This window comes from Pseudomonas sp. SST3 (assembly GCF_003325755.1).
Genome location: NZ_QORI02000003.1, coordinates 1 through 55,765, shown reverse-complemented (window position 1 = coordinate 55,765; position 55,765 = coordinate 1). Strand labels below are relative to the sequence as shown.

The window sequence follows — 55,765 nt, the reverse complement described above, 5'->3', positions numbered from 1 at the left end:
TGTGCTGGGCGTCGTGCTGACGCTCGCGATTGCCCGCGTGTTGGGGGCGGACCTGCCGGTGCTGATGAGCCTTTCACCCAAAGCGGCCACCATGCCTATTGCCATGCTGGTGGCCGAGCAGCTTGGGGGCCTCGCATCGTTGGCGGCGGTTTTCGTGATGCTTACCGGGGTGATCGGGACGGCGCTAGGGCCGCTGTTGCTGGGCTGGGCCGGGGTCGATCACCCTGCCGCACGCGGGCTGAGTTACGGCATCAATGCCCACGCCATTGGCACGGCGCGAGCACTGGAGGAGGGCGACGAGTGCGGTGCCTTCGCGGCGTTGGGTATGAGCCTGCTGGGGATTCTTATTGCTTTGTTTCTACCGCTAAGTTTCGGTTGATTCTGCGTTTGTGCATTCAGTGACTTTCGCCGATCGCTGCTTGCGGCAACTGCAGACGCTGGTTGTTTTTTAGATGAATCGCTTTATAAAAACTGAAGTTAAGATTCAATTAGCACAGCCGAGCGCATTTTCTTTGTCGCACTTTAAAAGAGGTGGAAGTTTGTTTAAGTTATCGCTAGCATTAAATGAGCAAGATAGTTTGTATTCTTTCTCGTCGGTGGGTGATTTGTTTTCAATGATAATTCCTGCTTGCGATTTGGGATTTAATTCATTGTCAATGTCGCGGTAAATTGTGTACTGATAGGGCTCATTTGTGAAGCTGACGCGAAAGTAGTCGACGCCATATCGAGAGAAATTGTTGTAACTAAAATGATCCATGCTGTGTTCGGTGTTGCTAGGAAAAACCAATTCAAGTTGACCTGGTTTGCCATACCTATAAGATAGTTCGTTTGCTGAGCCGCATAGAGAAAGTGTTTTTCCATTTTTCATAAGGCAGGAAAAATATATTTCTTCATTCGCAAGGCAATGACCTATATGCTCATCGGCAAAACTTAAAGTTATACAGCTATTAAGGGTCAATATTGTCAAAACAATAAAAAGGTTTTCAATTGCTCTTAAACGCATTGTAATGGGCCTCCATTTTTTTGTCGTACCCCTGCTGAGCTGGCCCATTGTAGGCTTTGGCAAATGAAAGCCAATCTTTTTCTACGATTGCTTTTGCAAGCCTGTTGTCAGCTTTTATAAAGCTCACAAATGCTTTTAGATGATTTTTCTCGGATGTACTCAGTTCGCGGACAAATTCCTCGACGGATGTGTATCCAGCATTTTGATAGTATCTTCCCATTATTTGAAATTTCCCCCATGATGCGGATTTTAGCGCAGCGCTAGAGTTGAGTTCATATGCTTTGACGAGCTTCTTGTACTGCTCGCTGAAGCGCCCGTAGCCACCTCTGCTTGAATTTGATACGTCGGGATGAGCTGTGTCATGCACCCCGCCGGTAAGTGCATGGAAATAATGTCTTTCGAAAAGTATTGATGGAACGATATCATCACCTTCGTTAGTAAAATAACTTCCAATGTTCCCGGTTTCGGTAACTGCTACCGCCTTTATCGCTGCGACTTCGCAACCTAATTCGTTGGCAGCGAGCAAGTAGTCTTTGTCATCAATTATCGCGCCGTCGGCGAAATTCAAGAAACGCAATTCAAATTTTATGTTATCGATAAATATGGTGGGGTGATGTCTGTTGTCCGATAGTCTGCTTATTAAATTTATAGGCTGAAAATGCCACACAATCGCATCCGCCGTTATTCCACATTTCCCCCCCAACTCCTTCCACCACGACAACTTCTCGATCCGCTTCTTCTCTTCAAGCCAGTTTGGATTCGGGCTGGCGGGGCTGTGGTCCATCAGCTCGTCGAGTTCGTCCCACTTGTTCGGGTTCCACAGCCATTCGCTTTCGTGGCGGGTAATCAGTTGGGCGATGGACTGGGCCTGCCAAGGTTTGGCCATGGCTGCGCGGATTTCCTCTGAGGTGATTTTCTTGTCGCCGTTGCCGTCGAGGACGGCATGCAGGCGTTGCTTGATCGGGCCTTTGTCGGACAGGTCGATCACGCCTTGGTAGCTCGCGCGCTCATCGTCATTCAAGCGTCGAAGGGCTTCGAGGTGATAAGCCAGGGTGCCGGCGGAGGGCTCACCGTCCTCGATGCAGGTGTAGCCTTCCCATTCCCACGGGCTGTGGCGGGTAGTGATCATTTCTTGTTCGGCCAACCAGCCGCTGATTGGGTTGCCGTCCTGGTCCGGCAGCAGGTCATCGAGACGCCACCAGCGGACCTCTGGGCTGCATGATCTATCACCTGTGCGAGCTGGCGCTATGAGCTTGGCGTCCGCAGGCAGGCCGTCGAGCAAGCTCTGGGGGACGATCAGGTCGACTCCGATGACCATGCCTTCGTCGTTAATGCTGGGTGGATTGTTCGAATCAATGCTTGGTCGATGCGGGACAAGTTTGCTGGCACCCTTGTGGATTTTTAGCAGCGTCTTGTGTTCGTCCGGCAGACGAGCTGCATGAGCTCGGCTCGAAGCGATGAACGCCGGTACGTCCTCACAGCTGAATACTTCCAGATGCAGCAGCGGCTGGGGTGCGTTGTCGCTGTGATTCTGGTACTGGCCGAGGTGGCCGATGAGCTCGCCGGCCTTGATCCGTATCGGTGTGTCCAGCACCACTACTTCATCTTTGGCTCGGGGTTCGTGTTGTGCCTTGAGATATCTGATGGCGAGGTAGCCGGGCAGGGCTTTTGCGCCCTCGACAGGCGCCAGCTGCAGCGTCGCTGAGCCGTTCACGATGCTTAGCAGCTTGCGAAATTCGCCATCGCCTGCATCGATTCTTATCTCTGTCCCGTTAGGTAGCGCGGCCAGGATGGTTGATCGTGGGTGGGCCTCGGCGCGCACATTAAGGTCCGATCCCTGGGTTTCGACCCGGTACGTTCCGTCACCCCAGAAGGCTGGGCGTAGCAGGGATGCCTGGGCTTTGTAACCGGCCCAGTCCTGCAAGTGCATGTACAGACTGTAGAACGACAGCGTTGGGCCGGGCGACGTGTCTAGCGGAGGTAATGCCAATCGGTGCCTGACCAGGACGAACCCGGTGGAAAAAGGCGCGCGCTTGATTCGCGGGATATCGCCTATGTATTCGCTGGCCGGGTATTGCGAGTCGATACGATAAGCGATGACCTCGCCATCAGCGATGCAGCGCACGCTGGACTGATCGAAGGCAGCGCCGGTGCCTTGGTCAAAATGCACACCGCCATGCCACAGACCATTCTCACCCATCGGGTAATAGCCGCCCTCGGCTCTGGCCAGGTTCGTCAGGTTGGCGAGAGGACTGTCGGCTCCGCCGGCAAAGGGGTAGCTCCAGTCGTTAATGCTGTCGGTCATCGTAACTATCCTTGTACTGGTGGCCTGGACATCATTGTCCGCGCCTGATTCGCCTGCTGGCGAAGCTGAACATTCATTGGGCTGCGCAAACCTAGCGATAAAGCATCTGCCGGTGCAATTTAAGAGCGCGGTTTTATGGCCTGATTCGCAGCAATAGGCCCGGCTGCGCAAAGAGTTGCGCATCCACAGCACCCAGATGGCTAGCCCGCCTGTGCCGAGTGGGTGTTGCCACGACCTGACGGTGCGAGGCGACCCGGTTGCGCCGCCGCGAGCCCGCCCGGATCCCCCAGCCGCACAGCCAACTAGAATCACTGCGATTCCTTCAGGAGCGGTCCTATGTTCGAGCAGTTCCAGCGTGGCAAATGCAACGTCAATGATGTGACGATCAACTATCGCAAAGGCGGGTCCGGGCCGCCCTTGCTGCTGCTTCACGGTTATCCGCAGACTCATGTGATCTGGCACGAGATTGCCGATCAGCTGGCCGAACGATTCACCGTGGTCGCTGCCGATCTACGCGGTTACGGCGACAGCAGCAAGCCGGCCGGTGGGCCAGATCACAGTGGCTACAGCAAACGCGAGATGGCGCGCGATCAGGTCGAGCTGATGCGAACACTGGGCTTCGAACGCTTCGATATCCTTGCCCATGACCGCGGTGCGCGGGTCAGTCATCGCCTGGCAATGGATCGTCCACACGCGGTGCGCCGGCTGATCCTGCTCGACATCGCACCAACGCTCGCCATGTATCGCCAGACCGACGAGACGTTCGCCCGGGCTTACTGGCACTGGTTCTTTCTGATTCGCCCAGCGCCGCTGCCGGAAACCCTGCTCGAAGCAGCTCCTGAATTGGTGCTGCGCAGTGCGGTAGCGACCAGCGCTGACCACGTGCGTCCCTTCGCTGATGCTGCCTACGCCGAATACCTGCGCTGCATGAAGCTGCCCGGCACCATTCATGCGTTCTGTGAGGACTATCGGGCCAGTGCTGGCATCGACCTCGAACACGACCGCAAGGACCGCGCCGCCGATAAATATATTGAAGCGCCCTTGCTGGTGCTCTGGGGGGCGAAAGGTATTGTCGAGCGTTGCTGCGATCCGTTGAAGGAATGGCGCGAGGTGACCGCGAACGTCCAAGGCAAGGCGCTACCGGCCGGCCATTACCTGCCGGAAGAAGTACCCGAACAGGTACTGGAGGAGGTCATGACGTTTCTGGGTTGATAAAAACTGACAGCAACTAAAGCATCGAATTAATAGATGGGTATTTGCGAGAAAATCTACCCATTGATCCATCCATCCAATGGAATATGGCTGTAATTCATCGCCCGACGGGTTATATGCGCCGGGCTCACATCCTAGAGAGGCTGCTATCGATGATCGAATTACGCCCCCATGCTGAGCTCGGCGGCGCCAAACATGGCTGGCTGGATGCTCGCCACCATTTTTCCTTTGCTGACTATCGTGATCCGTTGCGCATGCATTGGGGCAGGCTGCGGGTCTGGAACGACGACGTCATTGCCCCTCAGTCCGGTTTCCCCATGCACGCTCACCGAGACATGGAAATCATCACCTACGTGCGCAAGGGTGCGATCAGTCATGAGGACAGTCTGGGTAATCGCGGCCGCACGCTAGCCGGTGACGTGCAGGTAATGAGCGCTGGCACGGGCATCGCCCACAGCGAGTACAACCAGGAAGACGAGCCTGCCGAGATATTTCAGATATGGATTTACCCGGACCAATCCGGCCTGCCGCCGATCTGGGGCACTCGACCGTTTCCCACGGGGGAGCGCGCCGGCGCCTTCGTCACCCTTGCCAGCGGCATGGCTGACGACGCGGACGCCTTGCCGATTCGAGCCGATGCCCGCATGGCCGCCGCGACACTTTCTGCCGGGCAAGTTGCCCAATACCGGATCGGCATCGGTCGGAAGCTGTATCTGGTCCCGGCCACCGGGCGCATCGAAATCGGTGGTCTGGTTGCCGTGGCGGGTGACGGTGTCGCGGTGCGTGATGAGGTGCAGCTGACGGTCAAGGCGTTGGAAGACAGCGAAATCGTGCTAGTGGACGTTCGTTGATCGGCACGGTTCGATTGAGCAAACCCGGAACACAAACCCAGGAAGAGGAAACAGAAATGGCGAAGATTCTCGTGCTGTATCACTCGATGTATGGACACATCGAAACCATGGCCAACGCGGTGGCCGAGGGCGCGCGACGCGTCGATGGCGCGGAGGTGACGGTCAAACGTGTGCCGGAAACCATGCCCGAGGAGGTGTTCAAGAACGCTGGCGGCAAGGTCGATCAGGCTGCGCCGGTAGCGAGCCCGGCCGAGCTGCCCGATTACGATGCGATCATCTTCGGCACACCTACCCGTTTCGGCAACATGTCCGGGCAGATGCGCAACTTCCTCGATCAGACCGGCGGCCTCTGGGCCAAGGGCGCGCTGCACGGCAAAGTCGCCAGCGTCTTCACGTCTACCGGGACCGGCGGCGGGCAGGAGATGACTATTACGTCGACCTGGACCACCCTGGCGCACCACGGAATGATCATCGTCCCGACCGGCTACGGCATCGGCGAATTCTTCGATATCTCCGAAACCAACGGTGGCACGCCTTATGGTGCCTCGACCATCGCCGGCGGTGACGGCTCGCGCCAACCGTCCAACAAGGAACTGACTATTGCTCGCTATCAGGGTGAGCTGGTGGCGCAGACCACGGTGAAGCTGAAAGGCTGAGCCAACGAGGCGCAGCCGGGCGGCCCAGGCTGTCCGGCGCTCCGCCGAGTCCCGGACGCGTCAATTCATTACTCGCTCAGCAGCAATCCGTACATCCGCGCATCAACATAGGCTTCGTCAAAGGCGCGTTTGCACGCGGCTCGCTGGGTTCCCTCGTGGGCAAACCCGAAGCGTTCATAGAAAGCGATGGCGCGTGGATTGTCTGCTGCCACGGCCAGCTCCACCCGAGTGACACCGGCCCTGCGCAAACGACTGAGCGCGTCTTCCATCATCGCGGCGGCAACGCCCGTGCCGTGCGCTTCCGGTGCCACCGCCAGCGTCCCCAGATGGGCGACATGCGCGGCGTGACCGAGATACCGTTGCACCTGATAGAAGCCCTGAACGCGACCTTCTACTTCGAATACATAGAAGCAGCCGCTCTCGAACAGCGGATCGAATACCCTGCTGAAGGCTTCGTGGGGCATTGGGTCGAAGCCGAGAAAGGGCATCACCGCCTCGTGCATATGGATGTCGAAGACACGATCGAGATCGGCTGGAATTGCGAGTCGGCGCATGTGACCTTCCTGGGTGTCGTTCTGTCGGTAAAGACCGTCTGCTGCGCGGCGTAGGGCGCCGTCGCCAGAATGCGATGATAATGCCGCGAAAGATGCTCCTCATTCAGTCATCAGGACTTGCCCATGGTGTTATTCGAGATCAAGCCGCTCAGCTCAGAAGCCTACCGGCAGCAAACGCGCCGTAGCACCCTCGTCGTGGTGGCGACCTTCACGGTACTGGCGATGGGGCTGGCAACTCTGACGGTGGCACTATTCGGCGAGACGGGCGAAGACAATCTGCGGCTGAATATGGCGGGTGTCATTGCAGGGTTGTTGCTGACAGTCGCGCTGGTGCGGCTGGTTTACTGGAGGCAATCCTGGATGGCCAGTGCGGTGTATGGATGGCGCCTCAAGCGCAGCCTGATGAGCATCACCAATGTCATGCACCACGTCACCGCAGGGGTGGCAGCGGGGGATCCCGATGCGATGAAGCTATTGCGCTTCTACCATCTTGGCCTCACCCAAATGCATCTGCTCGATGGAAACAGTGCCTCGCTCGGTGAGGTGACCGGCGAAATCGACCGGCACCGGGAATCTATGGAAACTCGCGGGATGGATGTCGATCAGAACCAGTTGCATGAAAACTGGCTCGATTCGGTGAAACGTTTCGCAGCGAAGAAATAACCTGTCCGTGGGCTGACCAGGCGATGACGTCCCGGCACGCGCATTCGAATGGTCGGGCGGGCTCTTGGCATGGTTCGCCGCGAGGGCGCGCTTCGGGCAGGTCAGCACCCTAGCCATCGCACTTGTGAGGAAGCCTCCCTGGGGCGAAGCGTCTGTGTTGGCTCGACCCGAGTGCACATTTGCCGCGGGGGCGCGCCTCCGGCAGTCGGGAATGCGCTTGGTCTTGGTTGGTGTAACCCGCAACCCGCCGCAGACTCCGCAGTCCGGGCTGCTGGCTCTGAGCTCTATACGGCTGGTTGTAAGGCGGCCGAATATCCATACTCGGCAAAAGTGTTCAGCCGGCCATGCCGGACTTCAAGTGGATCGCCCCAAGCGCCTCGCATGCCAAGGAATATCCAAACAATGAAAAGGCTTTATCTGCTCGGTCTGATCGCAGGTCTTTCGCTGCAGCCGGCCGTCGCCGAGCCTCAGTCCCCTTTGCTGGATGACAAGCCGGCCTTTATCGCCAGCCTGATCGAGCGAATGACCCTGAAAGAGAAAATTGGCCAGCTACGGTTGATCAGCATCGGCGAGGACATGCCGCGCCCGCGCATTCTCGAAGAACTGGCGGCAGGGCATATTGGCGGTACCTTCAACACGGTCACCCGACATGACAACCGGCCGATGCAAGAAGCCGCGCTGCGTAGCCGGATGAAGATACCGATCTTCTTCGCCTACGACGTGGTACACGGCCATCGGACCATCTTTCCCATCGGGCTGGGGCTGGCTTCGAGCTGGGATATGGACACCATCGCCACCAGCGGGCGCGTGTCGGCCATCGAGGCCAGCGCTGATGGCCTGGACATGACCTTCGCGCCCATGGTCGATATTTCCCGCGATCCCCGCTGGGGGCGAACATCCGAAGGCTTTGGCGAGGATCCCTACCTGGTGTCAGAGATCGCTCGCACCATGGTCCGGGCCTATCAGGGCGAGTCGCCGGCCGCTCCCGACAGCGTGACCGCCAGCGTCAAGCATTTCGCCCTCTACGGTGCGGTCGAGGGCGGGCGCGACTACAACGTGGTGGATATGAGCCCGATGCGCATGCATCAGGACTTCCTCCCGCCTTATCGTGCGGCGATCGACGCGGGAGCGGGTGGGGTGATGGTGGCGCTGAATGCCATCAATGGCGTGCCTGCCAGCGCCAATACCTGGTTGTTGCAGGACCTTCTGCGACGGGACTGGGGCTTTGATGGCGTGACCCTCAGTGACCATGGCGCGATCAGCGAACTGATGCGTCATGGCGTTGCGAGCGACGGTCGCGAGGCGGCCCGGTTGGCGATCAAGGCCGGTATCGACATGAGTATGGCCGACTCGCTGTATCGCCAGGAGTTGCCGGGCCTGGTGGAGTCCGGCGAGGTCAAGGTTGGTGAAATCGATACGGCTGTGCGCGAAGTGCTGGGCGCCAAATACGACATGGGCCTGTTTCACGATCCGTTTCGGCGCATCGGCTCCGCGGACGATGACCCGAAAGACGTCAATGCGGAAAGCCGCTTGCACCGCGAGGCCGCACGAACAGTCGCGCGTCAGTCGATTGTGCTGCTGGAAAACCATGACCTGACTCTACCGCTGAGCAAGCGGGGGACCATTGCATTGGTCGGTCCGTTGGCAGACTCGCCGGTCGATATGATGGGCAGCTGGTCCGCGGCGGGTGTGGCCAAGCAATCGGTGACGCTGCGGCAGGGCATGCTCGATGCGCTGGGCGACGACGCGGTGCTGCGTTACGCACGTGGCGCCAACATCACCGACGACCCACACATGGTCGAGTACCTGAACTTCTTGAACTGGGATAACCCGGAGGTTGTGCAGGACCCGCGCTCGCCCGAGGAGATGATTGCCGAAGCGCTGGCTATCGCCGAGCAGGCCGATGTGATCGTCGCCGCGGTGGGTGAATCGCGAGGCATGTCCCATGAGGCATCGAGCCGTACCAGCCTGCAGATTCCGCCCAGCCAGCAAGCACTCCTGAAGGCGCTCAAGGAGACCGGCAAACCCCTGGTGCTGGTATTGATGAATGGCCGTCCGCTGGACCTCAACTGGGCGAAGGCGAATGCCGATGCGGTCCTGGAAACCTGGTTCAGCGGCACCGAAGGCGGTCACGCCATAGCCGATGTACTGTTTGGCGCCTACAACCCCTCCGGCAAGCTGCCGATTTCCTTTCCGCGCTCGGTGGGCCAGATTCCCACTTACTACAACCACCTGCGGGTCGGCCGGCCGTATGTCGAGGGCAAACCGGGCAACTACACCTCGCAGTACTTCGAAGAGCCCAATGGCCCGCTTTATCCCTTTGGCTATGGCCTGAGCTACACGCAGTTCGAATTGTCCGAGGTGCGCCTGTCGAGCCCGACGATGTCACGTCAGGGCGGGCTGCGGGCAAGCGTCACGCTGACCAATGCCGGTCAGCGTGACGGCGCCACCGTCGTGCAGCTTTACATCCGCGATGTGGTGGCCTCGGTGATCCGTCCGGTTAAGGAACTCCGAGCTTTTCGCAAGGTTGCCCTCAAAGCGGGCGAGGCGCGCGAGATCCGCTTCAGCCTCGACGAGGATGATCTCAAATTCGTTAACGCGCAGCTGCAGCGTGTCGCCGAACCGGGTGAGTTCGAAGTGCAGATCGGGCTGGATTCGCAACACGTGAAGCAAGGGCAATTCACCTTGCAATGATGCGTCGCGGTGGTCGTTGGGCGGTGTGCGAAGCCGCTCGTTCGGCTTGACGCGGCGATGCCCGGCGACCCGAAAAAAGTCCTCTCCGGGTAGCTATCCGGCGGTTGTGCGGCATGGGATGATTCGCCGCTTCGCTTGTTTATGCAGGGAATCATTTCCCGCTGCGATAGACCAACGAGGGCAAACCGGGCCGCAAGGCGGTCGGCGGTAATCGTGATAGCTCAGGAGGCGATGTGTCACGTACCTTTCATTTCGAAACAGGCGCTCGCAAAGGTCGAGCGCTGGGAATGGCGTTGAGTCTGTGTGTGGGACTGTTTGCCGGCCATGGCTGGGCATTCACTCTCGATGACGTAGCGAAAAAGGCGGAAAAACTGGCGGCGGAGGGTTATGCCGCGCCGCAGAGCAATTTACCGCCGGTGTTTCGCAACATGGCATTCGCCGACTATCAGCAGCTGCGTTTTCGCGGCGAAAAGGCGCTCTGGCATGACGCGCCGACGCCGTTCGAGCTGCAGTTCTACCATCAGGGCATGCATTTCAACGTGCCGGTCAAGATCAACGAGATCACCGCCAAAGGCGTCAAGGAGATCCGCTACGAGCCGGAAATGTTCGAGTTCGGCAAGGTGGAGATCGAGCCGGCGGCATTGGAAAATCTCGGTTTCGCCGGCTTCAAGGTGCTCTATCCGCTGAACAAGGCGGACAAGGCCGACGAGCTGATGACCTTGCTCGGCGCGAGCTACTTTCGAGTGGTCGGTAAGGACCAGGTCTATGGCCTTTCAGCGCGCGGGCTGGCGATCGACACGGCGCTGCCGAGCGGCGAGGAGTTTCCGCGCTTTCGCGAGTTCTGGGTGGAACGCCCACAAGCCGATCGCCGCAACCTGGTGATCTACGCGCTGCTGGACTCACCGCGCGCCACCGGTGCCTATCGAATGGTCGTTACGCCGGGCAAGGACAGCACGGTCGACGTGCAGGCGCGCGTCTATCTGCGCGAACCGGTGGAAAAGCTCGGTATCGCCGCGCTCACCAGCATGTATCTGTTCGGGGCCAATCAGCCAAGCGAACTACTCAACTACCGTCCGCAGCTGCATGATTCGGAAGGGCTGGCGATCCATACCGGCGATGACGAGTGGATCTGGCGGCCATTGAACAACCCCAAGCGGCTATCGATCAGCAGCTATAGCGTCGAGAACCCGCGCGGTTTCGGACTGCTTCAACGCACCCGGGAATTTGGTCGTTACGAGGATCTTGATGACCGCTACGATCTGCGCCCAAGTGGCTGGGTCGAGCCCCGGGGTGATTGGGGCAAGGGGCGGGTGGAGTTGATCGAGATTCCCACACCGGATGAAACCAACGACAACATCGTCGCCTTCTGGGTACCCGAGCAGCGGCCGGAGCCCGGCGAGCCGCTGAATTTCGAGTATCGCCTGCATTTCACCATGGACGAGCCGGCCCTGCATGATCCCGAGCTCGCCTGGGTCGACCAGACGCGCCTGTCTGCCGGCGACGTCAAACAGTCGAACCTGATTCGCCAACCCGACGGCAGTACCGCGCTTATCGTCGACTTCGTCGGTCCCAACCTGGCCGAGCGGGCTGCGGACGCACCGATAAGCACGCGGGTCAGCATCGGTGACAATGCCGAGTTGGTGGAGAACAATCTGCGGCATAACCCGGTGACCAAGGGCTGGCGCCTGACCTTGCGGTTGAAGGTACGCGACCCCAAACAACCCGTGGAGCTGCGGGCGGCCCTGGTGGAAGGTGAGAAGACGCTTTCCGAAACGTGGAGCTACCAAATTCCGATCCATGAATAATCCAGGAGAGCCTTCGATTACGGGGCGCTATATCGGCCAGCTACCGCTAGATGCCGAACGGCGCCAGACCCTGATTAACGAGGTGGATCACGAGGGTGGCGAGCTGAACGGTGTGCACCGGGCTCTGGCCCGAACCGTGGCGACTGCCAGCGACCCTGAGCCTTGCGATAACGACCTGCTGGGATCGGTCGCCGCACGGCTGAGGCTCGGTTGGGGCGAAACCCTGGAGCGCGCCAGAGCGCTCACACATGATCACCAGGGGCGCGTCTGCATCCGCTCGACGCCACCGATCGTGCGCACCCGGATGGTTCCTGAGCCTTGGCATACCAACGTGCTGCGGCTGAGTTGGTGGCGTTTTCTGCGCAAGAAAAACCGCACGGGGGAGCTGCCGCCTGCTCAGTCCGCCGATCGCTCGGGCTGGCGCAAGGTAGCGGCCGTGCGCCGAACAATCCTGCTGGCCTTGATGCTGGTGCAGACGGTCATCGCCACCTGGCATATGAAGTCGGTGCTGCCTTACCAGGGCTGGGCGCTGGTCGATCTTCAGGAGGTGTTCCAGCAGCCACTGCAGGAGTCGGCGCGGCAGATCCTTCCCTATGTGGTGCAGACCAGCATCCTGTTGCTGTTCGCGTTGCTGTTCTGCTGGGTCTCGGTGGGCTTCTGGACTGCGCTGATGGGCTTCTTCCAGCTGCTCAAGGGCCGTGATCGCTACAACATCTCCGCCAGCACCCTCGGTGACGAACCGATCCCGCGCGAGGCGCGTACCGCCCTGGTGATGCCGATCGCCAACGAAGACGTGCCGCGGGTGTTTGCCGGGTTGCGCGCGACTTACGAGTCACTCAAGGCGACCGGGCAGCTCGAGCATTTCGATATTTTCGTGCTCAGCGACAGTAACGATCCCGATACCTGCGTCGCCGAGCAGAAGGCCTGGCTGGAGCTGTGCCGCGAGGTCGACGGCTTCGCCCATATCTTCTACCGCCGCCGTCGCCGCCGAGTGAAGCGCAAGAGCGGCAACATCGATGACTTCTGCCGCCGCTGGGGCAGCAGCTATCGCTACATGGTGGTGCTCGATGCCGATAGCGTGATGAGCGGCGAATGTCTGACCAGTCTGGTGCGGCTGATGGAAGCCAACCCTGGCGCCGGTATCATCCAGACCGCCCCCAAGGCGTCGGGTATGGACACGCTGTATGCGCGCATGCAGCAGTTCGCCACGCGGGTGTATGGCCCTCTGTTTACCGCCGGGCTCAATTTCTGGCAGCTGGGGGAATCCCATTACTGGGGGCACAACGCGATCATCCGGGTCAAACCCTTCATCGAGCACTGCGCCCTGGCGCCGCTGCCAGGAAAAGGCTCATTTGCGGGTGACATCCTTTCCCACGACTTCGTCGAGGCGGCACTGATGCGGCGGGCGGGGTGGGGCGTGTGGATTGCCTATGATCTGCCGGGCAGCTACGAGGAGCTACCGCCCAATCTGCTCGATGAACTCAAGCGCGACCGCCGCTGGTGCCATGGCAACCTGATGAATTTCCGGCTGTTCCTGGTCAAGGGCATGCACACCGTGCATCGTTTCGTGTTTCTCACAGGGGTTATGTCCTATTTGTCGGCCCCGCTCTGGTTCGTCTTTCTGGCACTGTCGACCGGGCTGCTGGCGATTCACACCCTGATGGTGCCTGAGTATTTCCTACAGCCGAATCAGTTGTATCCGTTGTGGCCGCAATGGCATCCGGAGGAAGCCATTGCCTTGTTTTCCGCGACGCTGACGCTGCTGTTTCTGCCCAAGCTGCTGAGCGTGTTGTTGATCTGCATTCAGGGCGCGCACGAGTACGGTGGGCGCATCCGCCTGCTGCTGTCGATGCTGCTGGAAACCCTGTTCTCGATGTTGGCGGCACCGGTGCGCATGTTGTTTCACACGGTATTCGTCACCGCTGCGTTTCTGGGATGGTCGGTGCAGTGGAACTCGCCGCAGCGCGCCGATAACGCCACACCCTGGGGCGAAGCCCTACGTCGGCACGGTTCGCAGATGCTGCTGGGTGTGCTCTGGACGGCACTGGTGGCCTGGCTCGATCCGGCATTTCTGTGGTGGCTGGCGCCGATCGTGGTGTCGCTGATCCTGTCGGCGCCAGTGTCGGTGATCACCAGCCGCACCGGTCTTGGCCTCGCGGCCTTTCGCCGCAAGCTGTTCCTGATTCCCGAGGAGTTCAATCCGCCGCAGGAGCTGGCTTCGACCGATCGCTACACGCGAGAAAATCAGGACAATGCCCTGCACGACGGCTTTATCGCGGCGACCGTGGACCCGATCTTCAACGCTCTGGTATGTGGAATGGCACGGGCGCGGCATGCCAAGGTGGTGGCCGGTGCTGAAATGCTGCGCGAGCAGCGCATCCAGCAGGTCCTCGATGCCGGCCCCACCGGCGCGGCTGAAGCGGCACGTTGGCGTCTGCTCAATGACCCGGACGGGATGGCACGGCTGCACCATCGGATCTGGCAGGACCAGCGCTATCAGGTTTGGCGCGATGCTTCCCGTCAGCCCGATCGGAGCAAGGCGCCTCTAGCAGCCGCCCCGCAGAGCTAGTTCGCGACGCGGGTTCACGAAACCTGGCGGTGGCAGCATATCAGTGCATGTGCTCGCTGCCGTCGGCGCGATGGTGGCCTTCGGGGTTGGTTGCCGGCTCGGCCTTTTGGTGAGTGTCTGCCTGATCCTTGCCCGCCGGACGATCGTCTGTATCGGGATGCTCGTCATTGTGATCGAGCGGGGCCATCTCTCCACCGCCGTGCTGATGGCCATCGCTTGTCGCCACCAGCGCCCGGTAATCCATCGCAGTCAGCGACGGCAGTTGCTCCAGAAGCGCGACCAATCCCCAAATGTAAGGGTCGGCCACGCTCTTGCCCCAGGCTGGCATCCCGGTGGCCTTGATGCCGTGTTTGATGACCCAGAAATCGCTGGCGGGATCGTCCGGCCGGTCACGATTGGTGAGGTCTGGCGGCGCCGGGTTGAGGTTCTGGTTCAGCTCGGTGCCAGCGACACCTGGGGCGAGATGGCAGGCGACGCACATGGCATCGTAGTTGCCAGCGCCCGAGCGGATCAGCTCCGGATCGTTTAGGTCTGGCACCTCGATGCCCTCGGCACGAACCGCAATCGAACGCTCCCGAGCCACTTCGAGCAGCGCGTGAACCGGTGAGCTGTGTGGATCATCCGCGGCGACGTTTATCACGCCGGAATACACCACTGCCGTGCCGATCAGCACGATCGCAAGGACAGCCAACAGCAACGTCACAAGAGTCTTGAGCATGGGCCGGCCTATTTAGAACCAGAATCGGATACCTGCCAGCAGGCGAGCTTCGCTTGTGTCTTCACCTTCGGCACGCTGCAGCTCGGCGCTGCTACCGTACGCGCGGCTCCAGCTTACCCCCACGTACGGCGCGAATTGCCGGCTGATCTCATAGCGAAGGCGCAACCCGACGCTGGCCTCGCTTAGGCCAGAGCCGACCCCGCGCGGTTCGTCATTGCGACCATGCAGGTTGAGCTCAGCGGCGGGCTGCAACACCCAGCGCTGGGTCAGCAAGATGTCGTAATCGGCTTCCAGGCGTAGCGCGGTTTGGCCGCCTTCACCGATGAAAGCGGTGGCTTCGGTTTCCAACCCATACAGCGGCATTCCCTGTACGCCGAAAGCCGCCCAGGTCTGTGGCGAGCCGGGCTTGAAGTCCTGGCGCAGGCCGGCGACGGTTTCCCACCAGGGACCGATAGCGTGGCTCCAGAGTAATTGCAGCTCCGCCTCCTCGATATGGCCGTCGGTCCGCTCGCCTTCCGAACGAAACGCCAGGCGATCGATGTCGCCGCCGGCCCAGCCGCTGAAATCCCAGGCCAGCGCACTGCCGTCGTCGGCGTCCTGCCATTCCAGCTGTTCGGCGACGAACATGAAGTGGATGCCACCCTGATGCATTCGGTGCTCTGGCAGCTCCGGGAACACGGCGTTGCGATCGGCGGGCCTGAGGGTCGGGACCGGCGCACGCGTCGCCTGTCCAGGCGGAATGCCTGTTTCAGGAGGGCGCGGCATCTCATGGCTTGAGTGGTTCATGGTGTGATGATCCACCTGGCCATGATCAGCATCTGTACGGCCATGGTCCATCTCGGTCTTGGGCGCTGGCGCGTGGCCGCCATGTCCAGCATGGCCCGAGTGATCCATGGCCTCTTGCGCCTGGCTCGTCGCCGCGGCCAGACTGAACGCGACGACCATCGGCAACTTAGTGGTCATGGTGCGGGCCCTTGCTGGGCCCTACGGGCTTATCGCTTTGCATCTGACCCTTGCCCATGTTGCCGTGATTCATCCCCTGACCCATGTGCTGTTCGTGCATCTGCATCATCCGGTCGTGATCCATGCCTTCCTGATTCATCATCTCGCCGTGCTTCCGGTCTGGCTGATGGAGTTGCGGGCTGTTCTGCGTCGACGGGGCGTCATCCCGGTGATGGTCGTCGTGTTCAACTTGCGCTTGAGCGGCAGTTAGCTGCAAGGCCGCGACCAGGCCGAACGCGACCAGGCTATTGCGCGTGGAATTGTTCATAGGGATCCCCTTCATTCTTCGACACGGACTTCGCGGAACATGCCAAGGTCCATGTGCATCAGCATGTGGCAATGATAGGCCCAGCGCCCGAGGGCATCGGCGGTGACGCGGTAGCTGCGTTTCGAACCGGGTGGCATGTCGATGGTGTGCTTACGCACCTGAAACTGGCCGTGCGCATCCTCCAGATCGCTCCACAACCCGTGCAGATGGATGGGGTGGTGCATCATGGTGTCGTTGACCAGCACGAAACGCACGCGCTCGCCATACTTCAGGCGGATAGGCTCGGCATCGGTGAAGGGAATGCCGTCGAATGACCAGGCGAAGCGCTCCATGTGGCCGGTCAGGTGCAGCTCGATGGTGCGCGTCGGCTCGCGGCCATCCGGATCGGCGAAGGTGCTGCGCAGATCCGCGTAGGTCAAGACACGGCGGCCATTGTCGCGCAGACCGATACCCGGATCGTCCAGTTTCGGCAGTGGCATCATGGTCTGCATGTCCACCAGCGGGTTGCCGTTTTCGCTAGCCGGGTGGGCCTGCATCGAGCTGCTGCGCTCGGCATCGCCGTGACTCATGGTGGAATGATCCATCTGACTGTGGTCCATTTCGCCGTGGTTCATGGCCCCGTGATCCATCGGCGGCGGCTCGGTGCCGGCAACATGCGAGCCATGATCGCCATGGCCCATGTCTTCCATGCTCAGCTCGGGCCGTGGATCGGGCTGCGGTACCGGCGCGCTCAGGCCTTGGCGCACCGACAACGTGCCGCGAGCATAGCCGCTGCGGTCCATCGATTGGGCGAACAGGGTGTAGGCGTCCTGGCTGCCATCCGGCACGACGATAACGTCGACGGTCTCGGCTACCGCCAACCGCAGTTCGTCGACCTCCACCGGCTCGACATTCTGGCCATCTACTGCGACAACAACGAGTTTGAGGCCGGGAATGCGAAAGTCGAAATAGCTCATGGCCGAGCCGTTGATCAGGCGCAGGCGGACCCGCTCGCCCGGCTCGAACAGACCGGTCCAGTTGTCGTCCGGTGCATAACCGTTGAGCAGATAGGTGTAGGTGGCGCCGCTGATATCGGCGAGGTCGGTGGGCGTCATCTTCATTTTCGCCAAGGCCCAGCGATTACTCAGGGTTTCACTCCAACCCTGGTCGGCGACGTCGTCGATGAAGTCACCCAGCGTGCGGCGACCGCGGTTGTAGTAATCGGATTGCTTCTTCAGCTTGTCCAGTACCCGCGCCGGGCTTTCATCGGTCCAGTCGGTGAGCATCACAACATAGTCACGCTCGTATCCGAATGGCTCGGGCTCCTGTGGATCGATCACAAGCGGCCCATAGACACCGAGCTGCTCCTGGAAGGCCGAGTGGCTGTGGTACCAGTAGGTGCCGCTCTGTTTCACCTTGAAGCGGTACTCGTACATGCCATCCGGTGCGATCCCGGCGAAGCTGAAGCCGGGTACGCCGTCCATGTTGGCCGGCAACAGGATGCCGTGCCAGTGGATAGAGGTGTCCTGCGGCAGTCGATTGTGTACACGCAGCGTCACGGTATCGCCTTCGCGCCAGCGCAGCAGCGGGCCGGGAATGCTTCCGTTGATCGCCATCGCGGTGCGTTCGCGACCGCTGAAATTGACCCCGAGCGAATCGATGGTCAGATCGAATTCGGTGCCCGCAAGCACGCCCTGATCGCTTGATTGGCCATGGCGCGCCACCGCCCATACGGGCTGACGCCAAACGCCCAGGCCGGCAACGATGCTACCGGCAGCCAGGCTCTTGATGAAGGTTCGCCGGGTAGGTATGGACAGCATGATGATCCTGTTCAGTGAGCGAAATTGACTGATCGTCTCCTGGCTTCAGCACGGGTACGACGCCCTTAGCACGCGGAGCGCCCGCGCTCGGATCCTGCCAGGAAGTGACCGGTGTGCGAGCGCTGCGGGAATGAGCGGACCTACTGCGCGGCGTAGTCAGCCATGACTACATCCTTACCGGCAGTCGTCAGGCCGATCACCTGATACGCCTGCGCGGGTTGGCCATAGTCCATGCCGGGCGAGCCCGACGGCATGCCTGGCACCGCGGCACCGAGCAGATCTGCGCGCTGCTTCAGCTCAAGGATTTGTGCCACCGGGACATGCCCTTCAACAAACTTGCCGTTGATTACGCCGGTGTGGCAGGAGCCGAGTCGCGGCGCCACGCCGAGACGTTGCTTGACCGCGCTCATGTTGTTTTCCACGTGGTCCCGGACTTCGAAGCCGTTAGCTTGCAGATACTTGACCCAGTCCTTGCAACAGCCGCAATTGGCGTCGCGGTGAACGTCGATGATTTCAGCGGCCTGTGCGCTACCGGCCATGAACAGCGCGGCGATGATGGCGAGTTTGAATTTCATTAGCGAACACTCCAGAAGAAGAAAAATCAGCGACAACCGCAGCCGCTGCCACAACCCCTCGCGGGCGCTGAGGTGGGGCTTGCCTGGTTGGCGAGTTGTGCCGGATAGCCGGCCTCGTCCAGCGCCGCGATCAGCGACGTGCTATCGGCATCGCCTTCGATTCGAACGCGGCCGGTAGCGAGATCGACCTCGACATCAGTGACGCCTGCGAGAGGGCTCAACGCTTGGGTCACGTGACGGACGCAGGCGCCGCACGTCATGCCCTGTACCTGAAGATTGATGCTCATGAGAGAAACCCCGCGAATGCCGGTCAATCCGGCTCGGCCTGATGTTCAACCTTTCCCTTATGGCAAGGTCAAGCGGCTGTCAGAACACCATTTGCGATCGTTGACGCGAATGCCATTCGATCATCGAGCGCGCTTCACGGGGAGATTCGTCGCAGCGGCCGCGACGGTGCACAGCGTTGGAGATTTTGTCTGCCAACGCGCCTGAATCCGCTTTTCGACAGATTGCCGAAGGCGATTGTTGTGCGGACCGACACCCAGCACTGGTCAATTGCCATCGGGCATGTTTGCATCGTTCTGACTACGGCGCTGCTCGACTCATTGCTCGGACATTCTGCCAGGCAACCCTCAGCGCGGAGGACGCAGCATGAACATCGAACGATGCGAAGACCTGATCGACTGGACCCGCCAGGCTCATGCCCGGCTGGCTGACTGCATGGCAGAAGCTGCCGATGAGCGCAGCGATTCGCTGGCGAAGATGCTGTTGGACTATCTGGTGCAGCATGAGCGGGAACTGACCGGAACCATTGCCCGGATCAAGGAACATGCTGACCCTCAGGCGTTGCAGACCCGGCTCCATGATGCCGTGCGTGGCGAGCTGCTGGTGCTCGAACTCGATAGCGAGGCCTATGGCCAGATGAGCGTCGATGATATCTCACGAGAAATCTTCGGCATCCACAATCAGATCATTGACCTGTACCGCTCGCTGGAGAGTCGCCCCGGCCTGGATCGGGCGGGCGAATTGCTCGGGGAAATGCTACAGCTCGAAGAGCAGGAAACCATGCGCCTGGCGCAGCAGGTCAATCGCATGCATGAGCTTTGAGCCCGCCGAAGGTGGCACTCGTCAGCCTCAGACCACGTAGCGCAGAATCGCCACGAAATGCAGCAGGCTGCCGGCGATGACGAACAGATGCCAGATGCCGTGCCAGTGGCGGAAACGATGGTCGTATGCGAAGAAGACGATCCCCACGGTATAAGACACACCGCCTGCGACCAGCCAACTGAAGCCGGCGGTGCCGAGCGCGCCGAGCAGCGGTTTGACGGCCACCAGCACGATCCAGCCCATGACAGCGTAGATGACGATGGACAGCACCCGTGCCTCCGATCGCGGCTTGATCTCCTGCAGCATGCCGATCACCGCCAGAGACCAGACGATGCCGAACAACCACCAGCCCCAGACCCCGCGCAGCGTGACGAGGCAGAACGGCGTATAGCTGCCAGCGATCAGCAGGTAGATCGACAGGTGATCGAGCTTCTGCATGATCACTTTCGCCCGGCCCCGCACGCTGTGGTAGAGCGTCGAGGTGCTATACAGCAGCACCAGGGTGAAGCCGTAGATCGCCACGCTGACGATCTTTACGATGTCGCCGTCCATGGCCGCTAGCACTAACAGCCAGACGGTCCCGATCAGAGCCAGCACACCGCCAGCGAGGTGCGTCCAGGCGTTGAGTTTTTCTCCGTGGTACATCGGTTTCAGCCCGGAACCACCTCCCTGTTCAATTGCCCATCAGCACGCCAAAGACCTTCTTCGCCACGCTGGTAGCTGCCTGTGTCGGGTTCTGGCGAATACTGGCTTCCTGCTCGGCAATGACGGTGAACAGTCCGTCGAGCGCTTGTTCGGCCACATAGCCTTCGACCGTGCCGTACCTGGCATCGAGCGCGCCGAGGCCAGAGGCTTTGCCGGCCAGTGCGTTGTACTGCTGAGCGACGCCAACCTGATCGGTCGCCTGCTTGATGATCGGCAGGAACTTGGCGCGAATCTCTTCTCGACTGGTCTTGTTCAGGTATTGAGTTGCGGAGTCATTGCCGCCTGCGAGGATCGCCTTGGCATCGGCAACGGTCATCTTTTTAACCGCATCCAGAAGCAAAGCCTGCGCCTGCGGCACAGCCGCTTCAGCCGCTTTGTTCATGCCGGTTTCGAGTTCTTCGACCTGCTGACCCATGCCCATCATCTTGAGCATGCGCGAGGCTTTGCCAATGTTGCCCGGCAACTCGATGCGAACATCAGGGTCTTCGCTGAATCCGCCCGGTTTGCCGAGCTGCTGCACCGCAACCTTGGCGCCCTGACTGAGTGCGTCTTTGAGTCCGGCGCTGGCATCGCCCTGGCTGAGATCCGAAAGCGAGAGGGCGTAAGTGCCGGCGGAAAGCATGAGGCCAACGATGAAGGTGGTGATGCGCAACATGGGGAATCCTCTGAATGATGCAGCAGGCAGGCGAAGAGCTTAAAGCGCCAGGCGCGGCGTGAAAACCACGGCAGCTTGTATCGGCCAGTTCGTTGACGCAAGCGCGCAAGCTCGCCGAATGAACTCCCAGTGCACGCCAGTTAGCTGCTGTGCGACTCAGAACTCGAATGCGCCTGGGTCGCACTTCCGGTCATCCCGCGGCCTGCCGCGCTGGTCGGTGTCGGGGCATAGCACGCCGCCCATATCGATGGGATCGAAGTAGGGGCTGTCTTCGAGCGGTTCACGCAGCGCGACGGTGCGAGTCGGGCCGCCGTTATCCTGCAGTGCGCCGAGGTACAGGCGTACCCCGGCTTCGTCCGCGGTGGTCGGGGTGAAGCCGCAGCCGCCGAGAAGATCGTAAAGTCCGCCTCCGGAGCCACCGATGGCATTGAAGCTGCCGCTGATCAGCGTGCCACTGCAGAACGGCATATCGTTGAAGGCGCGTATTTCGACCAGGCTGTTGGCCAGGCGGAACTCGCCGGTACCGGTATGACTGAACAACTGAGAGTGATTGCTGAACGTCGCGTTGCGGACCGATATCTTGCCGTCGACATTGCCGATCTCTGCGGCTCGGACACCACCGGTGGTGCTGCGATTGTCGATGAACGTGCTGTTCAGGATGTCGACGGTGCCCTGATAGTTGAGCAGCCCGCCCCAGAAGCGCGCGTCATTTCCGGTGATCAGACTGTCGCGCACATACAGCTGCGCCGTCGGGCCCATGTTGGAAATGCCGCCGGCGTGCCCGGACTCGCGTCCGGTCGAGTTCTGTTCGATGGTCGAGCGCGCGACCAGCGCCTGGCCCTCGTTGAACAGGCCCGCGCCACGGTTGCACAGGCGTCGGCTTGGAAAGGCCGCGCAGGAGGTTTCCAGCTCATGATCGATGGTGTTGCCGCGCAACAGCATCCGGTCCATACGCAGGTTGCCGCGATTCCAGATCGCGCCGCCGCCGCTGCCCATGGGCCGGCCGTTTTCCAGTCGCAGATAGCTGAGCGTCACCGCCCGCGGCGAGCTGGCATAGATATCGAAGATCCGGTCGATGGCCCCTGCGTCGACGATGACCTGGAGATCGGCGTTCCTCGCCGCACGTCCAAGTCCCGTCAGCGTCAATCCATCAGTGATGTCCAGGTCGCCGATCGCATCGTTCGGTATGTCCGCGGTCTCGCTACCGGTTAACGACAGCACGTAGTGCCCCGATGGCACCTCTATCAGATCGTGGCCCTGGTGCGCGTTGCTTTCCATCACCGCGGCCCTCAGCGTGCAGCGACTGGTAATGGATCGGCAGTTGCCATCGCCAGGTTCGATATCCACCTCGTCGTCCGTACTGTCCACACGCAAGGTCAGGCCGATGGATGCTGCGCAATCGTCTGGCAGCGGCTCGCCAGTGACATTCAAGACGTAGCCCGAGGCTTCCGGGAAGCGCTTTTCGCGCACCGTGCTCGAATAGCCGGAGCCGAGCCAATTGCGGCGCTGGTAGCCGACGCTGAAGTGATAGGGGATGTTGGTTTCGCAGGTGTCGGCGAAGTAGCCCACCGCATATTGATCGCCTGGCAGCAGCATCATCGACCACGGCGTACCGTGGATTACCGCATTGACGTGGGCGATCCGGTTTCCACGACCGTCGACTTGCGCCCGCAGCAGATAGAGCGGCACCGGCGAACGTGCAACGGAGGAGGGCGTGAGATTGGTCAGGCTGGGGGTTGCGCAACCACCCAGGCCCACGAGGAACGACAAGGCGATCAAGCTGGCGCGTGTCATACAGGCCCCTTTCGGCTACAGCCGAAGGATTATCGTTGGATTGCCTGCTGAGTATGGGTGTCGTGCTTATTACTGATCGAACGATTCGGCATTAAGCCGAATCGCCGTTAGCGTGGTTTTTGCTGAGGTTGTTCCCTGCGCGGGTGGATTCAACCCGCTGGTGCTTCATCCTCGTGCCGCTCCAGCGCCACCTGGCGAATGGACAGGCGGATCTCGGCGGGCAGTACGCGCTTGGCGACACCTTCGGCCAGTTCGCCGAGCTTGTCGTGGTAGCCGAGCTTGCCGGTGGCGTCCTGACGCAGCACGTCCTGGTCCTGCAGGCTCTTGATGAAATGCCGGAACAGGCTCTTGTCGAAGAATTCCGGCGCGTTCAGCCCATGCAGGATCGACAGGCGCTGAGCCATGACCGTGCAGAGGTTCTCCAGCTCCTCGGCATCGAGGCTGTGCTGGCCGCTGTTGAGCAACAGCGAAATCGCCATGTAGAAACGTTGCAGGGTCTGCACGATAACCCGCGCAAGCAGCGTCAGTAGCATGAACTGGCGTGAGCTGGGCGCAGGTCGCACATAGGTTTCGCCGTCTAGCTTGAGCAATCCCTGTTCGACGAAGGCGGCCAGCCATTGATCGACCACCGTTGCCAGCTCTTGCGGCTCCCAGCGAATGAATAGCTCGGCGCGCAGGTACGGATACAACGCCTCGGTGAAGCGCAGGATTTGTTCGCGGCTGATCCGTGCACTGCTCTGGAAGAAGCTTGCCAGCAGCGCTGGCAGCGCCAGGATATGCATCACATTGTTGCGGTAGTAGGTCATCAGAACGGCGTTCTGCTCGTCCAGAAAGAGGATATTGCCCAACGCATCCTTCTGTTCGGCCAGCAGGCCGAGGTCCTTCACGTAATCGATCAGCGCCTCGCCATCGCCGTCCGGCAGCGTCGTATGGGGCGAGTAGGGCACCGCGCGCAGCAGGTTCTGGTAGAGATCGAGGACGCGCGCCAGCGAGCGCCGATCCAGCGCCTGGCGACTGGTGGAGAGCATGGCCAGCGCCACCAGATTGACCGGGTTGACGGCCGCCGCATCGTTGAGTCGCTGAGCGATGCGCTCGGAGAGTCGGTTGGTGGTCTCGCTAAGCCATTCAGGGCGATAACCTGGCGCGAGGTTCTGCTGACGCCAGCCGGGCTGCTCGCGCTCAAGGAATTCGTTGAGCTTCAGTGGCTCGCCGAAATTAACCCAGACTTGGCCGAAGCGCTGCTTGAGCGCGCCGATGACCTTGAAGATGTCGAAGATCGATTCCTTCTTCTTAGTCGCGCCGCGCAATTCGCCGAGATAGGTGCGGCCTTCCAGCACCCGTTCATAGCCGATGTAGACCGGCACGAAGAGGATCGGCAGGCGCGAGGAGCGCAGGTAGCTGCGCAATGTGATCGCGAGCATTCCGGTCTTCGGTTGCAGCATGCGTCCGGTACGTGAGCGCCCGCCCTCAACGAAGTATTCCACGGGGAAGCCGCGGCTGAAGAGGGTGTGCAGATACTCATTGAATACCGACGTATAGAGCGGGTTGCCCTTGAACGACCGCCGCATGAAAAAGGCGCCACCGCGGCGCAGCAGACTGCCGATTACTGGCATGTTGAGGTTGATACCCGCCGCGATGTGCGGTGGCGTCAGACCGTTGCGGAACAGCAGGTAGGAGAGCAGCAGGTAATCGATATGGCTGCGGTGGCAGGGCACATAGATGACCTCATGGCCTTGCACCGCCTCCTGTAGCGGCTCTAGATGATTGACGCGGATACCGTCGTAGATCTTGTTCCAGAACCACGACAGCACGAGCTCGAGAAAGCGCACGGCGGTGTAGGCGTAATCCGATGCGATCTCGTTGCCGTAGCGCAAGGCGCGGGCTTCAGCTTTCTCCAGCGAAATATTTTCGCGTTCGGCTTCCTCCTTGATCGCCTGACGCACCTGGGGTGCATGCACCAGGCCTTTGACCAGATTACGACGATGCGACAGGTCCGGACCTATCACGGCCGTTTTCTGATTACGGAAATGTACCCGCAGCATGCGATGGGCCATGCGCAGCGTGCGCTCGTGGCCCTTGTTTTGCGCGACCAGTTCGTTGAGCTGGATCGGCGCGGAGAACTGCACACGGGTCTTGCGGCCGAGCATGATCATGCTCATCAATTTGCGCAGCCGCCCAGTTACAGCCCAGCTGTCGGCGAACAGCAGCTTCCAGGGACTGGTTTCACGCGCCGGATTCTGCCCCCAGAACACCGTTACCGGAATGACTTGTGCGTTGTCCACCGCGTTCTGTTCCAGCGCGCCGACCAGACGTACCAGTGGCGCGGGCGGTTCGACGCGCGTTCGCGTGCCGAACCAGCTGGCGGCGGGGTTGAGAAAGATGAATGCCGCCGGCTCGATATGATCGCCCACCGCCACCTCGGCCACCGGGCGCGGCAGACCGGCCTTGCTGCATTCATGATCGAGCACCGCCAGATCACTCAGCGAAGCGCGCTGCAGGACGTAAAACACCGGCTTGCTGCGGTCCAGCTTGAGGGTAAATGCGGATTGATTGATGGTTTCCGAGCGCACCCAGAAGTACAGCACGCGGCGCACTACGAAGAAGATCAGACGGCGAATGGGGGAGCGGGTCATACGATAGGTTCGGCTAGATAAGGGGGGGGCGGTGCCCTCGAAGGCGGCAAGTGTGCCGTAAGCGGGGTTGGTCAGCAAAAGGTCTAATCCTTTCGAATGGCTGACTTCACTCACTCAAAGGCGGAAAAGTTGGGAAACCGGAGAGTAGTTCGTTCGGGCGCGGTCTTAGCGAAACCGCAGTGTGGATAAGGCTGGGTCGTCGCGAAGCGCCACCGTACGGTCATCAACCCACATCGGGGCGACGGCTACTGCGAACGCGAGCGCCCAGGTAGGCACTGCCCGGAAACAGCAGCGACCACAACAACAGAAATACGAGGCCGACGGCGATCAGCGGGCCAGACGGCAGGAGTGACAAGTACATGAACTGCCCGAAGACGCCTCCGGTATAGAGTGCCCAGAGCGGCTTCGGCACGATTAAGCCTGTCAGTAAGCCCGTCCCGATCAACGCTGCGGTGTAGTACACACCGCCCGCATCCCATGGCTCGGCATGGCCGGTCAGCCACGGAGACAGCGCCCAGATGGCAGCGCCCGCGAAGGCGGCGATCAGGAAGGCAAGGGCCCGCGAGCGATTCATGGCGCGTCGGCTGCCTCACGTCTGGAAAACCACGCATGGATAAGGCCTGCCTGATAGACAGGGATCGGCTCGTCAAAGCCGGCCGATCGGATGATGGACGCTACCCGTGCAGGAGGCAGGATCGCAACGTCTTTGACGTAGGCTGCACGCATCTGCTCAACGGCGGCCGCCGAAATACCAGCGGCCGCCATCATCGTCAGCCAGGGCTTGAGAAGGGCATCGTACTGGGCGGAACCGGTATCGGAGGCTAGATCGGAGCTCGCCAATATCGCCCCAGGACGAAGCCTTGTGGCAATAGCCCGGAAGAAGTCGGCACGGGCTTCGAGATCCAGAATGAACTGGGACACGAGGAAGCACGTCGCGCCGTCGAAAGCGCCTTGGTCAGGCAGGGATTCCAGATACCCTTCATGAAAATGGCAGCGCGAGGCAAAGCCACCCTTCACCGCCTTGTCGCGGCACGCATCGAGCATGGCGCCGGATGGCTCTACGGCGGTAAAGGACCAGCGAGGAAAACGCTTGGCGAGATAAACGATTTCCTCTCCTGTACCGGTCCCGACGCTGAGTATTCGTGCATCCGCCGGTAGTTCCGCCAATACCGCTTCAAGAATGAAGTGCAGCGCCTCTCGAATGGGGGCCGTTCTGGCCCAACGCTCGTCGTAGCTCGCTGCCTGTTGATCGAAGAGGGCTGTGATCTCATCGCTGCGCATAGAATTTCCAATTCGGCTGAGTGGGGTGAAGCGTAGCCCATCGCATGTGAGCGAGATGGCGCCGTGAACTACGCCTGGGACGGGGCTAATGAGCCGTTGCGCATCATCGGAACTTCAACCCCAGCAATGCCATCAAGCCGTAACCCAGACCGGCGGCGCCCAGACCCCAGGCTAGGAGACGGGTATGGCAATCGCTGCCCACATGTGGGCTTCTGGATCGGCTGGATAAACCATAGAGGTGAAGGCCACCCAAACCGGGAACATCAGCGCTGCAGCACCTACCGCCAACAAGGCTCGAACGCGGTGTTTACGCATGTAGCCCGCAATGACAAGCGTTGTAATAAGGAGCGCAATCAAGCTCATCTACCCGCTGATAAAGGCTCTCTCGTGGAAAATTACCAACGCGGCTCGATGGTGTCACCGTGCGCCGCATCGGGCGGTTCAACAAGTCCCAAGTGAGTGGCGCCAAGACTGACGATGGGATCGTTAAGGCTGCCTCGCCAAGCTAATCATCCGAATGAATCGCCTGGGAAATGTTGTCGACTACGACGGGGCTGTCGAAATAGGTAACTGACGGCTCGGTGCCGTACTTTTCCCGGACAAGAGTCTTCCAGCTTTCGGTGTAGAGCGCCTCGGCTTCGGCTTGGGATTCCCATACATAGATGCCGCCTGCTGTGCTCCCGTCCTGAGAAAGCACATAGTGCTTACGGACGAGCCCGGCCACGCCTTGATAGGTCGGTGCTGTGCTCAGGAAGATTTCTCGTGCCTCGCTCCGAGTGATGGGACTGGGCAACTGGAATCGGGTGATGGCGATGATCATTCGGTTTTTCCTCTGCGAAGATCTGATGCGTAACCTGGTTCGCCATGCTGACGCAGCGGGCGGCTTCGGTCGGCATGGGCTTGCATGGGGCTAGTGCAAGCGAGACACCCGCGCATGGGGATATCGAACGCTGCGACGCCCGCGCTGGTTGCAATGCCCGGCGTGCTCTTTTTATAGTCCGGCCCGCATTGGACCCGTCTTGCCGGTTCGGCCGTGGGTCCGCCATGGGTGAGAACGATGATCGAACTGAAGAATCTGACGAAAAGGTTTGCCCGGCACACGGCGGTGGATGCGCTGACATTCAGCGTTCAACCCGGCGAAGTACTCGGTTTTCTCGGCCCCAACGGGGCGGCAAGTCCACCACCATGAAGATGCTGACCGGCTTCCTGGCACCGACGTCCGGCACGGCGAGTATCTTCGGCTGTGACATTCAGACCCAGACGCTGCAGGCCCAGCGCCAGATCGGCTATTTGCCGGAGGGGGCGCCCTGTTACGGCGACATGACGGTGCGTGGCTTTCTCGACTTCATTGCCGAGGTTCGCGGTTATCGCGGCCTGGATAAGCGCGTGCGGGTCGACACGGCAGCAGGCCAGGTGGAACTCGATACGGTGCTCGGTCAGAGCATCGAGACCCTGTCCAAGGGTTTCAAGCGCCGTGTCGGGTTGGCGCAGGCGATTCTGCATGACCCTCGCGTACTGATCCTCGACGAGCCCACCGATGGGTTGGACCCGAACCAGAAGCATCAGGTGCGCGAGCTGATCCGTGGACTGGCGCAGGACAAGATCGTGATCATCTCCACCCATATCCTCGAAGAGGTCACGGCGGTCTGCACCCGAGCGGTGGTGATTGCCAGCGGACGTCTGGTGGCCGATGGCACGCCGTTCGAGCTGGAAAGCCGCTCCAAGTATCACCAGGCGGTGACGCTGGTCAGCAATGACCCGCTGGATGACATCGCGCTGGCGGCGCTGCCGGGCGTAGCTGGGGTCGAATTCAACGAGCACGAACATAGCGTTACGGTGCTGGCCAAGCCAGGGCAGGTGATCTTCCCGCAGATCAACGCGTTGATTACCCAACAGGGTTGGGCGGTGAAGGAGCTGGATGTGGAACGTGGCCGGCTGGATGAAGTGTTCCGTACATTGACTCGTGGGGAGGCGCTATGAGCCAGTTGCCGGTGATCTTCAAACGCGAGCTGGGCAGTTATTTCGCAACGCCGCTCGCCTACGTGTTCATTTTGATCTTCCTGGTATTGTCTGGAGTGTTCACCTTCTACCTGGGCGGCTTCTACGAACGCGGCCAGGCGGATCTCGTACCGTTCTTCAGCTTCCACACCTGGCTCTATCTGTTCCTGATTCCGGCTATCGCCATGCGGCTATGGGCGGAGGAGCGCAAATCCGGCTCCATCGAATTGTTGATGACGCTGCCAATTACCCGCTTCGAGGCGGTCACCGGCAAGTTTCTCGCAGCCTGGGTGTTCACCGGGATTGCGCTGCTGCTGACGTTTCCGATGGTCATCACCGTCAACTACCTCGGCGAGCCGGACAACGGCGCAATCGCCACCGGCTATTTCGGTAGCTGGCTCTTGGCCGGGGCCTTTCTGGCGATCGGCTCGTGCATGTCGGCGCTGGCGAAGAACCAAGTGATCGCGTTCATTCTGGCGGTCAGCGTGTGTTTCCTGTTCATCGTCAGCGGGCTACCCATGGTGCTCGATGCCTTCGCCTGGGCACCGCAGTGGCTTGTGGATGCAGTGGCTTCGTTGAGTTTCCTGATCCGCTTCGATGCCCTCAGCAAAGGTGTCATCGACCTGCGAGACCTGTTGTATTTCGTCACGCTGATCATCGCCTGGCTGGCGGCCACTGCCGTGGTCGTCGATCTGAAGAAAGCGGCATAAGGAAACCCACATGAAACGAGTGATGTATTCGGGTGCCGGACTGCTGCTGATCGCGCTGGCCTTCCTGGCATTCAACGCCTTTTCCAGTCTGGCATTCACCGATGCGCGGTTGGACCTGACCGAGCAGAAGCTCTACACCATCTCCGAAGGCACCGAGACCATTCTTGGGGGGCTCGAAAAGCCCATCGAGTTGCATTTTTTCTATTCGGACGAGGCGACCAAGGGCCTTGTAGCGCTGCGCAATTACGCGCGACGTGTGGAGGAATTGCTGCGTGCTTACGAGCGCGAGGCTGATGGCAAGCTCAAGCTGCACGTGATTGACCCCGAGCCGTTTTCCGAAGAGGAAGATCGTGCCGCCGAACTCGGGCTGCAGGCCGTGCCGCTGAACCAAGGGGGTGACAAGGTTTACTTTGGCCTCGCGGGCACCAATGCTGAAGGTCAGACGCAAAGTATCCCGTTCTTCCCGCTGGATCAGGAAGAGTTTCTCGAATATGAGCTCAGCCGCCTGATTCAGAGTCTGACATCGCCGCAGTTGCCGGTCGTTGGCGTCCTTTCGGGATTGCCGATCACGGGTGGCTTCGACATGCGCACCCAGCAGGCAACGCCGCCGTGGATGGTGCTCGAGGAAGTGCGTCAGCTGTTTCATATCGAAAGCCTCAAGCGCGACGTCGATATGATTCCGACCAGCGTTTCGGTACTGATGCTGGTGCATCCCAAAGATCTGCCGGAACAGACGCTCTACGCCATCGATCAGTTCGTCCTGCGTGGCGGCAAGCTGCTGGTGTTCCTCGATCCGTACAGCGAAGCCGATCCGGGTATGGGCATCGGGCCCGGTGAGTTTGGCGACGGCAAGTCGTCGGACCTGGAGCCGCTGTTCAAGGCCTGGGGGGTGCGCATGGCGCCCGGCCAGGTGGTGGGCGATGCGTCCTACGCGATGTCGGTAGGCGTAGGTGCCGAGCGCCGACCGGTCCGGCACCCGGGCTGGCTGAACCTGCCGCAGCGCACCATGGATATCGATGACGTCACCACCGCCTCGCTGGAAAGCCTGACCATGGCGACGGCCGGCTACCTCGAACCGCTGGAGGGCGCCACGACCCGTTTCACGCCACTGGTCCAGAGTTCCAGTTATGCCATGCCGTTCGAGGCGGAGCGCTTCGCGACGCTTGAAAATCCTGAGGCGCTGCTGCGTGATCTGGAGCCCTCGGGCGAGCGCTATACGCTTGTCGCGCGCATCCAGGGCCCGGCGCAGTCGGCCTACCCGAACGGCATCGAAGGCCGCAAGGACGGGCTAAAGGAAAGTGCCAGTATTAACGTCATTGCGGTGGCGGATACCGATCTGTTGGCTGATCGCATGTGGGTGCAGGTGCAGGACTTCTTCGGGCAGCGCATGCCGCAGCCCTGGGCCGACAATGGCACCTTCGTGGCCAATGCGCTGGACAATCTGTCCGGCACCGATGCGCTAATCAGTGTTCGCTCGCGTGGGCGCTTCGCCCGGCCGTTCGTGGTCGTCGAAGAACTGCAGCGAGAGGCCGAGAACCGCTTCCGTGAGAAAGAGGAAGCGCTGCAGCAACGACTGGCTGCCACCGAGGCGCAGCTTGCCGAGTTGCAGGACCCGAGCGCGGAAGGTGCGATAGCGCTCACCACCGAACAACAGGCAGCGCTGCAGGGATACATGCAGGAGAAACTGCGCATTCGCAAGGAGCTACGCGAGGTGCGTTACCAGCTCAACGCCGACATCGAGGCGCTGGGCCGCGTGCTGAAGTTCTTCAACATTGCCCTGGTCCCGCTGGTGTTGACCTTGGGCGTGTTGCTGATGTGGCTGTGGCGCCGGCGCAGAGCGGGTTGATCGGGCTGCCGTCCGGCACATCGACAGCAGTGCATCGCTTGTCACTGCTGTCGATGGCCGCAAAAAACCCGAAGACGAGAATATTTCCTGTTCTATACTCGTCCGGCGATCGCCCTGAAACGCGCTTGTCACGCCTGCTCCGCTATCCTGCTGTCAGGCGGCCCGCAGCGGCTTAGGCCTGATCGTCCCTCCCCGAACGGGGAATAATAAGAATCGAGTTGGAGAAGTAGGATGGCTGAGCGCGAAACCGGAACCGTCAAGTGGTTCAACGATGCCAAGGGGTATGGATTCATCCAGCGTGGCAGTGGTGCGGATGTGTTTGTTCACTACCAGGCCATTCGTGGCGAAGGCCACCGTTCTCTGGCCGAAGGTCAGCAGGTGGAGTTCTCGGTGACCCAAGGCCAGAAGGGCCTGCAGGCCGAGGACGTGGCGGGGCTCTGATAGCTGCGCTCGGAAAAGAAAAGCCCGTCGATTGGCGGGCTTTTTGATGTGTTGCGCCTGAATGCACCGGCCGCTGCATGAGCCGGCATTCAGTCGGTACGCCAGATGATTTCCGCCTCGCCGCGCTCGCTGACGCTCATCCAGCGATCAGCATCTTCAACCGATTCTTCTTCCTGCCAGCCACCTGGCGCGCAGCGGACTTCCACCTCCAGCGCCGCATAGGCGTCGCGGGCGCAGGCGATGTCGTCCTCCCAAGGCGTCGCGTCGCTTTCCAGCAGCAGGCTGTGCCATTTGCCAACCGCCTTGGGAAGCCAGGTCACCGGAATATCGCCGGCCTTGCATTTGAAGGTCTTGCCCTTGGGTTGCCACGGTGAGCAGGGCCCGAGAGCCTGGTTGAGCCAATCGGTGACGGCATCCTGACTGGCGTCCCTGAGGTAGATCTCGATGTCCGGTTGACGCATGGGCGGTGGCCTTGTCTGGTGGTGGTTACTACGTGTTGATCAGTGAGTGCAGTGTTAGCGGGACCGCTAGCGACCGCGCGAGCATCGATACGGATCAGCCGCTGCCTTTGCCTGCGTTCAAGGTGATTTACCGGTCTCGCTCGATCCAGTCGTAGCGTATCGCAACCCGAACCTTGAGTGGCGCGCCGATTACCGCCGCTCGGCGTTCGGCACTGGCGCGCCAGCCGTGCGGCGTCATGGCCAGCAGGTCGGCGCGGGCTTCTGCGCTGTCCAGTTGCAGCTCGTACTTAAGGGTTTCGCCGTGCGCCAGATGCATGCCGTCGGGAATCAGCGACAGGTGCTTCTCGTCATCGTAGTCACGTATTTCGTCATACAGCAGGCCGCGCAGTTCCCACAGGTGCTCGCGGGTCGGGCCCATACGCAGCAGCCCGCCACCAGGGGCGAGCAGGCGGCGGGCTTCGCTCCAATCCAATGGGCTGAACACGCTGGCGAGCAGGTTGCAGCTGGCATCGGCAAGCGGTACCCGGGCCATGCTCGCGATCAGCCATTCCAGCTGCGGCGCACGTCTGCAGGCACGCTTGACCGCCTCGCGTGAGATGTCCAGCGCGTAACCCTCGGCATGCGGCAGCGCCTGAGCGATCTGCGCGGTGTAGTAGCCCTCGCCACAGCCGATATCCAGCCAACGCTGTGGAGAGCGATCGGCGGCCAGTTGCGCCAGGCGCTCGGCCAGCGGGGCATAGTGGCCGCCGTCGAGAAAGCGTCGACGCGCCTCCACCATGGCCTGGTTGTCACGGCGCCCGGCTGTTCTTGTGCTGTACCGGCAGCAGGTTCAGATAACCCTGGCGGGCACGATCGAAACGGTGATTGGCCGAGCAGGCGACCCCGTTGTCGACCTGACTCAGTGCGGCCTGGCAGATAGGGCAGATCAGCATGCGAGCAGATTGACCAGGGTCTGGTAGTAGATCTCGGTCAGCAGATCGAGATCGCTGGCGAGGATGTGCTCGTCGACCTGGTGGATGGTCGCGTTGACCGGGCCGAGTTCGACGACCTGGGTGCCCAAGGTGGCGATAAATCGGCCATCGGAGGTGCCGCCGCTGGTGGAGGGTGTAGTCTCGCGACCGGTTACGCTGCGGATCGCCTTGGCGACGCCGTCGAGCAGGTCACCCGGCTCGGTAAGAAATGGCAGGCCCGACAGCGCCCAATCAACGCTCCACTCCAGACCGTGCTTGTCGAGAATCGCCGCGGTGCGCTGCTGCAGCCCCTCAACCGTGGACTCGGTGGAGAAGCGGAAGTTGAACACCGCTTCCAGCGTGCCGGGGATGACATTGGTGGCGCCGGTGCCGGCGTTGAGGTTGGAAATCTGAAAACTGGTCGGCGGGAAAAACGCGTTGCCATCGTCCCAGTGTTCGGCAGCCAGTTCGGCCAGTGCCGGCGCCGCGAGATGAATCGGATTTTTCGCCAGGTGCGGATAGGCCACGTGGCCCTGCTGGCCGCGCACCGTCAGGGTGCCGCCGAGCGAGCCGCGGCGGCCATTCTTCACCACGTCGCCGACCAGTTTAGTGCTCGATGGCTCACCGACGATGCACCAATCTAATCGCTGGCCACGCTCACGCAGGCGCTCGACCACCGCCTTGGTGCCGTGGTGGGCTGGGCCTTCTTCATCGCTGGTGATGAGGAAAGCGATCTGTCCCTTGTGATCCGGGTGGTCAGCGGTGAAGCGTTCCACCGCAATGATCATTGACGCCAGGCTGCCCTTCATGTCCGCCGCGCCACGACCATGGAGCATGCCGTGCTCGTCGATGCGCGCTGCGAAAGGCGGGTTCTGCCACGCCTGCAGCGGCCCGGTGGGCACCACGTCGGTATGACCTGCAAAGCACAGCACTGGGCCGTCGTTGCCGCGAATTGCCCAGAAGTTCTCGACGTCCTCGATGTGCATCGGCTCGATGGCAAAGCCGCAGGCGGCGAGCCGCTCGCTCATCAGTTGCTGGCAGCCCTCGTCCAGTGGGGTCACCGACGGACGATTGATCAGCTCGCAGGCGAGTTCAAGGGTTGGCGAGAGGGCGGCGGCAGTCATCACGGCTCCGAGGCAGGCGGGGGAAGGGGCGCCATATTAAAGCAAAACCCGTTTCCACCGTGGCTTGCGTTGCTTGGAATGACCATTGTCAACATGCCTGAAGTCGCCCGGAACGATCGGGCCGCCCGCCAGCCCTGTGTCGGCAAGGGCGAAGGTCTTATAATCGGCGGACTTTTCCGGGGGGATCGACATGTCCATCGACGACCAGCGTTTCGGCGGCATTGCACGTCTCTATAGCTCTTCCGGCCTCGAGCGGTTGGCTGCGGCGCATGTGGCTGTGGTGGGTATCGGCGGGGTTGGCTCATGGGCGGCCGAGGCGCTGGCACGAAGCGGCGTGGGCGAGATCAGCCTGTTCGACCTGGACGATGTTTGCATCACCAATACCAATCGGCAGATTCACGCGCTGGAAGGCGCGGTCGGCAAACCCAAGGTGGACGAGATGGCCGCACGCATCCGGGCCATCAACCCGGCTTGCGTAGTGCATGCGGTCGCCGACTTCGTTACTCGCGAGACCATGCCCGAGTACATTACCGAGCAGATGGATTGCGTCATCGATTGCATCGACAGCGTGCCGGCCAAGGCAGCGCTGATCGCCTGGTGCAAGCGACGCAAGATCCAGATCATCGCCACCGGCGGCGCCGGTGGGCAGGTGGACCCAACGCAGATTCAGGTCGCCGACCTAAACAAGACCTTCAACGATCCGCTGGCGGCGAAGGTGCGCTCGTTGCTGCGTCGCGAGTACAACTTCTCCCGCACGCCGGGCCGCACCTACAGCGTTCCCTGCGTGTTCTCCACCGAGCAACTGCGCTATCCCACGCCGGAAGGTGGCGTCTGCCAAAGCAAGAGTTTCGTAGGCGAAGGGGTCAAGCTCGACTGTGCCGGCGGTTTCGGCGCAGCGATGATGGTCACCGCCAGTTTCGGCCTGGTGGCAGCAGCACGGGCGGTCGACAAGTTGGTCGCCGGGGCAAGGCGGCCTGCGGAGCGCACTCGGGGTTGATGGCTTTACGGTTGTTGAAGACGGGCGGATAACCCATCGGCCGCGAGGAGTTCGATCAGCCGGCCGATGCCAGCTCGCGCATCCGCAGGAGCACGGCATTCATACCGTTGGCACGGGAGGGTGAAAGTTGCCGAGCCAGCCCGAGCTGCCCGAACCAGTCCGCCACGTCCAGCCGCTGCAGCTCGTCTGCTCGCGAACCGTTGACACGCACCAGCAGGACAGCGAGCAAGCCGCGTAGCAGGCGCGCCTCGCTGGTGCCCCGGAAGTGCCAATGATCACCGCGCGTCTCGCCGATCAGCCAGAGCTTGCTGTCACAACCAGCAACCAGATTGCTGTCGGTGCGCTCGGTGTCGTCGAGCGGCTCGAGGCGATCGCCTTGCTGCATCAGCAGGCGCGCCCGCTGTTCCCAGCCGGTGGCTTGCTGGAAGCGTTCCAGCGTTTCGCTGGCCGCAGCGGGAAGCTCGCTCATTGCAGCAACTCCAGCCCCTGATCGAGGGCATTGAAGAATCGCTCCAAATCGGTGCCATCGTTGTACAGTCCGAGCGATACGCGAATGGCGCCATCGACCCTCAGCGCTTTCATCAAGGGTTGAGCGCAATGCGTTCCGCTGCGTATGGCAATCCCTTGCTCAGTAAGCAGGTGCGCCAGATCGCCATGATGCACGCCATCGACGGTGAAGCTGGCCAGTGCCAGCCGCGGCTCGCCCAGCAGCTTTACCCCTTTGCGTACCGCGAGCCCTGCCAGCAGCGTCCTGTGCAGTGCCTCTTCGTGGCGGTTCACAGCCGCTGCGTCCAGTCTGGACAGGTAATCCAGAGTTGCACCGAGACCAATGACTGCGCCGATTGGCGGAGTGCCGGCCTCGAAGCCCAACGGCGCGGCATGGAACTCGGCATGGTCGAAATCAGCGACACGGACCATTTCGCCGCCGAATTGCCAGTGCTTGAGCTTGAGCAGCGACTCGCCGCGGCCATAAAGCGCGCCGACGCCTTCCGGCCCGTAAAGCTTGTGGCTGGACAGCACGTAGAAATCGCATGCCAGCGACTGCATATCGTGTCTGCCATGGACGACGCCCTGAGCACCGTCGACTACCGTCAGCGCGCCCTGGGCCTTGGCCAGGGGCAATAACTCGGTAAGCGGCTGCCAGACGCCGAGCACATTGGACAGCTGGCTGACGGCAAGCAAACGGGTTCGTGGACCGATCAGGCTGGCGGCGGCTTCCATGTCGATTGCACCGCGATCGTTCAGCGGCAACACTAGCAACTTGGCGTTACGCCGCTTTGCCAGTTGCTGCCAAGGCAGAAGATTGGCGTGATGTTCCAGCGCGCTGACGACGATCTCGTCATCCGCCTCAATCAGTGGTTCGAGACCATAGGCGAGCAGGTTCAGCGCTTCGGTGGCACCGCGGGTAAAGACGATTTCGGTCGGGCAGGCCGCATTGAGCCATCGCGCCACCTTGATCCGTGCGTCTTCGAAGGCGCGTGTCGCGCGTTCAGCCGGCTGATGTTGGGCGCGGTGGACATTGGCGGTGCCGCAGGTGTAGTAACCGGTCAGCGCGTCGATCAGGGCTTGGGGTTTCTGTGCCGTGGCGGCACTGTCGAGATAGGTCTGGCCCTGGGCTTCGAGAATCGCCAGGGCCGGAAAGTCGGAACGCCAGGGGGACATGAGCATAGCGTTAGGCCTGAAGCTGGAGGCTGGAAGCCGAAGCGGTGCGCTGTTGCTTCCAGCTTCCGGCTCAGAGCTTCCAGCCAAGCGGTCAGTTATGCGCGTGCAGCGCTTCGTTCAGCTCGATCGCGGATTTGTGGGTCTTGCATTCCACAGCACCGTTCTGGGAGTTGCGGCGGAATAGCAGATCGCTCTGGCCAGCCAGCTCACGTGCCTTGACGACCTTGACCAGTGCGCCCTGTTCGTCGAGCAGGTTCACCTTGGTCCCGGCGGTGATATAGAGACCGGCTTCAACGGTGTTGCGATCACCGAGCGGAATACCGATGCCGGCGTTGGCGCCGATCAGGCAGCCTTCGCCAACCGAAATGACGATGTTGCCGCCGCCAGACAGAGTGCCCATGGTCGAGCAGCCGCCGCCCAGGTCCGAACCCTTGCCGACAAATACACCAGCCGATACGCGGCCTTCGATCATGCCGGGGCCTTCGGTACCGGCGTTGAAGTTGACGAAACCTTCGTGCATGACCGTAGTGCCTTCACCCACGTAGGCGCCGAGACGGATACGCGCGCTGTCAGCGATGCGCACACCAGCCGGGACCACGTAGTCGGTCATCTTCGGGAATTTGTCGACTGAACTGACCTCCAGCAAGTAGCCCTTCAGGCGAGCTTCCAGCTGACGCTCGGCCAGTTCGGCCAGGTCCACCGCACCCTGGTTGGTCCAGGCGACGTTGGGCAGCAGGGGGAAGATGCCTGTCAGGTTCAGGCCGTGCGGCTTGACCAGACGATGGGATAGCAGATGCAGCTTGAGGTAGGCCTCGGGGGTGGAGGTCAATGGTGCGTCTTCGGCCAGCAGCGTGACCACCAGCGGGCGCTGGCTCTCGGCCAGGCGAGTCAACAATGCATGTTGAGCGGCGTCGAGCGGCTTGATGGCATCGGCCAGTTGTGCGGCCTGGGTGGTGTTGATGCTGATGGCCTGGTTGCCGCCTTCATAACCGAGCAGCGGGGCGATGACGGCGACCAGCTCGCCGGCCGGGTGCAGCAGCGGCTGCGCATAGAAGACTTCCAGCCAGCTGCCCTGACGATTCTGGGTGCCGACGCCGAAGGCCAGGCTGAATAGAGTGTTGCTCATGGGGGAATCCTTCTTATCAATCACGCTCATCATGGCGAGCGGGTGTCAGTTCTTGGCTGCCAGCTCGGCAGCGTAGATGTCCGGCTTGAAGCCGATCAGCGTTTTGTCGCCCCGGTCGAGCACCGGTCGCTTGATCATCGACGGTTGGGCCAGCATCAGCTCGATGGCCTTGGCCTGATCGAGGTCGGCTTTTTGCGCGTCGTCCAGCTTGCGGAAGGTGGTACCCGCACGGTTGAGAACGATCTGCCAGCCGTGTTCGTTGCACCAGGCTTCCAGGTGGGCGCGGTCGATGCCGGCGCTCTTGTAGTCATGGAAGTCATAGCTTAGCCCCTGCTGATCGAGCCAGGTACGGGCTTTTTTCATGGTGTCGCAGGCCTTGATGCCGTACAGACAGAGTCCTTTGCTTTTCTCGGGCATAACAGCTCCGCATTCTCCGGCCAAACTGGGCCGCGGATTATGCCACGATGAGACGAAGCCTGCCGTCCGAGGCTGTGCCTGCATCGAGCGTTACTCCTGCCTCTTGTTTCTGGGTTGCCCTGCTATGTGTCAGTCCGTAGTGCGATCGATCTGGCTGAGCAATTCATCAATCGGCTGGGTACTGGTGGGGCGCACGACGCGCCCCAGCTCTTCTCCCTGGCGCATCAAAATCAGGGTTGGCCACAGCTTGACGCGAAATGAGCGGCCGAGTGGTCGCCCGGACCGTCTTCTATCTTCAGGTGGCGAAGGTTGCGCGCGGCCATCGCGCTGCTCAACGGCGGTTGCGCCGCTCGGCAGTGACCGCACCAGGCCGTGCCGAATTCGAGCAGGGTGAATCCCTCGAGGGCGTTGACCTCTGCGCGCGAGGGTGCGTTGGCGGTATAGATATCGTTCATGGGCATGATTGGGCTCCAGATCCTGTAAGTGGTGGAGTCGCGACAGCGGCTGTCGGTTCATCCCGAAACCCGTTCGACCTTTTTCTCCCTCCACGTTGTCCACTGTTCACAATCGCAACGATGAGGTCATGTATGGCACGCAAGCATTTCGAAAACCATGAGGCCATTTCGTCTGCCGTTCCAGCCGAGGGCGGTTTCGAGGCAGTAATCGCCGTGAAGCGTCGCGATACGGATGAAAATGCTCGGGTAGTCACGGTGGCCAACGGCCGGCGTTACGACCTCGCATCCGAGGCTGATGTCGCAGCCGAGGCGGCCCTGACCAAGGTCAGGGAGGTCAACGACGACGGTGAGCTAATCTGGGAAGAGAACGCAATCTGACGGAGGACGCCATGAACGAGCCCGAAAAGCCGGATGTGGACGAACGCGACAAGCGCGATGAAGCCACCACAGCGGACATTCCGGAACATATGAAACCGGAAAACCTGGAAAAACTGCGCGACTACGGCAAGGACAAGATCCCGCCAGGTGTTGCCTGAACCGGTAAGCCGGACGCCGCAACGTCCGGTTCCGGCCTCATGACGTGGCGATAAAGCTGCGGATTCGCTCGGCGGCCTCGATGCAATCAGCCAGCGGCGCCACTAGCGCCATGCGGACCCGACCCGTGCCGGGGCTGACGCCATCTACTTCACGTGACAGATAGGATCCCGGCACGACGGTGACGTGTTCGCGGGCGAAAAGATCGCGGGTGAATCGTTGGTCATCGGTGGGCGTCTTCGGCCACAGATAGAAGCCGCCATCGGGTCGTTGCACGTCCATTACTGGCGTGAGGATATCCAGCACTGCATCGAATTTCTCGCGGTAGAGCTGACGATTGGCTTGTACATGCGCTTCGTCATTCCAGGCGGCGATACTGGCCAGCTGTGTCTGCACGGGCATGGCGCAGCCGTGGTAGGTGCGGTACAGCAGAAAATCCTTGAGGATGTCTGCGTCGCCCGCGACGAATCCGGAGCGAAGTCCGGGCAGGTTCGATCGCTTGGACAGGCTGTGAAAGACCACGCAGCGCTTGAAGTCATGGCGGCCCAGTGCGGCGCAGGCGGTTAGCAGTCCTGCTGGCGGTTGCTCCTCATCGAAATACAGCTCGCTGTAACATTCGTCCGCGGCGATGACGAAATCATGCTGGTCGGCCAGCGCGATCAGCTTCTTGAGCGTCTCGAGTGGTACCAGCGCACCAGTCGGGTTGCCGGGCGAGCAAAGGAATAGGATCTGCGTGCGTCGCCAGGTTTCGGCGGAGACCGCATCGAAATCCGGATTGAAACCGTTCTCGGCGGTGCAGGGCAGATAGTGCGGCGTCGCACCGGCCAGCAGTGTCGCGCCCTCGTAGATCTGATAGAACGGATTGGGGCTGATCACCAGCGCATCAGCGCTGCGGTTGACGACTGCCTGCGTGAAAGCGAACAGCGCTTCGCGGGTGCCGTTGACTGGCAACACGTGGCGCGCCGGGTCCAGACTTCCTGCCGCCACGCCGAACCGACGCTCGCACCAGCGGGCAATTGATTCGCGCAGGGCAGGAATTCCCAGGGTGGACGGATATACCGCCAGCTGATCGAGATTGGCGGCCAGTGCCTGGGCGACGAAGTCAGGCGAAGGATGTTTCGGTTCTCCGATCGACAGCGCTATCGGGCGTTTCTTGGCCGGCGGTTGCGCGTCGGCAAGCAAGGCGCGAAGTTTTTCGAACGGGTAGGGCTGCAGCAGGGACAGGTCGTCATTCATGGTCGGGGTCTTCGAAGCGTAGGGAAGCGCGCATCTACGCACTTCGGTAGTTCATTCGGTGCGCGCGCCGCCGTAGTAGGCGCAGCCACGTAAGGTTTGGTCGTCCAGACGCAGCTCGGCAGTCAGGTGGCTGACGGCGCCCGAGGCGCTGTCGATACAGCGTTGGGGGGCAACCCAGAGATCAATGTGCTGGTTATTGGCCTCGCTGCTGAAGTTGATCTGCCCGCCCGGCAACCGTTCTTCCAGATAAGGTACGGCCAAGGGCGTCTGGCCGGGGCGCTGGAGCAACATGCCTTGAGTCGTGATGCGTACGCTCCAGCCCGGCTCGTGACCGCTAGCGCGCAGCGTCAATTGAGCAAATTCGCTGCTTTCGCAGCCGTGCCCTTCGCCCTGCAAGCGATAGACCTGGGTCAGATGCAGTTGGTTGCTGCCATCGGCTCGCGAGATCAGCCTGCCAAGAACGTCGGCGAACAACGGCTGGCCAGATTCGGCGAACAGCGCCTGAGTGTCTTCCGGCAATCCGGTTGCGCCGGCATCGAGCAGTTCCACCTGCCGCTGGCCCTGGCAGGTACGCAACAGCAGCATGCCATCGCTGAGCGCAACCTCGCCCTGCAGCCGCTCGATGGGTTGCCCTGGGGGTTCATCGCTCCAGGGGGAGAACTGGCAACCCGCGAAAAGCGGAAGCAGAGTCAGCAGCAGGGTGCGGGGAAAAGTCATGGTGGGCGGCTGTGACGGAGGGAGTCACTGCGCCAGTGGACTGGCGCAGTTGGAATCAGTCACCTTTTACGGCTTTACCGGCCACGGTGCCTTCTTCGAGCATGATCTGATATTCCTTGCCGTCCTTTTCCACCTGATGCAGGCGGACCAGCAGATAATCCCAGTCAGTGGCGAACCAGAGGATTGTCTGGCGCTTGCTTTGCGTCGGATCACGTACGCGCTCTACCTTGATCGCATCGACCTGCCCGGCCTTGGTGCTGACCTTCTCCTCACCAAGAACGCGGAAATCGTAGGTTTCGATCTCATCCCCGTCGACGACCTGATAGCTCATGCTCTTTTCGCCCGCCGCCACGGCGTGCTGAAGCGCAATCTGGTACGTGGATTTGTCCAGCAGGCCGCGGTTGAGTGGCAGCTTGACCGGGTCACCACGATCTTCACCAACGACCTGCTTGGCCGCCCAGTCGAAGTCGTGCTTGATGGTCTTGCCCTTGCCGAGTCCGCTACGCTTCAGGCGGTACTTCTGCGGTACGAGGTTTTGCCCTCGACCTTGAAGGTGCTGCGTTCATTGAAGCTGGCAACCAGCATGGACGCTTCGAAGTCCAGCTCCCAGGTTTCGTCATCGAGCTTCTCCAGGCTGCGCTGGGCAGTGCCACTGACGGGAACCTGTTTCCAGTCCGCGGTGTAACTGGCGGAGAAGGGCTTGAGCTCCAGGGCCTGAACTGGCAGGGCCAGCACGGCAAGAGCGAGCAGCAAGGCGCGACGCATAATATCTCCTAGATTCGTAACAGATGGCCGGTAGCCGGCAACAGGATTCCGTTCAGCATCGCGCCTTGCTCGGCAAGGCGCAAGCGGCCTTCGGCGAACCAGCGGACAGCCAGCGGATAGATGATGTGCTCGGCGGCGTGCACCCGATCGGTGAGCGTGTCGATGCGCTCATCGGCTTCGACGGTGAAGGCAGCCTGTATGGCTACGGGGCCGCCATCGAGCTCTTCGGTGACGAAATGCACGCTGCAGCCATGCTCACGATCGCCTGCTTCCAGTGCGCGACGATGGGTATCGAGGCCCTTGTATTTCGGCAGCAGAGACGGGTGGATGTTGAGCAAACGGCCTTGGTAGTGGCGAACGAAGCCTGATGTCAGGATTCGCATGAAGCCGGCCAGTACTACCAGCTCTGGCTGATGCGTATCGATGATCTCCATCAGCGCAGCGTCGAAGGCCTTCCGGTCGGCGAAATCCTTGTGCTGCACGACGTGAGTGGCGATCCCGGCGGCTTGTGCACGCTGCAGGCCGAAGGCGTCGGCACGATTCGAAACAACCGCGCAGATGCGCACCGGGTTATCGGCGCCGAGGCTGTCAATCAGGGCCTGCAGATTGCTGCCGGACCCCGATATCAGCACTACGACGTTGCAGGTCGCACTCATCAGTGGCTTTTCAGGTTATTCAGTGCGACACGCTCGGCACCTTCGGTAGCCGCTGCGATCTGACCGATCACCCATGGGGCTTCGCCGGAGCTGCGAAGGTTTGCGAGGACGGTGTCGACTTGGTCCTGGGCGACGCAGATGACCATGCCGACGCCACAGTTCAGCACGCGGTGCATTTCATGCTCGTCGACGTTGCCCTGCTGCTGCAGCCAATCGAAGACCGCTGGACGTTGCCAGCTGGCGACATCGATGACCGCCTGGCTTCCCTCAGGCAATACTCGCGGAATATTGTCCAGCAGACCGCCGCCGGTGATGTGTGCCATGGCCTTCACGGCGCCGGTGTCGTTGATCAGTTTGAGCAGCGGCTTGACGTAGATGCGGGTCGGCGCCATCAGCAGTTCGGTGAGCGGCTTGCCTTCGAGTTGAGTGCTCTCGATATCGGCACCGGCCACTTCTATGATCTTGCGGATCAACGAATAGCCGTTGGAGTGCGGACCGGAGGAGGGCAGGGCAATCAGCGCATCGCCGGCGGCCACTTTCGAGCCGTCGATGATCTCGCTCTTCTCCACCACGCCGACACAGAAACCGGCCAGGTCGTAGTCTTCGCCTTCGTACATGCCGGGCATCTCGGCGGTCTCGCCACCTACCAGCGAGCAGCCGGCCAGTTCGCAGCCGGCGCCGATGCCGGTGACCACAGTGGCGGCGATATCCACATTGAGTTTGCCGGTGGCGTAATAGTCGAGAAAAAACAGCGGCTCAGCACCGCAGACCACCAGGTCGTTGACGCACATGGCCACCAGATCCTGGCCGATGCTGTCGTGCTTGTTCAGATTCAGCGCCAGACGCAGCTTGGTGCCGACGCCATCAGTGCCGGACACCAATACCGGCTGCTTGTAGCCGGCTGGAATTTCGCAGAGCGCGCCGAAGCCGCCTAGCCCGCCCATGACTTCAGGACGCGCAGTACGCTTGGCAACGCCCTTGATGCGTTCGACCAGCGCTTCGCCTGCGTCGATGTCGACACCGGCGTCCTTGTAGCTGATGGAGGGTTGCTTGCTCATAGAGATCCGGACCTGTGAGGAGAGTGCGGGGCGACCGGTGCGACGAGGCGGTTGTCTCGACGTGGCGAAGGCGCCGGACCGGTCTGCGGAAAGCGCGCGATTTTATCAGGCTTGCCGGATAGCGACCATCCCGCGCGCCGATCACAGAGCAAAACCTTGGTGCATACTTCCCGGATTTTGTTGCCGGAGGCGCAACTCACAAGTGCGGCGGTTGCCCCGCTTCGGACGCCTGTTTAAGGTATAGCGCTTGATTCCCCGTGGCCGAGCCCGGTCGTCGTCGCGCGATCGGCTGGCTCCCCCTCCGTGACTGGCCAGCCAGCGAGTATCTCCATGCGCCTTATCTCCCGTCTTTTGATTCTGTGCTGCGCGGTCGTTTCCGGCCACGCCATGGCGGCACCTCTCAACGATCTGTACAAGGTGCGAGAGCCGGTCGCTAGCCAACAGCCGGAGGCGCGTGAAGAGGCGCTGCGAAAGGCATTCGATACGCTGGTGCTGCGACTGACGGGTGAAGCCGAGTCTGATCGGGTCTCCCAGCTGCGCGCGGATCCGCAGCAACTCGTCAGCCGATACGGCTATGAGGGCGATGCGATCGTGGTCAGCTTCGATCCGGTCACGACCGAGCGTGCCCTGCGGTCTGCCGGGTTGTCTTTATGGGGAGCGGATCGCCCGAGCATCCTGACCTGGTGGCTGAGCGAATCGGTCAACGGCTCTCAGCTCGTCGGTGATGCGCAGGAAGGCTCGTCCGACCTGCGTGCCGCGGCCCAACATAGGGGCTTGCCGTTGCGTTTGCCGTTGGCCGATCTGAGTGAGCAGCTCGCAGCCACTGCCGAGACTGTGACGGCGAATGAGCCCCAGGCGCTCCGTGATGTCTCGGAACGTTACGATGCCGATGGACTGCTGGCGGTACTGGCGAGGCAATCAGGTGAAACCTGGGAGGCCAGCTGGCGGCTCTGGCTTGGTGACAAGCAGGCGCAGGGCAAGGCGAGCGGCGATAGCCGCGCCGCCGTCGCAGACGAGGTGATGCTGGCCGTTAGCACCTTCCTTGCGCCGCAATATCGCATCGCGCCGGGTGAGATGTCCGAAATTACCCTTGAGGTTCTGGGCGCTGATGTTGAACGCTTTGCCGAGCTGGATCGCCTGCTCGAACCCTTCGGTGCTCGCTTGCAGCGAGTCGAAAGCGATCGGTTGGTGTACCGCCTCAATGCCAGTCCTGAGCAACTGCGGGCACAGTTGGCTCTGGCGCGTCTTCAGGAAGTGCCGGCCGATGAAATCGATGCGCAGCCACTCGATAATCAGGCTCCGGTCGAGGGCGTCGATACGCAGCCCGCTGATGCCGAGGTGCTGACGGCCGAAGACGATACGCAACCGATCGATGCCGAGGCACCGCTCGAGGAGCCGGGTCCGCCTGCAGTTGAACAGTCCCCGCCAGAAGATCAAGGCGAGGTGCTGCGCTTCCGCTGGTAGCGGTATGGCCGATCGCTGGCGGCGGCAGGCAAAGCGAGTGCCGCAGCTAGCGGTGCTCTTCGGTTTGTAACCTTCCTTTCGCCTGCAGAAGCCGTGCGGCCTCGAATCAACCGGAACAAGGCGTCCTGACCATGACCATCACTCACACCAACCGCTGGCTCTGGCTGGCGGCGCTCTTACTGCTTGGCTGGCTGGTCTATCAGCTTTCGCCGATCCTATCGCCCTTTCTGGTGGGCATACTGTTGGCCTATCTGGGCGACCCCCTGGTTGACCGGCTGGAGCGCTGGAAGCTGTCGCGCACCTGGGGCGTGATTGTCGTATTCACGCTGTTCATTCTGTTGTGCCTGTTATTGCTGCTGGTGCTGGTGCCCATGCTTGGCAAGCAGCTGATGCACTTGTATCAGTTGGCGCCGCAGGGGCTTGATTGGCTGCAGTTAACGGCGTTGCCCTGGGTGCAGGCGCAGTTCGGCCTCGACGACGACTTCTGGCGCTTCGATCATATCAAGAGCGCATTTTCCGCCAACCTCGGTAGCACCAAGGATGTGGTGGCGGTCATCCTCAGCCAGGCGACTGCGTCGAGTATTGCCTTGCTGGCCTGGCTGGCGAATCTCCTGCTGGTGCCGGTGGTGTGCTTCTATCTGCTGCGGGACTGGGATCTGATCATGGCCAAGCTGCGGGCATTGTTGCCGCGACGGCGGGAAGAAACCGTCATGGCATTGATGCGCGAATGTCATGAGGTCATCGGTGCCTTCCTGCGCGGGCAGCTACTGGTGATGCTGGCGCTGGCCGTGGTCTATTCGGTCGGCTTGATGTTGCTCGGCGTCGAGCTGGGCCTGTTGATTGGCGTGCTGGCCGGCCTCTCCAGTATCGTGCCCTACATGGGATTCGTGGTGGGCATCGGTGCGGCAGTGGTTGCGGTGCTGTTCCAGTTCGGTCTCGAGCCCTATCCATTGCTGGGCGTTGCGGCGGTATTCACGGTGGGGCAGATGCTCGAAGGCATGCTGTTGACGCCGCTGCTGGTGGGCGATCGAATCGGTCTGCACCCGGTTGCGGTGATCTTCGCAGTGTTGGCTGGCGGTCAGTTGTTTGGTTTTACCGGCGTGTTATTGGCGTTGCCGGTGGCGGCCGTGATCATGGTTCTGCTGCGCCACGTGCATGATCTCTATAAACTCTCCGACCTTTACGCAGAGCCGCCGGTCGACCCACCTCGCCAATCATGAAACCTATTCAGCTCCCCCTGGGCATTCGTCTTCGTGACGATGCCACTTTCGTCAACTTCTATCCGGGCGCCAATGCCGCTGCACTGGGCTACGTCGAGCGTGTCTGCTCGCCCGAGGCCGGTTGGTCCGACGAGTTGATCTACCTCTGGGGCAATACTGGTGTCGGGCGCAGTCATCTGCTGCAGGCTGCCTGTTTGCGCGTCGAGCAGCGCGGCGAACTGGCGGTGTATTTGCCATTGGCAGAGGTTGCCGAGTACGGCCCCGCGCTACTGGACAATCTGGAACAGAGCGAGCTGGTCTGTCTCGATGACTTGGATGCCGTGGCCGGCGATTCGGTATGGGAAGAGGCGCTCTTTCACCTGTTCAATCGGCTGCGCGATAGCGGTCGACGGTTGCTGCTCGCCGCCGATGCCTCGCCGAGAGAAATCGCTGTGCAGCTGCCGGACCTCAAGTCGCGCTTGAGCCTCTCGCTGGTATTCCAACTGCAGGAGCTGTCCGATGAGGACAAGCTGCGCGCGCTGCAGCTTCGCGCGTCGCGCCGTGGTTTGAATCTGCCTGATGATGTCAGTCGCTTCATCCTTACGCGCGGCGCGCGTGACATGAGTACCCTGTTCGAACTGCTCGATCGGCTCGATCAGGCGTCGTTGCAGGCACAGCGCAAGCTGACCATTCCGTTTCTCAAGGAAACACTCGGCTGGTAATGATTCGGTTGCGGGTGTGCTGAGGTTGAGCGCTATTGTCGGTCGAGAACGCCGTTCCGTCCTTTCGCTCGCTTCTTAGCATTTGGGATCGTCGGGTTTAATGGGTGTTCCGGCGTAAACCGTTGGTGGGCTGAAGCCCACCCTGGATCAGACGCCATCGCTTCATAGGGTGGGCTTCAGCCACCAACATCTGAGCAATGGCTCCTGCGCTTGTCAGGTCCTCAGTTTTCACCCGCCGCTTTGCGCTCGTATTGATAAGCCCAGCGGGTATAGAGCAGGGCGCTGATGAACAGCGTCAGGCTGATGATCGCTTCCAGCCAGCCGTAAACCATCCGGGCCGGGTTGATCGCGGCGAGCACGCCCTGAACGAAGTACAGATTGACGATGAAGCAGGTCCAGGCATGGGCGCGTGGGCTGCCAGAGATCATGCCTGGCGCGACCAGAAGCAGCGGAATCAGCTGAATGCTGACCACCACCCAGGTACGCGCACCGTGCAGGTCGGCGAATACCAGGTTCCAGACGACGAGCAGCGCGGCGAGGCCGATAAAACTGGCCAGGCTGATCGACCGGCTGAGTTTCACTCGGGGCGTAAGCCATTCCAGAGATGGGAGCGGTTTGGGCTTTCTAGCCACGGGGATTCTCCAAGCGCTTGGCGGTTTGCGCGAGGCGTTGGCCCAGTGCGCGGCAGAGGCTGATTTCATGCTCATCCAGCAGGCGCTTGCCGTCTGCGCCCGCATGGTGGCTGGGGCCGTAGGGCGTGCCGCCGCCTCGGGTCTCCAACAGAGCGTTCTCGCTGTAGGGAAGGCCGAGCATCAGCATGCCGTGGTGCAGCAGAGGCAGCAGCATGGATAGCAGCGTCGATTCCTGTCCGCCATGCAGGCTGGAAGTCGAGGTAAAGACACCGGCGGGTTTGCCTACCAGCTCGCCAGTCAGCCAGAGCCCGCTTGTGCCGTCGAGAAAGTATTTCAGTGGGGCGGCCATGTTACCGAAGCGGGTCGGGCTGCCAAGTGCCAGGCCGGAACAGTTCTTCAGGTCATCGAGGGTTGCGTAGACCGCGCCTTGCTCTGGAATTGCAGGCGCTACCGCTTCGCACTCGGTGGACACGGCTGGCACGGTGCGCAGTCGCGCGTCGAGGCCGGTCTGCTCGACACCGCGAGCAATCTGCCGCGCCATCTCGGCAGTGGCACCGTGGCGGCTGTAGTACAACACCAGGACGTACGGCTCGCTCATGGCAGGATCTCCAGCACCTTCTCGGGTGGACGGCCAACCACCGCAACATCACCGGCAACCAGAATGGGGCGCTCGATCAGCTTGGGATGGGTGACCATCGCCTCGATGATCTCGGCATCGGTAAGGGCCGGGTCGGCCAGGTTGAGCGTCTTGTATTCCTCTTCGCCATTGCGCAGCAACTGCCGTGGGCTGATGCCCAGGCGAGTGAGGATCTGCTTGAGTTCGGTGGCCGAAGGAGGTGTCTCCAGATAGCGGATGACGGTAGGGTTCAGGCCGCGCTGTTCGAGTAGCTCCAGTGCGCCGCGTGACTTCGAGCAGCGTGGATTGTGGTAAAGGGTCAGTTCAGTCATTTGTGTTTGCTTCGCGCCGATGGAGCTGGTCATTCTAACCTTCAATGCAGCGAGGCCTGAAACGCCGGTCGCGGATGGCTGTCTGCCAAGGTAGGCTTTCGCTTGTAACCAAGCCTGTGAACAAGCGGGTTCTGACGATTGCGGTGGGCACCGAGGGGATGGAATGCAGCAACGGATCAAGGATTTTGCCGAGTTTGGCCGCTTTCTGGTGCAACGCTTTCTGGCGGACCGCGGCCCACACAGCGCTGCTGCATTGACCTATACCACGCTGTTTGCGGTGGTGCCGATGATGACGGTGACCTTCGCCATGCTCTCCGCCATTCCGGCGTTTCAAGGCATCGGCGAGCAGATCCAGATGTATATCTTCAGCAACTTCATTCCATCCACGGGCGCAACCATTCAGCAATATCTGGTCGCCTTCACCGATCAGGCACGCCAGCTCACCTGGTTCGGTGTGGGGTTTTTGATGGCAACCGCCCTGATGATGCTCCTGACTATTGAGAAAGCCTTTAACGTGATCTGGCGAGTGCGCCAGCCGCGCCGCGGAATCTCGAGCTTTCTGCTCTACTGGGCGATCCTCAGCCTCGGCCCGTTGTTGCTGGGCGCGGGCTTTGCCATGAGCACATATATCACATCCTTATCGCTGATTTCAGGCCCGCATGCGCTGATCGGGGCCCGCACGGTACTCAAGGCGATGCCACTGGTGCTCAGCGTGGCGGCGTTCACGCTGATCTATGCCGCCGTACCGAATACTCGGGTGCCGCTGCGGCACGCGATCGTCGGCGGTGTTTTCACCGCGGTTCTATTCGAAGCGGCCAAGCAGCTGTTCGGCTTGTATGTCAGCTACTTTCCAAGCTATCAGCTGATCTACGGCGCCTTCGCCGCGGTACCGCTGTTTCTGCTCTGGGTCTACCTTTCCTGGATGATAGTGCTGTTCGGTGCCGAGCTGGTGTGCGGGCTGTCTTCGTCGCAGCGATGGCGGCGTCGCTCGGTTCCCCGTCTGCTGGTTATGCTCGGGTTGTTGAGGGTTCTTTACGAAAACCAGCAGGCAGGACGTGAGGTACGCTTGCGCGACGCCCATCGAAGCGGCTGGGAGCTGCCTGAAGACGAATGGGACGAGATTCTTGAATTCTTCGAGCGGGAGCAGCTCGTTTGCCGGACGGGATCGTCGGGCTGGGTGTTGTGCCGCGATCTCAACCATTACAGCTTCGATCAATTGTTGCGCTGCAATCCCTGGCCACTCTCGGGCAGGCAGGCGCTGCCGGAGCATCTGGATGAGCCCTGGTATCCGACACTGCGCCAATCCATGGAATTACTGAACAAAGAGCAGGCCAGCCTGTTCGGCGGAAGTGTCGCAGATTGGTTGCAGGCGCGGCGGGTATGAAACGAGCCGGTATTAGACATTACAAGGGAGCGAAAATGATCAAGCGATCTGTTGGGCTGCTCGGTTTGCTCGCCAGCCTGGCGTTGGCGGGCTGCGCAGAAGATTGGGGCCCAGACCAGCACGGTGAAGCTGTTACGGCGCGGCAACTCGAAGATCAGTGGGTGTTGGTCAATTACTGGGCAGAGTGGTGTGGCCCCTGCCGGACCGAGATCCCAGAGTTGAACGCGTTGGACCAATCGCGAGATGACGTCACCGTACTCGGGGTGAATTTTGACGGGCTTCAGGGCGATGAGCTGATCACGGCGGCCGAAGCGCTGGGGATCAGGTTCAGGGTGCTCAGCATCGATCCGGCAGAGCGCTTGGATCTGTCGCGCAGTGCAGTGTTGCCTGTAACTTACATCGTGGATGCTAGCGGGAAGGTGCGAGAGAGCCTGGTTGGCGAACAGACCGCGGAGGGATTGCGCGCTCGTTTGGACAAACTAGGGCAGCAATAGCAGAGCAATCTCAGGGTTTTACGTACCAGAAATCCTGCCAGAGACCGATGACCTTCGCCGGGTAACGATGCTTGCCGAGGCTGCCGTTATAGCGCGCCAACGCACGATTGATATCGCCGTTTTCCTTCTTCAGGTAATAGCTGAGGATCGTGCATCCATAGCGCAGATTGGTTGCGTTGTCGGTGAGGTTGTCCTGCGGGCGCCCCAGTTCCGCCTTCCAGAACGGCATCACTTGCATCATGCCCTGCGCGCCGACGCTGGAAATGGCGAAGCGGTCGAAGTGACTTTCGGCGTGGATCAGTGCCAGTACCATGTCGGGTTTTAGACCCGCCTTGCTCGCTTCTTGGTGCACCAACCGTAGTAGTGTCAGCCGTTCTTGCGGATTGGGGAGATAGCGCTTGAGGCGCGTCGACATGTCCAGCAGCCAGACCTCTGCGTCAAACCGATCCTGAAAGCTTTCGGCCTCCGCCACGGTACGCTGCATCAGTTCGCGCAGTTCCGGTTCCGGTGCCTGTCGAACAGTCGCAGCGACTGGCGAGGTCGCCATGAATGCCACCAGCCACAGCCAGGGGAGGGCCTTCACGGCGCGGCCTCAGTCGTCTTCGCCCGGATCGCTGGCCTGACGGCCAGCGTCCTGCATCAGCGTGCGAAGGAATTCCTGCTGTAGGTCGGGATCGTTACGGGTCAACTCGATCAGGCTCTGTTCGAGCTCACTGGCTTCCTCCTCGAGTCCAAGCTCTGAGAGGCGCTTGACCCGATGTACCCACTGGCTGACGTCGTCGCCTTCCAGGTCGTTGAAAATGAGATCATGGGCTTCGAGCAGCTTGCCACGCAGGCTGCGGCTGACCAGCAACGTCGCGTCAGCGCGGGTCGCGTCTTCAGGGTCTTCGATCTGCAGCAGGAGCCTGCCGACCTGGCTGATGTCCTGATCAGCGAATGGGCCGTCGAGCAGATTCAGCCGCAGTACACCATTACGATCGGTGCTCAGTTTGTGGGTCTCGGTGCCTGCAATGACCAGCACCGGGCGTTCCGCCCAGGGCAGGCTGGAATACTCGAGGCGGGCATCGCGACGTTGTTCGTCGAGGCTGGCGAGGTTCTGCTGCGAGCGGCCATTGGACTCGGCGTTTGACGAATGGATTGAGTCCGGCGAAACCGTAACTGATCCAATCGCGCGTGGCGCTTTCCGGCAGATTGCCGAGCATGGCCACATTGAGGACGTTGGCGCCAATGCCGGCGACAACCGCAACAGCGCCCAGCGGAATCTCATACAGCTCGCGCCACGCCTGGTAGGGCGTGTAGCGATCATAGCGGCGGGTCACCTCGAAGTCGGTGACTTCGAAGGTCTTCTGGTCGACTACCCGAATACGCCGCTGAGGCAGCTCAAGTAATGGCTCTCCCACTTCGATGCGTAGGCTGTGGTCGATCAGCTTGCGCTCGATACGGGCTTCGTGTTCGCTGCGTTGGGGTAGCTGATTGGCACAGCCACCTACAAAAAGCGCCACGCAAAGCGTGGCGCAGGTTGAAGCACTTCGGTTGAGCATGATTTCCGTCAGCGACTGGCGCGCGAATTGATGAACTCAAGGATGTCAGCAGCGGCGACGGCCTGGCTTTCGGCATCGCGACGATGCTTGTATTCCAGTGTGCCGTCAGCAAGCCCCCGGTCGCCAATGACGATGCGATGCGGGATGCCTACCAACTCCATATCGGCGAATTTGACGCCGGGACTGGTCTTTTTGTCACGGTCATCAAGCAGCACGTCGTAGCCGGCAGTGGTGAGCTCTGCGTAAAGCTTGTCAGTCGCCTCGCGCACGGCCTGGTTCTCGTACTTCATTGGTATCAGTGCGATCTGAAAGGGCGCCAGGGCATCCGGCCAGAGAATGCCGCGGTCGTCGTAGTTCTGCTCGATCGCGGCGGCGACGACACGCGAAACGCCGATGCCGTAGCAGCCCATGGCCAGGGTGACCGGCTTGCCGTTTTCGCCCATGACGCTGCAGTTCATCGCTTCGCTGTACTTGGTGCCGAGCTGGAAGATGTGGCCGACCTCGATGCCGCGCTTGATCACCAACGTGCCAACGCCATCGGGGCTCGGATCGCCAGCGACCACGTTGCGCAAATCGGCAACTTCTGGCAGCGGCAGGTCACGCTCCCAGTTGACGCCGAAGTAATGTTTGTCTTCCTGGTTTGCTCCCGCGGCGAAGTCGCTCATCAGCGCGACCGAACGATCGATGATGCAGCTGATCGGCAGGTTCATTGGGCCCAGCGAGCCAGGTCCGGCGCCCGTGGAGGTGCGGATCTCCGCTTCGGTCGCGAATACCAGTGGGCTTTCGACCTGAGCCAGGTTCGCCGCTTTGATCTCATTCAGTTCATGGTCGCCACGAACGACCAGTGCAACCAGCTGGCCTTTCTCGGCACCATGCACGACCAGCGTCTTGATGGTTTTTTCGATGGGCAGCTGAAACTGCTCGACCAGGGCGGCAATTGTCTTGCAGTTCGGCGTGTCCATCAGGCGCAGCTCTTCGGTGGCGGTGCCACGCTCAGTCTCGCGCGGGATGGCCTCGGCCTTCTCGATGTTGGCTGCATAGTCGGAGCTATCGCTGAACGCGATGTCGTCTTCACCGGATTCTGCCAACACGTGGAACTCATGCGAGTTGGTACCGCCGATCGATCCGGTATCCGCCTGCACGGGACGGAAATTCAACCCCAGGCGAGTGAAGATGTTGCAGTAGGTCTGATGCATACGGTCATAGGTTTCCTGCAGCGATTGCGGATCTGCATGAAACGAATAGGCATCCTTCATGAGAAATTCCCGGCCGCGCATCAGGCCGAAGCGTGGGCGGATTTCGTCACGGAATTTGGTCTGGATCTGGAAGAAGTTGATCGGCAACTGCTTGTAGCTGTTCAGCTCGTTGCGTGCCAGGTCGGTGATGACTTCTTCGTGGGTCGGGCCGACGCAGAATTCGCGGTCATGGCGGTCCTTCAGACGAAGCAGCTCAGGGCCGTATTGTTCCCAGCGCCCCGACTCCTGCCAAAGCTCGGCAGGCTGAATCGCGGGCATCAATACTTCCAGCGCGCCGGCCTTGCTCATCTCGTCGCGAACGATGGCCTCGGCCTTGCGCAGCGCACGCAGCCCCATCGGCATCCAGGTATAGAGACCTGAAGCCAGCTTGCGAATCATCCCGGCACGCAGCATCAGCTGATGGCTGATCACTACCGCATCGGAGGGCGTTTCTTTGAGAGTCGAGAGCAGGAACTGACTGGTGCGCATGTGGGCCGTTGTGTCCTTGCAGAGCGGAGAAGTTTGGCTCGGCATTGTACGGCGGGCGCAGGGTAACGTACAGAATGGTTAACGTGGACGGTTGCCTCGTAAACGAAGAAGCCCGGCGAGTGCCGGGCTTCCTGTGTTGCTCAAGCTATAGCTGATGATCCTGTATTACAGGATGCTCAGCGGATACTCGACGATCAGGCGCAGATCGGTTAGGTCAGTACCGTTGATCGGCGCGTAGTCGGTGTCGGACCAGTACCTGGCGTGACGCAGACGAAGCGACAGGTCCTTGGCGGCGCCGTCTTGCACGACGTACTTGGCTTCAACATCCCATTCGCGCTCTTCGCCTTCGCCGGTTGGAGTGCTGATGTCGTAGCCGCTCAGGTAGCGGGTCATGAAGCTGAGGCCCGGAACGCCGAAGGAGGTCATGTCGACGTCGTAGCGTACTTGCCAGGACTTCTCGTCTTCACCGTTGAAATCGGAGTACTGGACGGAGTTGCCCAGCCAGACGGTGCCGTTAGCGTCGGGGCCGTACGCATAGCCGACGCCATTGAAGCCGCCGTGGGATTGTTGATAGGCAACGGTAAATTTATGCGCATCGATGCCGTAAGTACCCGCGAGACTCCAGATGGTGTTGTCTTCGTCGCTACCGGTACCGGTATACTCCGACTCGTAGTCGCTCTGGTAGATATTGAAATCAAAGGCCAGTGATTGCTCTGCACCGAGACCCATGCTGTAGTTGGCGTTGCCGTAGATCTTCTGGAAAGTATCTTTCACATCGGAGTAGTACAGCGAAGTGCTAAGGCTATCGCTGAACGCATATGTACCACCGGCGAAGTTGATCTCCTCCAGATTTTCGGAGTCATGGCCAGTTTGAGCCTTGCCGCTCAGCGCAGTGAAGTGGCCCGCATTCAGTTCGAGGCCTTCGATTTCGCTGCTGGTGATCAGAGCGCCGCGTGCAGTTTCTGGAAGTAGACGTGCATCGTCTGTCGAAAACACTGGCAGGGCTACGAACTGGGTGCCGTATTTCAGCACGGTATCCGAAACGCGGAATTTAACCGCGGCGCCCGCTTCCGAATAGTCATCCTGGGCGCGGCCATCCGAACCTATCGGAAAGATGCCGTTGCCGTTACGGTCGCGGCCGGTATCCAGTTTCACGCCCAGCAGGCCGATTGCATCAACACCTACGCCGATGGTGCCTTGGGTAAAGCCGGACTCGAAGGTACCGATGAAGCCATGGCCCCATTCTTCGCGGTAGCTCTGACCGTTCTGAGTCGGGGTGCCGCCAGCGCCGTTGTCGCGGAAATCACGGTTCATATACAGGTTACGGTTGAAGATGGTCAGGCTGCTGCCTTCAACGAAGCCTTCCGATTCAGACTGGCTGGACGCCAATGCCATTTGCGACGTGCCGGCCGCAACGGCCATGGCGATTACGCTCCACTTCATCACTTGCATAGTGATTGCTCCTTTGGTTTCAAATTGGTGCTTGCTTTCCTGCGTGCGCCGGAAAGAGGCATCTTTTATTTTCGGTATACAAGCTCAATTCAATCCTTGTTTGCCTAGGGATGGTCTGAAAAAGACTTCCCGAATCTGGTGAAATACGCCGATCCCGTTGCCCGAGTTTCCCGATGAAGCAAATGACCTTCGCCGACGCCGAG

53 protein-coding genes and 5 pseudogenes (1 of these 58 cut by a window edge) are annotated in these 55,765 nt (G+C 60.9%); 21 read left to right on the top strand and 37 right to left on the bottom strand.

What is annotated here, in order from left to right; all coding sequences use genetic code 11:
• Positions 1-379, top strand: the 3' portion of a protein-coding gene (locus DQ405_RS03865) for an LrgB family protein (protein ID WP_168423027.1). It extends 332 nt beyond the left edge of the window; only the last 379 of its 711 coding nucleotides appear in the window; its start codon lies off the left edge, out of view; its stop codon occupies positions 377-379.
• Positions 380-484: 105 nt separating this feature from the next.
• Here the strand turns inward: DQ405_RS03865 and DQ405_RS03860 are convergent, their stop codons facing one another.
• Positions 485-1,003 (bottom strand): hypothetical protein, encoded by a 519-nt coding sequence (locus DQ405_RS03860; protein ID WP_168423026.1) that lies wholly within the window; start codon positions 1,001-1,003, stop codon positions 485-487.
• Positions 984-3,308: an N-acetylmuramidase family protein gene (locus DQ405_RS03855; RefSeq protein WP_206678896.1), complete on the bottom strand. Its 2,325-nt coding sequence runs from the start codon at positions 3,306-3,308 to the stop codon at positions 984-986. The genes DQ405_RS03860 and DQ405_RS03855 overlap by 20 nt, the downstream gene beginning before the upstream one ends.
• Positions 3,309-3,644: 336 nt before the next feature.
• Between DQ405_RS03855 and DQ405_RS03850 the strand changes: the two genes are divergently transcribed.
• The 3 genes from DQ405_RS03850 (at position 3,645) to wrbA (DQ405_RS03840) (ending at position 6,027) form a co-directional block, all read left to right on the top strand.
• The gene (locus DQ405_RS03850) at positions 3,645-4,520 is read left to right on the top strand and encodes an alpha/beta fold hydrolase (protein ID WP_168423025.1); all 876 of its coding nucleotides are present in this window, start codon (positions 3,645-3,647) and stop codon (positions 4,518-4,520) included.
• Positions 4,521-4,672: 152 nt separating this feature from the next.
• Entirely contained in the window at positions 4,673-5,371 is a 699-nt protein-coding gene (locus DQ405_RS03845) for a pirin family protein (RefSeq protein ID WP_168423024.1), read from the top strand.
• Positions 5,372-5,427: 56 nt separating this feature from the next.
• Complete coding sequence (gene wrbA / locus DQ405_RS03840; protein ID WP_168423023.1) at positions 5,428-6,027, top strand: NAD(P)H:quinone oxidoreductase; 600 nt, start codon at positions 5,428-5,430, stop codon at positions 6,025-6,027.
• A 68-nt stretch (positions 6,028-6,095) separates the two neighbouring features.
• On the opposite strand, the gene DQ405_RS03835 is transcribed toward wrbA (DQ405_RS03840), so the two are convergent.
• Complete coding sequence (locus DQ405_RS03835) at positions 6,096-6,581, bottom strand: GNAT family N-acetyltransferase (protein WP_168423022.1); 486 nt, start codon at positions 6,579-6,581, stop codon at positions 6,096-6,098.
• A 123-nt stretch (positions 6,582-6,704) separates the two neighbouring features.
• On the opposite strand from DQ405_RS03835, the gene DQ405_RS03830 reads away from it, so the two are divergent.
• The 4 genes from DQ405_RS03830 (at position 6,705) to mdoH (ending at position 14,312) form a co-directional block, all read left to right on the top strand.
• Entirely contained in the window at positions 6,705-7,244 is a 540-nt protein-coding gene (locus tag DQ405_RS03830; RefSeq protein ID WP_168423021.1) for a DUF3087 domain-containing protein, read from the top strand.
• 402 nt (positions 7,245-7,646) lie between these two features.
• Positions 7,647-9,938, top strand: coding sequence for a beta-glucosidase BglX (bglX, locus tag DQ405_RS03825; RefSeq protein ID WP_168423020.1), 2,292 nt, complete (start codon positions 7,647-7,649; stop codon positions 9,936-9,938).
• A 287-nt stretch (positions 9,939-10,225) separates the two neighbouring features.
• The gene (locus tag DQ405_RS03820; RefSeq protein WP_168423197.1) at positions 10,226-11,743 is read left to right on the top strand and encodes a glucan biosynthesis protein G; all 1,518 of its coding nucleotides are present in this window, start codon (positions 10,226-10,228) and stop codon (positions 11,741-11,743) included.
• Positions 11,736-14,312, top strand: a complete 2,577-nt coding sequence (gene mdoH, locus DQ405_RS03815) for a glucans biosynthesis glucosyltransferase MdoH (RefSeq protein WP_168423019.1) — start codon at positions 11,736-11,738, stop codon at positions 14,310-14,312. The genes DQ405_RS03820 and mdoH overlap by 8 nt, the downstream gene beginning before the upstream one ends.
• Positions 14,313-14,352: 40 nt before the next feature.
• On the opposite strand, the gene DQ405_RS03810 is transcribed toward mdoH, so the two are convergent.
• The 6 genes from DQ405_RS03810 to DQ405_RS03785 form a co-directional block, all read right to left on the bottom strand.
• The gene (locus tag DQ405_RS03810) at positions 14,353-15,030 is read right to left on the bottom strand and encodes a c-type cytochrome (protein ID WP_168423018.1); all 678 of its coding nucleotides are present in this window, start codon (positions 15,028-15,030) and stop codon (positions 14,353-14,355) included.
• Positions 15,031-15,042: 12 nt separating this feature from the next.
• Complete coding sequence (locus DQ405_RS03805; RefSeq protein ID WP_168423017.1) at positions 15,043-15,993, bottom strand: copper resistance protein B; 951 nt, start codon at positions 15,991-15,993, stop codon at positions 15,043-15,045.
• Positions 15,983-16,300, bottom strand: a complete 318-nt coding sequence (locus tag DQ405_RS03800) for a hypothetical protein (RefSeq protein ID WP_168423016.1) — start codon at positions 16,298-16,300, stop codon at positions 15,983-15,985. Before DQ405_RS03800 ends, DQ405_RS03805 begins: the two co-directional genes overlap by 11 nt.
• 11 nt (positions 16,301-16,311) lie before the next feature.
• Positions 16,312-18,099: a copper resistance system multicopper oxidase gene (locus tag DQ405_RS03795; protein WP_168423015.1), complete on the bottom strand. Its 1,788-nt coding sequence runs from the start codon at positions 18,097-18,099 to the stop codon at positions 16,312-16,314.
• Between the two features lie 140 nt (positions 18,100-18,239).
• Positions 18,240-18,674: a DUF411 domain-containing protein gene (locus DQ405_RS03790; RefSeq protein ID WP_168423014.1), complete on the bottom strand. Its 435-nt coding sequence runs from the start codon at positions 18,672-18,674 to the stop codon at positions 18,240-18,242.
• 26 nt (positions 18,675-18,700) lie between these two features.
• On the bottom strand, positions 18,701-18,961 hold the full coding sequence (locus DQ405_RS03785; RefSeq protein WP_168423013.1) for a heavy-metal-associated domain-containing protein: 261 nt from the start codon (positions 18,959-18,961) through the stop codon (positions 18,701-18,703).
• A 364-nt stretch (positions 18,962-19,325) separates the two neighbouring features.
• Between DQ405_RS03785 and DQ405_RS03780 the strand changes: the two genes are divergently transcribed.
• A complete protein-coding gene (locus DQ405_RS03780) occupies positions 19,326-19,781 on the top strand; it encodes a hypothetical protein (protein ID WP_168423012.1) in 456 nt (151 codons plus the stop codon).
• 27 nt (positions 19,782-19,808) lie between these two features.
• Here the strand turns inward: DQ405_RS03780 and trhA are convergent, their stop codons facing one another.
• The 7 genes from trhA to DQ405_RS03745 all read right to left on the bottom strand — a co-directional run bounded on the left by trhA (position 19,809) and on the right by DQ405_RS03745 (position 27,669).
• Positions 19,809-20,426: a PAQR family membrane homeostasis protein TrhA gene (gene trhA / locus DQ405_RS03775; RefSeq protein WP_168423011.1), complete on the bottom strand. Its 618-nt coding sequence runs from the start codon at positions 20,424-20,426 to the stop codon at positions 19,809-19,811.
• Positions 20,427-20,454: 28 nt separating this feature from the next.
• The gene (locus DQ405_RS03770) at positions 20,455-21,141 is read right to left on the bottom strand and encodes a DUF4197 domain-containing protein (protein WP_168423010.1); all 687 of its coding nucleotides are present in this window, start codon (positions 21,139-21,141) and stop codon (positions 20,455-20,457) included.
• 156 nt (positions 21,142-21,297) lie between these two features.
• Positions 21,298-22,935 (bottom strand): choice-of-anchor Q domain-containing protein, encoded by a 1,638-nt coding sequence (locus tag DQ405_RS03765; protein ID WP_168423009.1) that lies wholly within the window; start codon positions 22,933-22,935, stop codon positions 21,298-21,300.
• Positions 22,936-23,084: 149 nt separating this feature from the next.
• On the bottom strand, positions 23,085-25,568 hold the full coding sequence (gene plsB, locus DQ405_RS03760; protein WP_168423008.1) for a glycerol-3-phosphate 1-O-acyltransferase PlsB: 2,484 nt from the start codon (positions 25,566-25,568) through the stop codon (positions 23,085-23,087).
• A 223-nt stretch (positions 25,569-25,791) separates the two neighbouring features.
• A complete protein-coding gene (locus DQ405_RS03755) occupies positions 25,792-26,142 on the bottom strand; it encodes a hypothetical protein (RefSeq protein ID WP_168423007.1) in 351 nt (116 codons plus the stop codon).
• Positions 26,139-26,849, bottom strand: a complete 711-nt coding sequence (locus DQ405_RS03750; protein WP_168423006.1) for a class I SAM-dependent methyltransferase — start codon at positions 26,847-26,849, stop codon at positions 26,139-26,141. Before DQ405_RS03750 ends, DQ405_RS03755 begins: the two co-directional genes overlap by 4 nt.
• A gap of 505 nt (positions 26,850-27,354) precedes the next feature.
• Positions 27,355-27,669 (bottom strand): YdhR family protein, encoded by a 315-nt coding sequence (locus tag DQ405_RS03745; protein ID WP_168423005.1) that lies wholly within the window; start codon positions 27,667-27,669, stop codon positions 27,355-27,357.
• Between the two features lie 237 nt (positions 27,670-27,906).
• On the opposite strand from DQ405_RS03745, the pseudogene DQ405_RS03740 reads away from it, so the two are divergent.
• The 4 genes and pseudogenes from DQ405_RS03740 (at position 27,907) to DQ405_RS03725 (ending at position 31,844) form a co-directional block, all read left to right on the top strand.
• Positions 27,907-28,829, top strand: a pseudogene (locus tag DQ405_RS03740) (ABC transporter ATP-binding protein).
• The gene (locus DQ405_RS03735; RefSeq protein WP_168423004.1) at positions 28,826-29,557 is read left to right on the top strand and encodes an ABC transporter permease subunit; all 732 of its coding nucleotides are present in this window, start codon (positions 28,826-28,828) and stop codon (positions 29,555-29,557) included. The pseudogene DQ405_RS03740 and the gene DQ405_RS03735 overlap by 4 nt, the downstream one beginning before the upstream one ends.
• Before the next feature lie 10 nt (positions 29,558-29,567).
• Complete coding sequence (locus tag DQ405_RS03730) at positions 29,568-31,403, top strand: GldG family protein (RefSeq protein ID WP_168423003.1); 1,836 nt, start codon at positions 29,568-29,570, stop codon at positions 31,401-31,403.
• A gap of 231 nt (positions 31,404-31,634) precedes the next feature.
• A complete protein-coding gene (locus tag DQ405_RS03725; protein ID WP_014852307.1) occupies positions 31,635-31,844 on the top strand; it encodes a cold-shock protein in 210 nt (69 codons plus the stop codon).
• A gap of 89 nt (positions 31,845-31,933) precedes the next feature.
• On the opposite strand, the gene DQ405_RS03720 is transcribed toward DQ405_RS03725, so the two are convergent.
• The 3 genes and pseudogenes from DQ405_RS03720 to dapE all read right to left on the bottom strand — a co-directional run bounded on the left by DQ405_RS03720 (position 31,934) and on the right by dapE (position 34,379).
• Positions 31,934-32,305: a hypothetical protein gene (locus DQ405_RS03720; protein WP_168423002.1), complete on the bottom strand. Its 372-nt coding sequence runs from the start codon at positions 32,303-32,305 to the stop codon at positions 31,934-31,936.
• A gap of 127 nt (positions 32,306-32,432) precedes the next feature.
• A pseudogene (locus DQ405_RS03715) lies at positions 32,433-33,237 on the bottom strand (putative RNA methyltransferase).
• A complete protein-coding gene (gene dapE, locus DQ405_RS03710) occupies positions 33,231-34,379 on the bottom strand; it encodes a succinyl-diaminopimelate desuccinylase (protein WP_168423001.1) in 1,149 nt (382 codons plus the stop codon). Before dapE ends, DQ405_RS03715 begins: the two are co-directional and overlap by 7 nt.
• A 190-nt stretch (positions 34,380-34,569) precedes the next feature.
• Between dapE and tcdA the strand changes: the two genes are divergently transcribed.
• A complete protein-coding gene (gene tcdA, locus DQ405_RS03705) occupies positions 34,570-35,376 on the top strand; it encodes a tRNA cyclic N6-threonylcarbamoyladenosine(37) synthase TcdA (protein WP_168423000.1) in 807 nt (268 codons plus the stop codon).
• A 55-nt stretch (positions 35,377-35,431) separates the two neighbouring features.
• On the opposite strand, the gene DQ405_RS03700 is transcribed toward tcdA, so the two are convergent.
• The 5 genes and pseudogenes from DQ405_RS03700 to DQ405_RS03680 form a co-directional block, all read right to left on the bottom strand.
• Positions 35,432-35,845: a SufE family protein gene (locus DQ405_RS03700; protein WP_168422999.1), complete on the bottom strand. Its 414-nt coding sequence runs from the start codon at positions 35,843-35,845 to the stop codon at positions 35,432-35,434.
• Positions 35,842-37,044: an aminotransferase class V-fold PLP-dependent enzyme gene (locus DQ405_RS03695; RefSeq protein WP_168422998.1), complete on the bottom strand. Its 1,203-nt coding sequence runs from the start codon at positions 37,042-37,044 to the stop codon at positions 35,842-35,844. The genes DQ405_RS03700 and DQ405_RS03695 overlap by 4 nt, the downstream gene beginning before the upstream one ends.
• Before the next feature lie 85 nt (positions 37,045-37,129).
• Entirely contained in the window at positions 37,130-38,164 is a 1,035-nt protein-coding gene (gene dapD / locus DQ405_RS03690; protein WP_168422997.1) for a 2,3,4,5-tetrahydropyridine-2,6-dicarboxylate N-succinyltransferase, read from the bottom strand.
• 45 nt (positions 38,165-38,209) lie between these two features.
• Positions 38,210-38,581, bottom strand: coding sequence for an ArsC family reductase (locus tag DQ405_RS03685; RefSeq protein WP_168422996.1), 372 nt, complete (start codon positions 38,579-38,581; stop codon positions 38,210-38,212).
• Positions 38,582-38,710: 129 nt separating this feature from the next.
• Positions 38,711-39,042: pseudogene (locus DQ405_RS03680) on the bottom strand (thioredoxin family protein).
• A gap of 126 nt (positions 39,043-39,168) precedes the next feature.
• Here DQ405_RS03680 and DQ405_RS03675 point away from each other — a divergent pair.
• Together DQ405_RS03675 and DQ405_RS03670 are read left to right on the top strand one after the other, a co-directional pair.
• Positions 39,169-39,414, top strand: coding sequence for a hypothetical protein (locus DQ405_RS03675; RefSeq protein ID WP_168422995.1), 246 nt, complete (start codon positions 39,169-39,171; stop codon positions 39,412-39,414).
• A gap of 11 nt (positions 39,415-39,425) precedes the next feature.
• Entirely contained in the window at positions 39,426-39,572 is a 147-nt protein-coding gene (locus tag DQ405_RS03670; RefSeq protein ID WP_168422979.1) for a hypothetical protein, read from the top strand.
• A 37-nt stretch (positions 39,573-39,609) separates the two neighbouring features.
• Here DQ405_RS03670 and dapC read toward each other — a convergent pair whose 3' ends face one another.
• From dapC to purM, 5 genes and pseudogenes are all read right to left on the bottom strand, one after another.
• On the bottom strand, positions 39,610-40,806 hold the full coding sequence (dapC, locus tag DQ405_RS03665; RefSeq protein ID WP_168422994.1) for a succinyldiaminopimelate transaminase: 1,197 nt from the start codon (positions 40,804-40,806) through the stop codon (positions 39,610-39,612).
• A gap of 51 nt (positions 40,807-40,857) precedes the next feature.
• Positions 40,858-41,523, bottom strand: a complete 666-nt coding sequence (locus tag DQ405_RS03660; protein ID WP_168422993.1) for a COG3650 family protein — start codon at positions 41,521-41,523, stop codon at positions 40,858-40,860.
• 55 nt (positions 41,524-41,578) lie between these two features.
• A pseudogene (locus DQ405_RS03655) lies at positions 41,579-42,288 on the bottom strand (DUF3108 domain-containing protein).
• An 8-nt stretch (positions 42,289-42,296) separates the two neighbouring features.
• On the bottom strand, positions 42,297-42,944 hold the full coding sequence (gene purN, locus DQ405_RS03650) for a phosphoribosylglycinamide formyltransferase (RefSeq protein WP_168422992.1): 648 nt from the start codon (positions 42,942-42,944) through the stop codon (positions 42,297-42,299).
• Complete coding sequence (gene purM, locus DQ405_RS03645; RefSeq protein ID WP_168422991.1) at positions 42,944-44,002, bottom strand: phosphoribosylformylglycinamidine cyclo-ligase; 1,059 nt, start codon at positions 44,000-44,002, stop codon at positions 42,944-42,946. Before purM ends, purN begins: the two co-directional genes overlap by 1 nt.
• A gap of 330 nt (positions 44,003-44,332) precedes the next feature.
• Between purM and DQ405_RS03640 the strand changes: the two genes are divergently transcribed.
• The 3 genes from DQ405_RS03640 to hda all read left to right on the top strand — a co-directional run bounded on the left by DQ405_RS03640 (position 44,333) and on the right by hda (position 47,387).
• Positions 44,333-45,466, top strand: a complete 1,134-nt coding sequence (locus DQ405_RS03640) for a DUF2066 domain-containing protein (RefSeq protein WP_168422990.1) — start codon at positions 44,333-44,335, stop codon at positions 45,464-45,466.
• Between the two features lie 131 nt (positions 45,467-45,597).
• The gene (locus DQ405_RS03635) at positions 45,598-46,686 is read left to right on the top strand and encodes an AI-2E family transporter (protein WP_168422989.1); all 1,089 of its coding nucleotides are present in this window, start codon (positions 45,598-45,600) and stop codon (positions 46,684-46,686) included.
• On the top strand, positions 46,683-47,387 hold the full coding sequence (gene hda, locus DQ405_RS03630) for a DnaA regulatory inactivator Hda (protein ID WP_168422988.1): 705 nt from the start codon (positions 46,683-46,685) through the stop codon (positions 47,385-47,387). Before DQ405_RS03635 ends, hda begins: the two co-directional genes overlap by 4 nt.
• Positions 47,388-47,608: 221 nt before the next feature.
• Here the strand turns inward: hda and DQ405_RS03625 are convergent, their stop codons facing one another.
• From DQ405_RS03625 to arsC, 3 genes are read right to left on the bottom strand one after another with little or no spacing between them, the layout of a single operon-like run.
• Positions 47,609-48,019, bottom strand: coding sequence for a DUF2069 domain-containing protein (locus DQ405_RS03625; protein ID WP_168422987.1), 411 nt, complete (start codon positions 48,017-48,019; stop codon positions 47,609-47,611).
• Positions 48,012-48,617 (bottom strand): NAD(P)H:quinone oxidoreductase, encoded by a 606-nt coding sequence (wrbA, locus tag DQ405_RS03620; protein WP_168422986.1) that lies wholly within the window; start codon positions 48,615-48,617, stop codon positions 48,012-48,014. The genes DQ405_RS03625 and wrbA (DQ405_RS03620) overlap by 8 nt, the downstream gene beginning before the upstream one ends.
• Positions 48,614-48,967 carry an arsenate reductase (glutaredoxin) gene (gene arsC / locus DQ405_RS03615; RefSeq protein ID WP_168422985.1) on the bottom strand — a complete coding sequence of 118 codons (354 nt, stop codon included), beginning with the start codon at positions 48,965-48,967 and terminating at the stop codon, positions 48,614-48,616. The genes wrbA (DQ405_RS03620) and arsC overlap by 4 nt, the downstream gene beginning before the upstream one ends.
• A 163-nt stretch (positions 48,968-49,130) precedes the next feature.
• Here arsC and DQ405_RS03610 point away from each other — a divergent pair, with 163 nt between their 5' ends.
• On the top strand, positions 49,131-50,351 hold the full coding sequence (locus DQ405_RS03610) for a virulence factor BrkB family protein (protein ID WP_168422984.1): 1,221 nt from the start codon (positions 49,131-49,133) through the stop codon (positions 50,349-50,351).
• Positions 50,352-50,386: 35 nt separating this feature from the next.
• Positions 50,387-50,845 (top strand): TlpA family protein disulfide reductase, encoded by a 459-nt coding sequence (locus DQ405_RS03605; protein WP_168422983.1) that lies wholly within the window; start codon positions 50,387-50,389, stop codon positions 50,843-50,845.
• A 10-nt stretch (positions 50,846-50,855) separates the two neighbouring features.
• On the opposite strand, the gene DQ405_RS03600 is transcribed toward DQ405_RS03605, so the two are convergent.
• From DQ405_RS03600 to DQ405_RS27165, 5 genes and pseudogenes are all read right to left on the bottom strand, one after another.
• Complete coding sequence (locus tag DQ405_RS03600) at positions 50,856-51,392, bottom strand: transglycosylase SLT domain-containing protein (RefSeq protein WP_168423196.1); 537 nt, start codon at positions 51,390-51,392, stop codon at positions 50,856-50,858.
• 45 nt (positions 51,393-51,437) lie between these two features.
• A pseudogene (locus DQ405_RS03595) lies at positions 51,438-52,386 on the bottom strand (hypothetical protein).
• 8 nt (positions 52,387-52,394) lie between these two features.
• Complete coding sequence (locus DQ405_RS03590; protein ID WP_168422982.1) at positions 52,395-54,110, bottom strand: proline--tRNA ligase; 1,716 nt, start codon at positions 54,108-54,110, stop codon at positions 52,395-52,397.
• A 165-nt stretch (positions 54,111-54,275) separates the two neighbouring features.
• Entirely contained in the window at positions 54,276-55,562 is a 1,287-nt protein-coding gene (locus DQ405_RS03585) for an OprD family porin (RefSeq protein WP_168422981.1), read from the bottom strand.
• A 19-nt stretch (positions 55,563-55,581) separates the two neighbouring features.
• On the bottom strand, positions 55,582-55,765 hold a 184-nt coding region (locus DQ405_RS27165), incomplete at its 5' end, for a hypothetical protein (protein ID WP_206678895.1).

Coding starts and splice junctions, on each gene's coding strand:
- DQ405_RS03860 (WP_168423026.1), bottom strand. CDS start 1,003: ATGCGTTTAAGAGCAATTGAAAACCTTTTTATTGTTTTGACAATATTG.
- DQ405_RS03855 (WP_206678896.1), bottom strand. CDS start 3,308: ATGACCGACAGCATTAACGACTGGAGCTACCCCTTTGCCGGCGGAGCC.
- DQ405_RS03850 (WP_168423025.1), top strand. CDS start 3,645: ATGTTCGAGCAGTTCCAGCGTGGCAAATGCAACGTCAATGATGTGACG.
- DQ405_RS03845 (WP_168423024.1), top strand. CDS start 4,673: ATGATCGAATTACGCCCCCATGCTGAGCTCGGCGGCGCCAAACATGGC.
- wrbA (WP_168423023.1), top strand. CDS start 5,428: ATGGCGAAGATTCTCGTGCTGTATCACTCGATGTATGGACACATCGAA.
- DQ405_RS03835 (WP_168423022.1), bottom strand. CDS start 6,581: ATGCGCCGACTCGCAATTCCAGCCGATCTCGATCGTGTCTTCGACATC.
- DQ405_RS03830 (WP_168423021.1), top strand. CDS start 6,705: ATGGTGTTATTCGAGATCAAGCCGCTCAGCTCAGAAGCCTACCGGCAG.
- bglX (WP_168423020.1), top strand. CDS start 7,647: ATGAAAAGGCTTTATCTGCTCGGTCTGATCGCAGGTCTTTCGCTGCAG.
- DQ405_RS03820 (WP_168423197.1), top strand. CDS start 10,226: ATGGCGTTGAGTCTGTGTGTGGGACTGTTTGCCGGCCATGGCTGGGCA.
- mdoH (WP_168423019.1), top strand. CDS start 11,736: ATGAATAATCCAGGAGAGCCTTCGATTACGGGGCGCTATATCGGCCAG.
- DQ405_RS03810 (WP_168423018.1), bottom strand. CDS start 15,030: ATGCTCAAGACTCTTGTGACGTTGCTGTTGGCTGTCCTTGCGATCGTG.
- DQ405_RS03805 (WP_168423017.1), bottom strand. CDS start 15,993: ATGACCACTAAGTTGCCGATGGTCGTCGCGTTCAGTCTGGCCGCGGCG.
- DQ405_RS03800 (WP_168423016.1), bottom strand. CDS start 16,300: ATGAACAATTCCACGCGCAATAGCCTGGTCGCGTTCGGCCTGGTCGCG.
- DQ405_RS03795 (WP_168423015.1), bottom strand. CDS start 18,099: ATGCTGTCCATACCTACCCGGCGAACCTTCATCAAGAGCCTGGCTGCC.
- DQ405_RS03790 (WP_168423014.1), bottom strand. CDS start 18,674: ATGAAATTCAAACTCGCCATCATCGCCGCGCTGTTCATGGCCGGTAGC.
- DQ405_RS03785 (WP_168423013.1), bottom strand. CDS start 18,961: ATGAGCATCAATCTTCAGGTACAGGGCATGACGTGCGGCGCCTGCGTC.
- DQ405_RS03780 (WP_168423012.1), top strand. CDS start 19,326: ATGAACATCGAACGATGCGAAGACCTGATCGACTGGACCCGCCAGGCT.
- trhA (WP_168423011.1), bottom strand. CDS start 20,426: ATGTACCACGGAGAAAAACTCAACGCCTGGACGCACCTCGCTGGCGGT.
- DQ405_RS03770 (WP_168423010.1), bottom strand. CDS start 21,141: ATGTTGCGCATCACCACCTTCATCGTTGGCCTCATGCTTTCCGCCGGC.
- DQ405_RS03765 (WP_168423009.1), bottom strand. CDS start 22,935: ATGACACGCGCCAGCTTGATCGCCTTGTCGTTCCTCGTGGGCCTGGGT.
- plsB (WP_168423008.1), bottom strand. CDS start 25,568: ATGACCCGCTCCCCCATTCGCCGTCTGATCTTCTTCGTAGTGCGCCGC.
- DQ405_RS03755 (WP_168423007.1), bottom strand. CDS start 26,142: ATGAATCGCTCGCGGGCCCTTGCCTTCCTGATCGCCGCCTTCGCGGGC.
- DQ405_RS03750 (WP_168423006.1), bottom strand. CDS start 26,849: ATGCGCAGCGATGAGATCACAGCCCTCTTCGATCAACAGGCAGCGAGC.
- DQ405_RS03745 (WP_168423005.1), bottom strand. CDS start 27,669: ATGATCATCGCCATCACCCGATTCCAGTTGCCCAGTCCCATCACTCGG.
- DQ405_RS03735 (WP_168423004.1), top strand. CDS start 28,826: ATGAGCCAGTTGCCGGTGATCTTCAAACGCGAGCTGGGCAGTTATTTC.
- DQ405_RS03730 (WP_168423003.1), top strand. CDS start 29,568: ATGAAACGAGTGATGTATTCGGGTGCCGGACTGCTGCTGATCGCGCTG.
- DQ405_RS03725 (WP_014852307.1), top strand. CDS start 31,635: ATGGCTGAGCGCGAAACCGGAACCGTCAAGTGGTTCAACGATGCCAAG.
- DQ405_RS03720 (WP_168423002.1), bottom strand. CDS start 32,305: ATGCGTCAACCGGACATCGAGATCTACCTCAGGGACGCCAGTCAGGAT.
- dapE (WP_168423001.1), bottom strand. CDS start 34,379: ATGACTGCCGCCGCCCTCTCGCCAACCCTTGAACTCGCCTGCGAGCTG.
- tcdA (WP_168423000.1), top strand. CDS start 34,570: ATGTCCATCGACGACCAGCGTTTCGGCGGCATTGCACGTCTCTATAGC.
- DQ405_RS03700 (WP_168422999.1), bottom strand. CDS start 35,845: ATGAGCGAGCTTCCCGCTGCGGCCAGCGAAACGCTGGAACGCTTCCAG.
- DQ405_RS03695 (WP_168422998.1), bottom strand. CDS start 37,044: ATGCTCATGTCCCCCTGGCGTTCCGACTTTCCGGCCCTGGCGATTCTC.
- dapD (WP_168422997.1), bottom strand. CDS start 38,164: ATGAGCAACACTCTATTCAGCCTGGCCTTCGGCGTCGGCACCCAGAAT.
- DQ405_RS03685 (WP_168422996.1), bottom strand. CDS start 38,581: ATGCCCGAGAAAAGCAAAGGACTCTGTCTGTACGGCATCAAGGCCTGC.
- DQ405_RS03675 (WP_168422995.1), top strand. CDS start 39,169: ATGGCACGCAAGCATTTCGAAAACCATGAGGCCATTTCGTCTGCCGTT.
- DQ405_RS03670 (WP_168422979.1), top strand. CDS start 39,426: ATGAACGAGCCCGAAAAGCCGGATGTGGACGAACGCGACAAGCGCGAT.
- dapC (WP_168422994.1), bottom strand. CDS start 40,806: ATGAATGACGACCTGTCCCTGCTGCAGCCCTACCCGTTCGAAAAACTT.
- DQ405_RS03660 (WP_168422993.1), bottom strand. CDS start 41,523: ATGACTTTTCCCCGCACCCTGCTGCTGACTCTGCTTCCGCTTTTCGCG.
- purN (WP_168422992.1), bottom strand. CDS start 42,944: ATGAGTGCGACCTGCAACGTCGTAGTGCTGATATCGGGGTCCGGCAGC.
- purM (WP_168422991.1), bottom strand. CDS start 44,002: ATGAGCAAGCAACCCTCCATCAGCTACAAGGACGCCGGTGTCGACATC.
- DQ405_RS03640 (WP_168422990.1), top strand. CDS start 44,333: ATGCGCCTTATCTCCCGTCTTTTGATTCTGTGCTGCGCGGTCGTTTCC.
- DQ405_RS03635 (WP_168422989.1), top strand. CDS start 45,598: ATGACCATCACTCACACCAACCGCTGGCTCTGGCTGGCGGCGCTCTTA.
- hda (WP_168422988.1), top strand. CDS start 46,683: ATGAAACCTATTCAGCTCCCCCTGGGCATTCGTCTTCGTGACGATGCC.
- wrbA (WP_168422986.1), bottom strand. CDS start 48,617: ATGAGCGAGCCGTACGTCCTGGTGTTGTACTACAGCCGCCACGGTGCC.
- arsC (WP_168422985.1), bottom strand. CDS start 48,967: ATGACTGAACTGACCCTTTACCACAATCCACGCTGCTCGAAGTCACGC.
- DQ405_RS03610 (WP_168422984.1), top strand. CDS start 49,131: ATGCAGCAACGGATCAAGGATTTTGCCGAGTTTGGCCGCTTTCTGGTG.
- DQ405_RS03605 (WP_168422983.1), top strand. CDS start 50,387: ATGATCAAGCGATCTGTTGGGCTGCTCGGTTTGCTCGCCAGCCTGGCG.
- DQ405_RS03600 (WP_168423196.1), bottom strand. CDS start 51,392: ATGGCGACCTCGCCAGTCGCTGCGACTGTTCGACAGGCACCGGAACCG.
- DQ405_RS03590 (WP_168422982.1), bottom strand. CDS start 54,110: ATGCGCACCAGTCAGTTCCTGCTCTCGACTCTCAAAGAAACGCCCTCC.
- DQ405_RS03585 (WP_168422981.1), bottom strand. CDS start 55,562: ATGCAAGTGATGAAGTGGAGCGTAATCGCCATGGCCGTTGCGGCCGGC.